Consider the following 53,546-nt stretch of genomic DNA (forward strand, 5'->3'; position numbering starts at 1 on the left):
GGCCTGTTTCTGCAAGGGGCCGGCCACCACGTATCCGGCTGGCGTCATCCTCACGCCGAGGCGGGAAGCGAGAATTTCGACTTGCTGAGACGCGTGTCCCAGATCGCCGAAGCAGCGAAATTCGACATGGTCTTTCTGGCCGACGGATTGACCAGCGGCATCGATGCTCATCCCTCGACGATCGCGCGTTTCGAGCCTTTGACGCTGCTTTCGGCGCTCGCCGTGGTGACAGACAAGATCGGCCTCGCGGCAACCGCATCCACGACCTATGGGGAGCCCTATCACACTGCCCGCGCCTTCGCCTCGATTGACCACTTGAGCCACGGCCGGGCCGCCTGGAACGTGGTCACGACATCCTATGCCCGCACGGCGAACAATTTCTCCAAGGCGCACCCGGAGCACGATGAGCGTTACGCCGTGGCCGAGGAATTCGTCGACGTCGTGCGCGGACTGTGGGACAGCTGGGATGACGACGCCTTCGTCAAGGACAAGCAGAGCGGCGTCTATGCCGACCCTGCCAAGCTCCATGTGCTCGATCACAAGGGCAAGTATTTCTCAGTCAAGGGGCCGCTGAACATTCCGCGCACACCGCAGGGCCATCCGATCCTGATCCAGGCCGGCTCATCCGGCCCCGGCCAGGATCTTGCCGCCCGCACCGCCGACGTGGTGTTCACCGCGCAGCAGAGCCTCGAAGAGGCGCAGGCCTTCTACAAGAGCGTCAAGGAGCGCGTCGCGCGCTTCGGACGTCAGCCGGACGAGGTCGCCATCATGCCGGGCTTCCTGCCGGTGATCGGCCGCACCGCCAGGGAAGCCGCGGACAAGCTTGCAGAACTCGACAAGTGGACTGACATCAAAAGCGCCATGCCGCTTCTGGAAGAACGCATCGGCCACAGCCTTGCCGATTACGATGTCGATGGCCCTCTGCCGGACCTTCCGATCTCCGACCAGTTGCGCAGCCGTGCCGAATTGCTGACCGCGCTTGCAAGGCGCGAGAACCTGACCATCCGTCAGTTGGCGCTGCGCGTTGCCGCCGGCCGCGGCCACCATATCGTGCTTGGCACGCCGGTCGAGATCGCCGACCGGATGCAGCAATGGTTTGAAAGCCGCGCCGCCGACGGCTTCAACGTCATGCCGCCGTTTTTTCCCGAAGGGCTCGAAGACTTCACGCAGATGGTCGTGCCAATCCTGCAGGAACGCGGCCTGTTCCGCACCCAATATGATGGCTCGACACTGCGCGAGCATCTCGGCCTTGCGCGGCCGGCACTATTTTCGCCCTAACTGTGCGAAATATTGGCTAGATACACCACGTCAATGGAATCAGGCAGGCCGAACATGAACCTTCATCTCGAAACGGACGACGATCCGCGTACCCGCCAATTCATCGACGAGCATAACGGGCTTTCCGACAAGGCACTGAGAACACCGGAATTCGCTAGGGATCGCGATGAGATAAAAGCATTGATCGAACGGCAGGACAGGCTGATTGTCCCGATGCGCCGAGGCGGGTGGCTGTTCGATTTCCGGCAGAGCAAGGATAATCCGCTCGGCGTCTGGCTCCGCCTGCCCGCGGATCAGCAGCCCTTGCCCGATGCCGGCTGGGAACCGGTCTTCGATCTCGATGCCTTCTGCGTGCGCGAAGGCAAGCGCTGGAACTGGCGCGGCGCCGTCACCTGCCCATGGGAACCGACACAGGTACTGCTCACACTTTCGGACGGCGGCTCCGACCTTCTCCGCCTGCTCGAATTCGACGCCGGGCGGAAACAGGTTGTCGAGGGCGGCTTCGATACGCCGGCTGCACGATCGCATGCCACTTGGCTGAGCCGCGACGAAATCTGCTATTTCGGTTCCATCGACCGATTTTCGGCGACCCGCTCCGGATGGCCACGGGTCGGGCGGCGATTGAAGCGCGGTCAGCGACCGGAAGAGGCTGCCGTCATGTTCGAAGCAGCAGATGAGGACGTCTACGGCTTCAATCTCATCATCGACCCTGCTCTATCAGGCGCTTCGGCGGATCATGGATTGATCGACATTTTCGTCGCCGCCCACGAGATCGGCGTCGCCAGCGCTTTCCTGATCGCCAACGACGGGACGCAGGGGCGCATCGATCTGCCTAAGGAAGCCGATTTCCAGTTCAATCATGATCATTGCCTTTGGCGGGCAAAGACCGATGAGCGCGTTGCGACCGGCAGCCTCGTGCTGCAGCGCTTCGATCCCCGCTCGGAGACAGCTTTGCTTGGGCCGGAGCGGATCCTGTTTCAGCCTGGCGAGGGCCAGTCGGTCTCGCAGATGATGCTGATGCGCGAGTGGTGCGTCTTCCTCATCTCCGATCGGCTGCGTCCGCGTCTCGTGGTGCTGGACCTGACGAGGCCCGACGCCGAGCAGCGCGAAATCGCACTGCCGGCGGACATGCAGACGGCTCATTTCAGGCCGCTCCATGCGGATCTGCATCTTGGCGACGATACGCTCTACATCGTCGGCCAGGGCTTCCTGCAGCCTCCGGCCTGTTACCGCCTCGAGCTGTCGGATCGCGGCAAGCAGGCCGAACCGATTTTCGTCGCCACAGCGCCGAGCTATTTCGATGCGACCGATATGTCATCCGAACTGCTGGAGGCTGTTTCCGAGGACGGAACGAAGGTTGCCTACCGGCTGGTCCTGCCGAAGCAGTGGACCAAGGGCGCGCTGCCGGTACTGCTTTACGGCTATGGCGGCTTCGATGTTTCGCTATCGCCGAACTATTCCGGGGTAACAGGACGCTGGCTGGAGCAAGGCGGCGCCTATGTGCAGGCCTATATCCGCGGCGGCGGCGAATTCGGGCCCGACTGGTATCGCAGCGCCAAGCGGCAGGGGCGAGACCGGGCGTTTGCCGATTTCGTCGCCATCGCCCGCGATCTCGTCGCCCGCGGCTATACCGTGGCGTCGCGGATCGCCTGCCAGGGCGGCAGCAATGGCGGTCTGCTGACCGGCGTGATGCTGACGCGCTATCCCAATGATTTCGGCGCTGTCTGGTGCCAGGTGCCGGTCCTCGATATGACACGCTTCCACCTGTTCAGCGCAGGGCAAGCCTGGATGGACGAATACGGCGACCCGGAGACGCCGGTGGACCGGGATTTCATGCTCGGCTATTCGCCGCTTCACAATGTCAGGCCGGCGACCGAGGTCACCTATCCGCCGATCTATGTCGAAAGCTCAGCCAATGACGACCGTGTGCATCCCTCGCATGCGCGCCGCTTTGCCGCGCGGCTGGAGGAAGAAGGACACCGGCCGCTCTTCCATGAATTCGGCTCCGGCGGGCATGGCGGCGACGGCAACTCCGAAGAGCGCGCCGCCCGCGCAGCGATGGGTTACAGCTTCCTTCGCCAAACTATCATGCGATAGGATGTCATAGAATGGAGGAGGAGAGCTTGTCGGCACGCCTCTTTCTGATACAAACGCGTCAATAATCATACTTTTCATACAGGCTCGAGCGAAACACCATGTCTCCTATCAATCTCGCCATCGTCGGCGTCGGCAAGATCGTCCGCGACCAGCACCTTCCCTCCATCGCCAAGAACCCGGATTTCGCGCTCGTCGCCACGGCAAGCCGCCACGGCACGGTCGAAGGCGTCAAGAGCTATACGACGATCGAAGCGATGCTCGACGCCGAGCCCTCGATCGATGCCGTTTCGCTCTGCATGCCGCCGCAATACCGCTACGAGGCAGCCTATAAGGCGCTCGTCGCCGGCAAGCACGTCTTCCTGGAAAAGCCGCCCGGCGCCACGCTGAGCGAAGTGGCCGATCTCGAAGCACTGGCGAGCAAGCAGGGGGCGTCGCTCTTTGCCAGCTGGCATTCGCGCTATGCGCCGGGCGTCGAGGCCGCCAAGGCGTTTCTTGCCTCGACAACGATCAAAAGCGTGCATGTGATCTGGAAGGAGGATGTCCGCCACTGGCATCCGAACCAGGAATGGATCTGGCAGGCCGGCGGCCTCGGCGTTTTCGATCCCGGCATCAATGCGCTGTCGATCGTCACCCATATCCTGCCGCGGCCGATCTTCATCACCGAGGCCGTGCTCGAATTTCCCGAGAATCGCGATGCGCCGATCGCGGCCGACATTCACTTCCGAAATGCCGATGGCCTGCCGGTTCACGCCGAATTCGACTGGCTTCAGACCGGCAAGCAAAGCTGGGACATCGTCGCGGAGACGGCAGCCGGCCAGATGGTGCTCGCCGAGGGCGGCGCCAAGCTTTTGATCGACGGCGCGCTGAGATTCGCCGAGCCGGAGCAGGAATATCCCTCGCTCTACCGTCGCTTCGCCGAAATCATCAAGGCCGGCAAATCGGATGTCGACCTCGCGCCGCTACGCCACGTCGCCGACGCCTTCATGCTCGGCAAGCGGAAGTTCGTCGACGCGTTCCACGACTGAGGGTCGCAATAACGTCATAGAAACCGGCAAGATTTGCCGGCCTATGGCAATAATGTTCGGGGGCAGCCGCTCATGAGCAACAAAATCCGCCGCATGGGCCGATTTTTCCGCGTGTTGAAGATTGGCATCCTTGCGGTGCCGCTTCTCGGCCTTGCAGCATGTTCGGGCGAACAGGTCGTCATGCCTCCTGATGCACCGGGCGTTTCCCGATCCGAGGAATATTCCTTCGGATCGGCGACCCAGGCCCAGGATTGGCAGGCCACCAAAAAGGTGCTGGACCAACTGGAAGGGCGGTTCGGAGAGAAATCCGTGCGTATCCTGGCGCGCAATCTCGACAGCACCACCAACCCGCAGAGCATCAAGGCTTATTATGCCGAACGCCTTGTCCATCAAGCCGGCTGGGCGGAAATGCCGGTCAGCCCTTTTGCCGACAGCGCGTGGGCATTCGCTTTCGTCAGTCCGAGCGGAAAGCGGGTTTTGGCAGTGGAGGCGCTCAATCCGTCGGAAGGTGCGGGAGGGATCGTCCCCCTCAACATCCTGACGAACCTCGACGAGGACAAAGGGTCGAACGGGTAACGGCTTCCATCGGCCGGTGAGAGGGAAGTGGACGACTTCATGCAACAATTCAAAGTGTTACAGCGTCGTGTCGCGGTAAACCGCTTAGGCCTTTTTCTCCCACCGCCCCTCTGACGTCTGCTGCCAATAGGTGAGGTTATGCCCCTCGCCCTTCAGTTTCTTCCATTGCGCACGGGCGGCTTCCAGCTGCGCCTGGTCGTGACCGTCGAACATGAAGACGATTCGCTCATAGGCATCGGCCGGCGGCGGCTCGGCGCCGTCGACGATGAAACGCACGGTCGCCGCATTGGCATTGCCTGATGTCACCGTCAAAAGCACCGRCTGGCTTTCGGCAAAATCTGCCTCGTCGGTGCCGTGCGGCAGGAAGCTCTCCTCGCGGAAAGTCCAAAGATGCTGATCGAGAGCGTCACGCCGCGCCGGCTCATGCGTCTGGACGGCAACGCGCCAGCCGCGCTCGACGCATTTGTCGATGAGCGGCGGAAGCGCGTCCTCCAGCCTGGTTTCGGTCAGATGATAGAAGAGAACGTCGGTCATCAGGATTCATAATGGGCGCGAACGAGCTCGTCGAGCAGTCGCACGCCGAAGCCGGAACCCCAGGATTGGTTGATCTCATCCTGCGGCGAGCCCATCGCCGTGCCGGCAATATCAAGATGCGCCCAAGGCGTCTCCTGCACGAAGCGCTTGAGGAAATGCGCGGCGGTGATCGAGCCCGCCTGTCGCCCGCCGGTGTTTTTCATATCGGCGAACTTGCTGTCGATCAGCTTGTCGTAGTCCCTGCCGAGCGGCATGCGCCAAAGCTTCTCATTGCTCGAAAGGCCGGCTGCCGTCAATTGGGCGGAAAGCTGGTCGTCATTGGAGAACAGGCCGGCATGCACATTGCCGAGCGCCACGACGATCGCCCCGGTCAGCGTGGCGAGATTAATCATGAACTGCGGCTTGAAGCGGTCGTTGCAGTACCAGAGCGCATCGCAGAGCACGAGGCGACCMTCGGCATCGGTGTTGATCACCTCGATCGTCTGGCCGGACATCGACGTGACGATGTCGCCTGGACGCTGGGCGTTACCGTCAGGCATGTTCTCGACCAGGCCGATGATGCCGACCGCGTTGACGGCAGCCTTGCGGGAGGCGAGCACATGCATGAGGCCGGTGACGGCTGCCGCACCGCCCATATCGCCCTTCATGTCCTCCATGCCGGCGGCCGGCTTGATCGAAATGCCGCCGGTATCGAAGACGACACCCTTGCCGATGAAAGCGACGGGACGATCCTTGCCCTTGCCGCCCTTCCACTGCATGACCGCCAGGCGCGGCGGGCGCACGGACCCCTGGGCGACGCCGAGAAGAGCGCCCATCCCAAGACGGCGCATCTCCCGCTCCGTCAGGATTTCCACTTCAACGCCGAGCTTTTCCAGCTCCTTCGCCTTGGCGGCGAACTCGACGGGGCCGAGCACGTTCGGTGGTTCGTTGACGAGGTCACGGGCAAGATTGACGCCACCGGCGATCGCTTCGGAATCGGAAAACGTCTTCTTGGCACCACCCGGATCGGCTGTGACAATCGTCACCTTGACGGATTTCGCCGGTTTTTCCTCCTCGTCGCCCTTCTTTGTCTTGTAGGTATCGAAGCTATAGGCGCGCAGCAGCATGCCGAGCGCGAAATCGGCGGCCGCCCGGGCGCTCGTCTCGAGCCCGGGCACGTCGATGAAGACAGCGGCCTTATCGGTATTCTTGATTCTCGATGCTGCGGCACCGCCGGCCTTCAGCCAGTCATGGGCGGTGAGTTCGGCGACCTTGCCAAGCCCGATGACGACGATGCGATCGACGGGCGCGCCTTCGGGGGCGACAATATCGAGCCCGCCCATGGATTTCGCGGAGAATCGGGCGATCCTGGCAGCCTTGGCGATCACGCCTGCCGGGTCGACTGTTTCGGCACCGGCAGCGCTGTCGGCCTCCACAGTCTTCAACAGGATCGCCAGGCCGCCACTGAGCTTTGCCGACTTCGAGAATGAAATTTCCATCTTTACTGACATGTCTTCTCCGCTGGGATTCTTTGAAATCCGTCCCTGGCGGATAATTTCGCGTTTAGCGGGTCTGTCAATGGCTTGCGACAATTGTTATGGTCGCCCGCGGCCATCACGGCCCTCATGTTTTCGTCAGTTTCGTAGATATTCGCGTTGACAGTTTTTTCGAAAAATCGATGGCGGGACCTCGCAATCCACCTGCCGAAAACGACTTTCGGTGCATTCATGCTGCTGTTTTGGACGTGGTGGGCGCTGCTTGCCGTCTTCCGGGCTTTCCCCGAAATAGACATCTATTTTTCCCAGCTTTTTTTCGTAGGCGCAGATTGCGACGCGGCTGCCGCCGCCGGGAGCATCTGCGGCGGCTTTCCCTATCGCGACGTCGCGGCCTTCGACCTGCTGCGCACCCTCTTCTTCCGCTTGCCCTATGTGGTGGCGATCGTGATGCTGTGGAAACTCGTCGAATGCTATCAGCAGCATGGCGCAACCTTTAACGCCGAGCGGGCGCAGAAGCTCAAAGTCGCGCTCGGAACGCTGCTGATCGGGCCGGTGCTGCTCGTCAATGTCATCCTGAAGGAGCATTGGGGCCGGCCGCGGCCGATACAGACGGACATTTTCGGCGGTGCGCTGCATTTCGCCGAGGCAGGTTCGCTTGCCGGAAAATGCGTTTCGAACTGTTCGTTCATATCAGGCGAGGCAGCAAGCGCCGGCTGGCTCTTCTGCCTTCTGCTCTTCGTTCCGAAGCCCCTGCGTTATACGCTGGCGGCGCCTGTGGCGGCGATCTCGATCCTCACCCCGGCGATGCGGCTATCCTTCGGCGCGCACTATCTTTCCGACGTCGTTCTTGGATGGCTTTCATCGCTTGTCGTCTTCGCCGCGTTGCTGGCGTTAACTGAGTCGCAACAGCATCAAAAAAATTCTGAAATTTGAATGAATTTTTGACACCAGCTTGTCGCAAAAGCGCGACAAAGAGCGTAGAGGGATTCTCCTGCAAAGCCGTTTGGGCGTGCAGGTGCTTTCAAGGGCAGGCATGAAACTACTCGAGACATACATATTGCGGCGCGTCGGCCAGATGTTTCTCGTGGCGCTCCTGCCCGTTCTGGCGATCATTTGGACGACTCAGGTTCTGCAGCGCATCAATCTGGTTACCGACAGCGGCCAGTCGATCGGCTCGTTCGCCAAGCTCGCAACGATGATCCTGCCGTCGATCATTCCCGTCGTGCTGCCCTTCGCCCTCGTTATCGCGATCACCCAGACGCTGACGACGATGAACAACGATTCCGAGCTGACCGTCATCGACGCGGCCGGGGCGCGGCGCAGCGTGTTGATCCGCCCGATCCTGCTGCTTGCCGCCGTCATCAGCGTCTTTTCCTTCTTCGTCGACAACGTTGTCGAGCCGCGCGCAAAAACCGTCGTGCGCCAGATGATCGCCGAGACCTATGCTGATCTCCTCTCTTCGGTGATCGAAGAAAAGACCTTCCGCAAGCTTGATGAAGGCCTCTATGTGCAGATCTCGCAGCGGATGGCCGGCCGCATGCTGAAGGGCCTTTTCGTCGCCGACGAGCGCGATCCGGCCTACGAACTGATCTATTATGCGAAGGAAGGCGCCGTCGACGATACGGGCACGACCCTGATCATGCATGAAGGCGAAGTGCACCGCAAAACACCCGATGGCAACGTCTCGGTCATCAATTTCGATTCCTATTCCTTCGACCTCTCGGACATGACGGAGAGTCGCGGTCAGGCGACGTTGCGCGCCAGCGACCGTGACCTGTGGTTCCTGTTCAATCCAGATCCGGCCGACAAGGACTATACGATCCGGCCGCAAAGCTACCGCGCCGAACTGCACCGCCGGCTGACGGACTGGATCCTGCCCGTCGTCTTTGCCCTGTTTTCACTGGCGATCGCCGGCGATGCGCGCTCGCACCGCGAAGCGCGGCTTCATCCGATGGTGAGCGCTCTCGCCTATGCCTTCGCGATGCGATGGGCGGCCTTCTACGCGGCCAATCAGATCGACACCGACCCTGAATATATCGCCGTCCTCTATGCCATACCGATCGTCAGCAGCATCGTCTCGATCGTCTTCCTCGGCCTGCACAAACGACTGGTCATGCCTTCGTTCATTCGGGACCGGATTTCGTCTTTCTGGAGACAGATGCAGGAAAGGCTGCTTGCCGCGACCGGCAGGACCGGCGGGGGCACTGCCCAATGATGTTCGGGACATTGTCGCGTTATTTCTTTCGCCGCTACCTAGTAACGACGGGCTGGTTCCTGATCGGCGTCTCGGCGATTTCTTTCCTCCTCGATTTCAGCGAGACGGCAGGCCGCATGTCCGGTCTGCCCGGCTACACGATCAGCGGCGGCGTGCTGATGACCGCCGTGCGCCTGCCGCTCATCCTGCAGCAGACGGTGCCGTTCATCGCGCTGTTCGTCGGCATGACGGTGCTGATCGGCCTCAACCGCAAATATGAGCTCGTCGTGACGCGCGCAGCCGGGATTTCGGTCTGGCAGTTCATGTTCCCCTTCATCGCCGGCTCGCTGGCGCTCGGCCTGTTGACGATGGCGGCGCTCAACCCGCTTGCGGCCTGGGGACAGCGCCAGGCACTGCTGGTCGAATCCGACTGGCGCGGCGAGAACGCAGTTCTGCGCAAAGCCCCGCAGATTCCGTGGCTGCGCCAGATCAGTGGCCGGGACGATGTCATCATCGGCGCCCAGACGGTCCAGGATAACGGAACCAAGCTGATCGACGCCGTGCTGATCCATTTCGATTCAAGGGGTCAGGTCATTCTGAGACAGGACGCGGCCACGGCAAAATTGGAAGATGGTTACTGGCAACTTAACAATGTTGTCGAGCGCCAGCCTGGCGAAATCCCGGTGCGTAAAGCTTCGGTTCAACTTCGCACCAATCTGAAACAGGATTTCGTCCAGGAGCGGCTGACAGCGCCGGAAACAATTGGTTTCTTTGACCTTTCCAACCGGATTGCGGCGGCCAAATCCTTCGGCATCTCAACCAAGGCGTTGGAGACGCAATTCAACTCCCTGTTGTCCCAGCCATTGCTGCTGGTGGCCATGACTCTCATTGCTGCAACAGTGTCCCTAAAATTTAGCCGGTTCAACCAATCCCGCTCCGTGATTCTGGGTGGCATCCTTTCGGGCTTCATGCTTTATGTCATCACCGTGCTTGTAAAGGCATTCGGAAGCAGTGGAGTCGTGCCTCCCTTCGTGGCGACGTGGATACCGGTGGTCGTCGCGCTGGCCTTGGGTGCGACTATTCTGCTTCATCAGGAGGACGGCTAGTGGCGGTAGGCGACCGCAAGTATTTTAGTAAACAGCTGGTTGCCCTGCTCGTCGGCGCGACTCTATGTTCCTATTTCGGCAGTGTCCCGGTCTCATACGGCCAGGTCAGCGCGCCCGAACAAACGATCGAGAAGAAGATTCCTGCAGAGGCCAAGCTTCTGCTTTCGGCCAATGAACTCGTCTATAACCGTGACGCCGATCTGGTGTCGGCGGTCGGCGGCGTGCAGATCAATTATGCCGGCTACAAGATGGTCGCGCAGAAGGTCGAGTACAATCAGAAGACCGGCCGGATGACGGCGATCGGCAATATCGAGCTGGTCAGCCCCGACGGCAACCGCATCTATGCCGACAACCTTGACGTGACCGACAATTTCGCTGACGGGTTCATGAACTCGCTGCGCATCGAAACTGCCGACAATACCCGTATCGTCGCCGAAACCGGCGAGCGCGTCGGCGGCACGCAGATGATTCTCAACAAGGGCGTCTACACGGCCTGCCTTCCTTGCGCCGAAGATCCGAAGCGCGCACCCTTCTGGCAGGTCAAGGCCAAGCGTGTGATCCAGAACGGCGTGACCCACACGATCCGCCTGGAGAGAGCGCGCTTCGAGCTGCTCGGCTATCCGATCGCCTTCGTGCCGGTCATGGAAGTTCCCGACAATACGGTGAAGCGCAAGTCGGGCTTTCTCTTCCCGACGATGAGCCTGTCGCAGAATCTTGGCTTCGGACTTTCCGTTCCTTATTATTATGTGATCTCGCCGAGCATGGACGCGACGGTCACCGCCACCGGCTACACCGCCCAAGGCTTCCTCGTCGAAGGCGAATTCCGCCAGCGCTTCGAAAATGGCACGCATATCCTGCGCGTCGCCGGTATAGACCAGGCAAAGCCGGACAATTTCAGCTCCGGCACCAGCGATGCCGAAGCCGGCCAGCGTGGCATGGTGGCATCGAAGGCCGAATTCCGCATCAATCCGCGCTGGACGTTCGGCTGGGACGTCATGATGCAGAGCGACAACAACTTCTCTCGCACCTACAAGCTGCGCGGCCTGACCAGCACCGATCGTACCAACCAGATCTACCTGACGGGACTTGGGAAACGCAATTATTTCGACATGCGTGCGTTCTATTTCGACGTCCAGGATGCCGACCGGAAGAACACTGCGGAAAAACAGCAGGCGATCGTCTATCCGTCGCTCGACTATCACTATGTGGCGCCGCAGCCGCTGGCAGGCGGCGAGCTTTCGGCTGATGTCAACCTGACGAATATTTCGCGCACCCATGACGACTTCTATACCGTCGACGGCTTCGACCGCTTCCGCGGCCTGAAGGGTCAGACCTCGCGGCTGACTGCCGAGCTGCAGTGGAAGCGCACCTACGTCACGCCGACCGGCCTGGTGATCACGCCGCTGCTGGCCGCGCGCGGCGACGCCTTCGCGCTGAACATGGACGATCCCACAGGTTACGCCGGCAACTACGACGACGGCAATGCCGCCACCCGCTCGATGGTCACGGCCGGGCTGGAGATGCGTTATCCGATCCTGATGACGACTGACAATAGCACTCATGTCCTCGAGCCGATCGCACAGATCTATGCCCGGCCCGACGAGCAACTCGCAGGCCGCCTGCCGAACGAGGATGCGCAGAGCTTCGTCTTCGACGCTACCTCACTGTTCGACCGCGACAAATTCTCGGGCTACGACCGCGTCGAAGGCGGTACACGCGCCAATGTCGGCATCCAGTACACCGGTAGCTTCGACAGCGGCTACAAGCTGCACGGCATTTTCGGCCAATCGTACCAGATCGCCGGTCAGAACTCGTTTGCGACCGATGACCTCGTCAATGTCGGCGCCGATTCCGGCCTTGAAACCACTCGCTCCGACTATGTCGGCCTCGGTGGCATCGAGACACCGTACGGCGTTTCCGTGACCGCCTCCTACCGCCTCGACGAGAAGGATTTCGATTTCCGCCGCGGCGACCTGACGACGGCCTACCAGAACGACACCTTCTCTTCGCAGGTGACCTTCACCCATCTCAGCGCCCAGCCGGCATATGGCTTCGACGAGGACAATGACGAGATCCAGACCAGCAGCAAAATCAAGTTCAAGGATTACTGGTCGATTTTCGGCGGCATCGCCTGGGATCTGAACAATGATGTGATTAGCCGCCGGACGCTTGGCCTGTCCTATGAGGACGAATGCACGATCTTCACGATCGCCTATACCGACAGCAGGGATTCCGACGACGAGTCGGCAAGCGACTGGACGATCGGCGCGCGGCTGACCTTCCGCACGCTCGGCGACATCAAGGTCGGCTATTCTGGAGACAGCTCGGATGGCCTCAACTGACGGACGGCCGGCGGAAACATGGCCTGAAGCCATTCTTTCGCCGTAAGCCTGTGCAGGACATTGCCGCCAGTCGGTATCTGAGGCATAGGGGTTTCGCGCCGTGATGGAAGCGATTTCCGCGTGTCTCGCACTGTGGTAAGAACGCCGCGAACAACGTCTCGCGGCGCTATCGGGAGGTCATCAGATGATTGACGCGAAAAAGGCCATAACCAAGTTCCTCGCCGGGGCAGCGCTTGCATTGCTGACAGGCCTTGCCGGTCCAGCGCTTGCGGGAAGTGAAGTCAAGGCCGTGGTGAACGGCACCGCCATCACCAGCGGCGATGTCGCCAAGCGCCAGGCCTTCCTGCGCCTGCAGCATACGAAGGCCGATGCCAAGGCTGCTGAGGAGCAATTGATCGACGAGGCGCTCAAGCGGCAGGAGGTCGCCCGCGTTCATATGTCGGTTTCGCAGCAGGACGTCGATGCGTCTTTCGCGCGCTTTTCGAGCGGCAACAAGCTTTCCCCCGAGCAGATGTCGCAGATCCTCGATCGCGCCGGTGTCGGCGTCGACCATTTCAAGGGTTTCATCGCCGTGCAGATGAGCTGGCCGCGTGTGGTCAACGCCCGCTACGGCTCGACGTCGCGGCTGTCGAACTATGATCTCGTCTCGCGCATGATGCAGAACAACAAGCAGAAGCCGGTGACGACGGAATATATGCTGCAGCAGATCATCTTCGTCATTCCGCAAGCCAAGCGCGGGGCCATCACCGGCAAGCGCAAGGGCGAGGCCGAGGCGTCGCGCTCGAAATTTCCGGGTTGCGACCAGGCAAAGGTGTTTGCCGCGACGATGCGTGACGTTTCCGTGCGCGATCTCGGCCGCATGCTCGCCCCCGAGATCCCGCCGGATTGGAAGCCGTTGGTGGAGCAGGCCAAGGGCAACACAACAGGGACCCGCGTCACCGACAAGGGCGTCGAATACCTGGCAATCTGCAGCCAGCGGCAGGTCTCCGACGACCAGGCCGCCGAAATGGTCTTCCGCCAGGAAGATCTCGACAAGTCCAAGGGCGGCAAGGACGCCGGCCCGGAAAACGAAAACAGCAAGAAATACCTGGATGAACTGCGCAAAAAGGCGCAGATCGCCTATCGCTGACCGACAATGGTGATACCGTTTTCGCGACCGCTTGCGCTGACCCAGGGCGATCCCGCCGGCATCGGGCCGGACATTACTCTGATGGCCTGGCTCCGGCGGCGTGAACTCGGGCTGCCGCCTTTCTTCCTGATCGGCGATCCTGATGTCTTGGCGCTGAGAGCCCGCCAGCTCAATCTGGCGGTTTCGATCCGCGAGACCGATAAAGCCAGCGAGGCCGCCGGCATGTTTGCCGACGCGCTGCCCGTCATGACCATACCGGCCGGTATCGAGGTGGTGGCCGGCGAGCCGCATGCGGCAACGGCGAAAGGCACGATCGCGGCGATCGAGAAAGCCGTGTCGCTTGTCATCACCGGCGAGGCGCTCGCGGTCGTCACCAATCCCATCGCTAAAGCCGTGCTCTACGAGGCGGGTTTCCGATTTCCCGGCCATACCGAATTTCTCGCCGATCTCGCCGCCCGGGCGACCGGCCGGCCGGTGACACCGGTGATGATGTTATCAGGACCGAAGCTCCGGGCGATTCCCGTCACCATCCACATTCCAGTCCGGGACGTGCCGCAGGCGCTGACAGGCGAACTGATCGTGGAGACCTGCCGGATCGCCCATGAAGACCTGAGGCAGCGTTTCGGCATCGAGACGCCGCGGCTCGCCGTTGCCGGCCTCAACCCGCATGCGGGCGAAGGTGGGGCGATCGGCAAGGAGGACGAGGATATCATCCGACCGGCGATCGAGCGCCTGCGCGGCGAGGGCATCGATGCGATCGGCCCCCTGCCCGCCGATACGATGTTCCATGACGAGGCGCGGGCGCGATACGACGTCGCCGTCTGCATGTATCACGACCAGGCACTGATCCCAGCCAAGGCACTTGGTTTCGACGACAGCATCAACGTGACGCTCGGGCTTCCCTTCGTGCGCACCTCGCCGGATCACGGCACCGCTTTCGGCATCGCCGGCAAGGGACTGGCGCGCGAGCAGAGCCTTGTTGCGGCGCTGAAGCTCGCCGCCCAACTCGGCCGCAGTGCGGAAAGCCGCCGCTGATGGCAGCACTCGATGGCCTGCCGCCGCTTCGCGACGTGATCCAGCGTCACGGCCTCGACGCGCGCAAGGCGCTCGGGCAGAATTTCCTGCTCGATCTCAACCTCACCCAGAAGATCGCCCGCACGGCGGGGGCGCTCGACGATGCGACCGTTTTCGAAGTCGGCCCCGGCCCCGGCGGGCTGACGCGCGCGATCCTGGCGCTCGGCGCCAGGAAGGTTATCGCCATCGAGCGGGATACACGCTGCCTGCCGGCGCTCGCCGAGATCGCTGATCATTATCCCGGCCGGCTGGAGGTGATCGAAGGCGATGCGCTGAAGACGGATTTCGAGACATTGGCGCCGGAAGGCCCGATCAAGATCATTGCCAACCTCCCCTACAACGTCGGCACGCAGTTGCTGGTCAACTGGCTGCTGCCGAAAGCCTGGCCACCGTTCTGGCAGTCGCTGACGCTGATGTTTCAGAAAGAAGTCGGCGAGCGCATCGTCGCCAACGAAGACGACGACCATTACGGCCGTCTCGGCGTGCTCTGCGGCTGGCGAACAGAGGCACGCATGGCCTTCGACGTGCCGCCGCAAGCCTTCACGCCGCCGCCGAAGGTGACTTCGACGGTCGTGCAGCTGACCCCTCGCGAAAACCCGATCCCCTGCGTTGTCGCCAATCTGGAAAAAGTGACGCAGGCCGCTTTCGGCCAACGTCGCAAGATGCTGCGCCAAAGCCTGAAATCGCTCGGCGGCGAGAGCCTGCTTGTCAAGGCCGGGATCGATCCGGCGCGGCGGGCGGAAACCCTATCTGTCGCGGAATTCTGCCTTCTGGCAAACAGCCTGTAGGGCAATTCCAGGAACGTGCGAAGCGGTTTTCCCAGGAGCTGCTCTAAAGCGACGGCGTCTCTTCCAGCAATGCACGGACGAAGTCGAACATGCCATGGCGGCGGTCGCGGCGCAGGCGTTCGGCCTTGACGATCGACTGGACGGCGTCGAGGGCGGCGTTGAGATCGTCGTTTATGATGACGTAGTCGTATTCGCGCCAGTGGGCGATCTCGGCGCGGCTATTGGCGAGGCGCGTCTGGATGACCTCCTCGGAATCCTCGGCACGGCGATGCAGCCGCGACTGGAGTTCCGTCATGGTCGGAGGCAGCACGAAGATCGAGACCACGTCGGCCGACATCTTCTCCTGCAATTGCTGGGCGCCCTGCCAATCGATGTCAAAGAGCATGTCGCGGCCTTCGGCCATGGCCTGCTCGACCGGCTCGCGCGGTGTGCCGTAGAAATTGCCATGCACCTCGGCCCATTCGAGCAGCGCGTCGCTATCGCGCAGCCGCTCGAACTCGCGCACACTCTTGAAGTGGTAATGCACATCCTCGACTTCGCTCGGGCGGCGATGACGTGTGGTGACGCTGACGGAAAGACCGATTTGCCTGTCGGTCTCCAGAAGCGTGCGCGCGATGGTGGACTTGCCGGCGCCCGACGGCGACGAGATGACAAGCATCAGACCGCGGCGGGCGATCTGCACGGGCGAGGATTTCGCCGGGTTCATGTCTTACTCCAAATTCTGGACCTGCTCGCGGAACTGGTCGATCACGACTTTCAACTCGATGCCGGCAGCGGTGACCGCCGAGGCGTTCGACTTCGAGCAGATGGTATTCGATTCGCGGTTAAATTCCTGTGCAAGGAAGTCCAGCCGGCGCCCGGCAGGCCCACCTTTCACCAGGAGATCGCGCGCTGCGGCGACATGAGCCTTGAGACGATCGATTTCCTCGCGCAGATCCGCTTTGGTCGCCAGCAGTGCGGCTTCGGCATGCAGCCTGTCGCGGTCGAGTGCGGCCATGCCATCCATCAACAAGGCGACCTGCGCGACCAGCCGCGCGGCGATCTCCTGCGGCGAGCGAGACGGATCGAGCTCGATCGTTCGTGTCAGGCCTTCGATCGTCGTGACATGGTCGAGGAGGATACGCGTCAGCGCCGAACCTTCCTGTTCGCGCATTGCTCTCAGATCGGAAAGCGCGGCCAGCAAGCCGGCAGCGATCTCGGCGTCACGGGCGGCAAGCGCCTCCTCGCCATCCTCGCTTTCGCGGAATTCCACGATGCCGCGCACCAGGAGCAGCGTATCGAGCTTCAGCGGCGCCGGGTCGATGACACCGTCCAATTGCTCGCGCATAGCCAGCACCGCAGCGAGCGCCTCCCTGTTCAGCACCGCCTCGAAACGGTTCTCGTCGGCGGTGACGGATAGCGATGCCTGCAGGTTGCCGCGGCTGAAGCTTTCGCCGGCGAGACGGCGGACGTCTGCCTCCATGCGCTCGAGGCCAGGCGGCAGGCGCAGGCGCAGGTCGAAGCCCTTGCCGTTGACCGAGCGCAATTCCCATGCCCAGCGCCAGCGGCCGCTCGTTCCCTCGCGCCGTGCAAAACCGGTCATGGACTGCAAAGCCATGCGTGCCTCCCGAAAGTATCAGTTGATCTTCTTTTTCTTCGGCGGCACGACGGTGGCGCCATTATCCGCCGGCTGCTCTTCCGGCTGGCCGTCGACTGCGATGTTCGGGTCCGAGCCCTTGTCGGCTTCGAGCTTGCGCCAGCGCTTGACGTTGGCATTGTGCTCCTCGAGCGTCGCAGCGAAAACGTGGCCACCAGTGCCGTCGGCGACGAAATAAAGGTCCTGTGTCTTCCAGGGATTGGCGACGGCTTCCAGCGCATCCTTGCCGGGATTGGCGATCGGCGTCGGCGGCAGACCCTTGATGACATAGGTGTTGTAAGGTGTGTCCCGCTTGAGGTCCGACTGGTAGATGGGCCGGTCGGCGGGTTTGCCCTCGCCGCCGAAGAGACCGTAGATGATCGTCGGATCGGACTGCAGGCGCATGCCCTTGCCGAGCCTGTTCAGGAAAACGGAGGCGACATGGGCACGCTCGTCGGGAACGCCGGTTTCCTTTTCGACGATCGAGGCGAGTGTCACGAATTCCACTTTGGATCGCAGCGGCAGCGAGGAGTCGCGCTTGTCCCAGATCTGATCGACGAGCTTCTGCTGCGCAGCCGCCATCTGGTCGATGATCTCCGCGCGCTTGGTGCCGCGCGAGAATTTGTAGGTATCCGGACGCAGGCTGCCCTCGGTCGGCAGTGCGGCCGGCAAGTCACCTTCGAGCACGGTATCCTGCAGCATGCGGTCGAACATCTGGCGGACCGTCAAGCCCTCAGGGAAGGAAACGGAATAGAGAATGGACTTGCCCGATTTCAGAAGCTCCATGATATCGCTCATGGAGGCCTTCGCCTTGATCTCGTACTCACCCGCCTTCAGGCTCTCACCGGCAGAAAGATGCGTTGCCGTGAGATAGCGGAAAATGCGGGCATCGCTGATGATTGCGTTGCGCTCGAGGTTCGAGGCGATTTCGGCCAGACCAGCGCCGTTGCGGACGATGAAATTGGTGTTGGTCTGCAGCGGACCCGGGTTCCGATAGGTCGATGTGGCATAGTAGAAGCCGATGACGGCGACGACGCAGACCAGAACCGCCAGCGTCATGATGAAGTTCAGGAAAAGAACGACCTGGCCGCGGGCTTTCCTGGACCGCCGCGGCGGCTCCGGGACACGCTCAGGACGCAGGGCTTCGTTCGGCGACTTCGGGATGATCGGTCCCTTCTGCGCCTGGCTATCGTTGCTCTGGTTCGTCGTATCGCTCACCGGCAATCCTCTAAAACTTGACCCTCACTTCGCTATTTCGCGAAGCAATGCGGCAAAAGCAGGTTCTGCCGCCGTTCAAAGACGCCGTTGCCGGTCGTTATGCTTTCGCACGCCCTCCTACGCAACGTAGAGGACGGCCGGTTGCGGTGTAAGGGAGACCCGCCACCGCACAGGACTTTTATTGCGCGTAACGGCGCAGCACGAGCGACGCGTTCGTGCCGCCGAATCCGAACGAGTTGGACAGCGCCACATTGATTTCCCGCTCACGAGCCTTATGCGGAACAAGATCGATCGCCGTCTCACGTTCGGGATTGTCGAGATTGAGCGTCGGCGGAGCGATATTGTCGCGGATGGCGAGCGTGGTGAAGATCGCCTCGATGGCGCCGGCTGCACCGAGAAGGTGTCCAGTCGCCGACTTGGTCGRAGACATGGAGATCTTCGACGCCGCGTTGCCGACCAACCGCTCGACGGCGCCGAGTTCGATCGTATCGGCCATGGTCGAGGTACCGTGGGCGTTGATGTAATCGATATCGGCCGGCGTCAGCCCGGCGCGCTTCAGCGCCATCGCCATGCAGCGGCCGGCACCATCGCCGTCTTCGGACGGCGCAGTGATGTGATAGGCATCGCCTGACAGGCCGTAGCCGACGATTTCGGCGTAGATCCTGGCGCCGCGCGCCTTGGCGTGTTCCAGTTCCTCGAGCACGACGATGCCGGCGCCTTCGCCCATGACGAAGCCATCGCGGTCGCGATCATAGGGGCGCGAAGCCTTCTGCGGGTCGTCGTTGTGCTGGGTCGACAGCGCCTTGCAAGCGGCAAAGCCTGCAAGCGAAATGCGGCTGACGGGGGATTCCGTGCCGCCGGCGACCATGACGTCGGCGTCACCCAGCGCGATCAGCCGCGCGGCATCGCCGATCGCATGCGCACCCGTCGAGCAGGCGGTGACGACCGAATGATTGGGTCCGCGCAGCTTGTGGCGGATCGAGACCTGGCCGGAGACGAGGTTGATCAGGCGGCCGGGAATGAAGAAGGGCGAGATACGGCGCGGGCCCTTGTCGCGCAGGGTGTAACCCGCCTCGACGATGCCTTCGATACCACCAATGCCAGAGCCGATCAGCACGCCGGTGGCGATCTGGTCCTCATCGGTTTCAGGATGCCAGCCGGCATCGGCAAGCGCCATGTCGGCGGCGGCCATGCCGTAGATGATGAAGGGATCGACCTTGCGCTGCTCCTTCGGCTCCATCCACTGATCGACATTGAAGGTGCCGTCGGTGCCGTCACCGATAGGAATACGGCAGGCGATCTTGGCGGGAAGGTCATCGACCTCGAATTCGGTGACGAGGCGGGCGCCGTTCTGACCGGCAAGCAGCCGCGACCACGTCACCTCGGTTCCGCATCCCAAGGGTGATACCATGCCGGTACCGGTGATGACGACACGTCTCATCGCGTGCTTTCCCCCGCCTCTTATGTTCTATGGAGAAGTATGCCGAAAAGAAAAGGGCGGACTCCAGGCCCGCCCTTTCTCAAATTCACAGGATCAGGCCTGGGCCTTCTCAATAAACTTCACTGCATCGCCGACCGTCAGGATCGAGTCGGCAGCGTCGTCAGGAATTTCAACGCCGAATTCTTCTTCGAAAGCCATGACAAGTTCGACCGTGTCGAGCGAGTCAGCGCCCAGATCGTCGATAAAGCTGGCGCTCTCGACGACCTTGTCGGCATCAACGCCAAGATGATCAATAACAATTTTCTTTACGCGTTCTGCGATATCGCTCATGTCGGTTTCCTCGACCTTATGTCCTGATCGGAATGCCATCGCGGCACCCCTACCCTGTTTCAGCCTGCGATGTTTTCAGACATCCTCGGCAAACTCGTTTACCCGGCTTCAGAGATGTCCCAGGCTTGCAAAATAGCCCGCCGGTCCGTCTGCTTTCTCGGGACGACTGTTGACAGTCATGGCCCGCTTAACATGCTTTATGTCTGCCGCAAAGCCAGAAAATCAACGGTTCGTGATTGCTCAACATGCTATTGGCGGAAATATTCCCATGCCAACAGTTTGTCGTTTCAGATCATCGCCATGCCGCCGTTTACGTGCAGCGTCTGACCCGTCATGTAAGCAGCCTCGGAGGACGCAAGGTAAGCCACCGCCGAAGCGACCTCGCCGCCCGTGCCCATGCGCTTCATCGGGATCGCCCCCATGATCGCTTCMTTCTGCTTGTCGTTCAGCTTGCCGGTCATGGCGCTCTCGATGAAGCCCGGTGCCACGCAATTGACCGTCACGTTGCGGGTGGCAATTTCCTGCGCCAAGGACTTGGTGAAGCCGATCATGCCGGCCTTGGAGGCGCAGTAATTGGCCTGCCCTGGATTGCCGGTGACGCCGACGACGGAGGTGATGTTGATGATGCGGCCATAGCGGCGACGCATCATCGGATGCGTCAATTCGCGCGTCAGGCGGAACGTCGATGTCAGGTTCACTTCGAGGACGGCGTCCCAATCCTCGTCGCTCATGCGTACAAAGAGCCCGTCGCGGGTGATGCCGGCATTGTTGACGAGAATATCGACGCCTTCGAGGTCGGCTTCGGCCTTCTGGCCGAGCGCCTTGACCTCATCGCGGTCGGACAGATTGGCCGGGAAGATCTTGACGCGCTCGCCGAGATCGGCGGCCAGCGCTTCCAGTTTCTCGACGCGGGTGCCGTGCAGGCCGACGATAGCGCCCTGCTTATGAAGAAGGCGGGCGATTTCCTCGCCGATACCGCCGGATGCGCCGGTGACGAGAGCCTTGCGGCCGGAAAGATCGAACATGGAAACGTTCCTTATATCTGGAGATACCAATCAGGCCATGAGGGCGGCGACGGCCGCGTCGATATCCGCCGGACCGTTGACGGAGATGCCGTTGATCGTCTTGTCGATGCGGCGGGCAAGGCCGGTCAGCACCTTGCCGGAACCGAGTTCATAAAGCGTCGTGACGCCATTTCCGGCGAACCATTCCACCGTCTCGCGCCAGCGGACCTGGCCGGTCACCTGCTCGACCAGGAGGCTGGCGATCTCGTCGGCGCCTGTCACGGGCGCAGCACGGACATTGGCGATGACAGGCACGACCGGATCGGATTTGGCGACAGTTGCCAGCGCTTCGCGCATGGCGTTGGCGGCCGGCGCCATCAGTGTCGAATGGAACGGAGCGGAGACCGGCAGCAGGATGGCGCGCTTGGCGCCCTTGTCGGTCGCAAGGCCGGCCGCCTTTTCGACGGCTGCCTTCTCGCCCGAGATGACGATCTGGCCGCCGCCATTGTCGTTGGCGATCTGGCAGGCGCCGGCAGCGGCCGCTGCCTCGCAAACGGCAACGACGTCGGCATGTTCGAGGCCGATGATCGCGGCCATAGCGCCGACGCCGACTGGGACGGCCGCCTGCATGGCATTGCCGCGGATGCGCAACAGCCGCGCGGTGTCGGCGAGCGAAAAGGTGCCGGCGGCGCAAAGTGCCGAATATTCGCCGAGCGAATGACCGGCGACGTAGGCGATCTTCGACTTCAGATCCAGCCCTTTGGCTTCGAGAACGCGGACGACGGCGATCGAGACGGCCATCAGCGCCGGCTGGGCATTCGCCGTCAACGTCAACGTATCCTCGGGACCGTTGAACATGACGTCCGAAAGCTTTTCACCGAGCGCCTGATCGACCTCTTCGAAAACGGCGCGAGCTTCCGCGAAATTCTCGGCGAGATCCTTGCCCATGCCGACGGCCTGACTGCCCTGACCGGGAAAAGTGAAAGCGATGGTCATTTTCATGTCCCTGATTACGCCCCTTAAGGCTGTTTTGCCTCCAATTGACATTCTTTCCGGCAGAGTCAAGTGGCGCCTCATTCTCCGCAAAGCCTTTCGCACCGGCGCAAAAGCCCGGTTTTTGCTCTTGCGCTCCGCCAAATCCAGCCTAGATTTGCGCGGACCTCCCCAAGGCTTTCACCTCTCTCCCAAGGTTTTTTTCATGAAGTACAATTCACTAGGCCGCACTGAGATTTCCGTTTCAGAGATTTGCCTTGRCACCATGACCTGGGGTTCGCAGAACAGCGAAGCCGATGCTCATGCGCAGATGGACTACGCCGTCGAAAAGGGCGTCAATTTCTTCGACACGGCCGAGCTTTATCCGACCACCCCGGTTTCGGCGGCGACACAGGGCTGGACCGAAGACTATATCGGCAGTTGGCTCAAGAAGACCGGCAAGCGCGGCGATATCGTGCTCGCCACCAAGGTCGCAGGCCGCGGCCGCGACTATATACGCGGCGGCGAAGGTGCCGATGCAAAGAATATCCGCCTGGCGCTCGAGGCCAGTCTGGCGCGGCTGAAGACCGATTATATCGACCTCTACCAGATCCACTGGCCGAACCGCGGCCATTTCCATTTCCGCCAGAACTGGAGCTACAATCCCTTCAACCAGGATCGCGACGAGGCCGTCGCCAATATGCTCGACATCCTGGAAACGCTCGGTGCGCTGGTGAAGGAAGGCAAGATCCGCGCGATCGGTCTTTCCAACGAGACCACCTGGGGCATACAGAAATATCTGACGCTCTCCGAACAGAAGAACCTGCCGCGCGTTGCGAGCGTCCAGAACGAATATAATCTGCTCTACCGCCATTTCGATCTCGATCTCGCCGAGCTCTCGCATCACGAGGATGTAGGGCTGCTCGCTTATTCGCCGCTCGCCGGCGGCATCCTCTCCGGAAAATATGTCGATGGTGTCAGGCCGAAGGGTTCGCGCGGTTCGATCAACCCCGATATCGGAGGCCGCCTGCAGCCCCTGCAAGAGCCGGCGACCAAAGCCTATCTGCAGATCGCGGCCAGATATGGTCTCGATCCGGCAGCGATGGCGCTTGCCTTCTGCCGATCAAGGCCGTTCATGGCGTCGGTCATCATCGGCGCAACCTCGATGGAGCAGTTGAAAGTCGATATCAGTGCGGCCGACCTAACGCTTTCGGACGAGGTGCTCACGGAGATCGCCAAGGTGCACCGGCAGTATCCGCTGACGCTTTGATCATCTTCCTTTAACGCCTGCCCGACGCCGAACAGGATGGGGAGCATGATGTCGCCCGAAAACCGCTCACAGTTTTCGGCATCACGCTCTACTCACCGGTCTGCGTCGGGTTCGATTGTCCGATTGCGCTTGCCTTTCCGCGAAAAATCCGTATAAGCCGCCCTGTTCGTTAACCCGGTCTTCTGGCTGGTGGCTGAACGGAGGGCCGGTTTCCTCTCGGAAATCGTTCGGAACGGAAGCGTTCCAGCCTCCCGTGTCTCCGCTCTCGACCGTCTCGGAAACGCTTTCTTGCCTGGGTCCGCCCAATCAGGAGCAGTCGTTGAGGCTTAGCCGCCGAATATCGGGTTGAACCAAACGCAAGAAAGGCAAAGCTGTCATGGCTCTTTATGAACATGTATTCCTTGCCCGGCAGGATATTTCCGCTCAGCAGGTCGATGCCCTCGTAGAACAGTACAAGGGTGTGATCGAAGCGAATGGCGGTAAGGTCGGGCGTATCGAGAACTGGGGCCTCAAGTCCCTCACCTACCGCATCAAGAAGAACCGCAAGGCGCACTACGCCCTGATGGACATTGATGCCCCGGCTGCTGCCGTCCAGGAAATGGAACGTCAGATGCGCATCAGCGAAGACGTTCTTCGCTACATGACGATCGCCGTCGAGAAGCATGAAGAAGGTCCGTCTGCAATGATGCAGAAGCGCGACCGTGATGACCGTCCGCGTGAAGGCGGCCGTGGCCCGCGTGAAGGCGGCTTCGGTGATCGCGATCGCGGCCCGCGCCCGCCGCGTGAAGGTGGCTTCGGCGACCGTGACGACCGTCCGCGCCGTCCGCGCGAAGACCGTGTATAAGGGAGATCTGAGATATGTCTGAAACTTCCTCCGCTCCGGTCCGCCGCCCGTTCCATCGCCGCCGCAAGACCTGCCCGTTCTCCGGCGCCAATGCGCCGCGGATCGACTACAAGGACGTACGCCTGCTGCAGCGCTACATTTCCGAGCGCGGCAAGATCGTTCCGTCCCGCATCACGGCCGTTTCCCAGAAGAAGCAGCGCGAACTCGCCCAGGCGATCAAGCGCGCCCGTTTCCTCGGCCTGCTGCCCTACGTCGTCGCCTGATCGGTCGACGCCAATACTTTTGAGGGAAGGCATTCGTGCCTTCCCTTCTCCCTTCCGCGATGGGCGCGGATCGGAACTCTTAAAACCCATGTTGAGACGTTTCTGAATTTGATTCAGCAACATCCTCTAACTGCTTGATGAAGCAGGACAGCGACCTTGAAACGACCGAACATTAGAACGCTGCTGATCGGCGCACTCGCCGGATTGACCGCCGCCCTGCTGGTGCTGGGCGCGAGCATGCAGCCGTCGTTTTTCAGCGCGCTTCTCTACACGGCCTCGGCGCTGCCGATCCTGATCGTCGGGCTCGGATGGGGCAATGCCGCCGCGGTCTCGGCCGTCGTCACCGCTGCGGCCCTCGGGGCGATCTTGATTTCGCCCTCCTTCGCGCTGATCATGACGCTGGTGACGCTTCTGCCGGCCGGTTGGCTCAGCCATCTCGCCAATCTGGCGCGTCCGGCCGCCGAACTCGGCGGCCCCGACCATCTGCTTGCCTGGTATCCGCTCTCCGATATCCTGCTGCATCTCTGCGGTCTGGTGACGCTCGCCGTCATCGTCATCGGTGTGATCATCGGCTACGGGCCTGAGATTACCGATCCGATCGTCGATCTGCTGATCACCTCGCTCAAGCAGCAGCAGCCGGAATTCATGCCCGATCCGGCGGCGACTGCGCAGACCAAGTCGCTGATCCTGCTGATGCTGCCGGCTTTGCAGGGCGGCATGTGGGTCAGCATGCTGTTTGCCGCCTATTACTTCGCCGTGCGCATCGTCTCAGCGTCCGGCCGCGGCCTTCGCCCGCGCGAGGATATTCCCTCGTCGCTGCGCATGAACCGCAACTCGATCTTCATCTTCCTGGCCGGGCTTGCCGCCTGCTTTTTCGGCGGCATTCCGGCGCTGGTCGGTGCGACCGTGATCGGCACCTTCGGCGCCGGCTTCATGCTTTCCGGTTTCGCCTCGCTGCATTTCCGCACGCGCGGCAAGGACTGGCGCATACCGGCTCTCATCCTCTGCTATCTGGCCTCGATGCTCATGCTGCTGCCAGCTCTCCTCATCCTCGTTCTCGGTCTCAGCGATACGCGCAAGGCGATCGCGCTGACCCCGACGAAAGATGCTGATGCCCCCAAACAATCCGATACGAAAATCTGAGACACAAGAAAGGAAAAAGAAAATGGAAGTCATCCTTCTCGAACGCATCTCCAAGCTCGGCCAGATGGGCGAAACCGTAAAGGTTCGCGACGGCTTTGCCCGTAACTACCTGCTGCCGCTCGGCAAGGCGCTGCGCGCCAACGCCGCCAACAAGACCCGCTTCGAAGCCGAGCGTGCGACGCTCGAAGCCCGCAACCTCGAGCGCAAGTCGGAAGCCCAGAAGGTCGCCGACGTTCTCGACGGCAAGTCCTTCATCGTCGTGCGTTCCGCCGGCGAAACCGGCCAGCTCTACGGTTCGGTTGCTGCCCGTGACGTAGTCGAGATTCTCGCCGCCGAAGGCTTCAACATCGGCCGCAACCAGGTCCACCTCAACACGCCGATCAAGTCGATCGGCCTGCACAAGGTCGAACTGCAGCTGCATGCCGAAGTCGAAATCCACGTCGAGCTGAACGTTGCCCGTTCGGCCGAAGAGGCAGAGCGCCAGTCCAAGGGCGAAGAACTCACCTCGGTCGACGCGATCTACGGCGTCGACGAAGACGCGCTGCGTCCGGAAGACTTCTTCGATCCGGAAGCCGACGGCGTCGACGAAAACGAAGCATAATTTCGTCGGAGCGATCCGCGACAGGGAAGCCCGGCCACCGCGCCGGGCTTTTTCGTTTCCATCCCTTCCATAGGCGTAGTGGACTGGGTCGCTTTTTAAGGGGATTGTCCGGATGTTTTTGCTGCGTGCCTTATGGCATCGCGCTAAAGTAGCGTTCTCCGAAACGGATGGKCTGAGTCGGCGCCATACCGTGTCGTGCGGGTGACACTGCCAGTATTTCTCCTTTGTGTCGCCCAAGACTGTGGAGAAGTCGAACAACGTGCACAGCGTTCAGGATTTAGGCGAAGCGAGCCCCCGCTCCTTTCGTAGCCTCTTGATTTTCGCGTCCGGAATTGCAAATCCGGAGCTGGAAAAAGACAGAACGGATGATGATGAACGACGCCGCTCGAAAGATTACAGCTGTTGCCCCGTCGGAGCAGCATTATCGCGAAGCACCCAACAATATCGAAGCCGAGCAGGCGCTTCTGGGTGCGATCCTGATGAACAACGACGCCTATTACCGGGTGTCGGACTTCCTGAAGCCGATCCATCTCTATGAACCGCTGCACCGGAAGATCTTCGAGGTTGCCGGCGATATCATCCGCATGGGCAAGATCGCCAACCCGGTGACGATCAAGACCTTCCTGAAAGCCGACGAGAAGGTCGGCGACATGACGGTTTCGCAATATCTGGCGAGTCTCGTCAGCAATGCCGTCACCGTCATCAATGCCGAGGATTACGGCCGGGCGATCTACGACCTGGCGCTGCGCCGGGCGCTGATCACCATCGGCGAAGATGTCGTCAATATCGCCTATGACGCGCCGCTCGACATGCCGCCGCAGTCGCAGATCGAGGATACGGAACGCCGCCTCTTCGAATTGGCGGAAAACGGCCGCTACGACGGCGGCTTCCAGGCCTTCAACGATGCCGTTGCGCTAGCCATCGACATGGCGGCCGTCGCCAAGGAACGTGACGGCGGGCTTTCCGGCATTTCCACCGGCATCCATTCGCTGGATTCCAAGATGGGCGGCCTGCAGCGTTCGGACTTGATCGTGCTGGCCGGACGCCCCGGCATGGGCAAGACCTCGCTTGCCACCAACATTGCCTATAATATTGCCGCCGCCTACGAAGGCGAAGTCCAGTCGGACGGCAGCATGAAGGCGAAGAACGGCGGCGTCGTCGGCTTCTATTCGCTCGAAATGTCGTCGGAACAGCTCGCCACCCGTATCATCTCCGAGCAGACGGAAGTCTCCTCCTCGAAGATCCGCCGCGGCGACATCAACGATGCCGATTTCGAAAAGCTCGTCGCCTGCTCGATGATGATGCAGAAGGTGCCGCTCTATATCGACCAGACCGGCGGTATCTCGATCGCCCAGCTTTCGGCGCGCGCCCGCCGCCTCAAGCGCCAGCGCGGCCTCGACGTGCTTGTGGTCGACTACATTCAGCTGATGACCGGTTCGGGCAAATCCAGCGACAACCGCGTGCAGGAAATCACCCAGATCACCACCGGCCTCAAGGCGCTCGGCAAGGAGCTCAACGTTCCGATCATCGCGCTGTCGCAGCTCTCGCGTCAGGTCGAAAGCCGCGACGACAAGCGGCCGCAGCTGTCCGACCTTCGCGAATCCGGCTCGATCGAGCAGGATGCCGACGTTGTGCTCTTCGTGTTCCGCGAGGAATATTACGTCAAGAATTCGGAGCCGCGCGACATCCACGATCCGAAATATCCGGAATGGGAAGCGCTGTTCGACAAGGTGAAGGGCACGGCCGACGTCATCATCGCCAAGCAGCGCCACGGGCCGACGGGCACGGTGAAACTCGCCTTCCAGTCAGAATTCACGCGCTTTGCCGATCTCGCCGATCCTTCCTTCACACAGTACGAGGAACATTGACGCGGTTTTCCGGGTCAATTTCCCTTAGAAAACTGCGGCCCGCAACAAGGCCACCGCCACAACGCCGACGACGACGCTGGCRAGCATCGGCAGGCGGCGGGCGGCCAGCGCCGTTGCGGCACATGCCAGTGTCTCCGCCCAGCCGGTCGCAAAGGCGGTCGGAGCTATCACCGCCATCAGGACCGCCGGCGGGATCGCCTCAATCGCCGTTTTCCAGCGTTCGTCCAGCTGCACATGACGGATGAGGACGAGACCACTGATGCGCGTGAAAATCGTCGCGAATGCCATAGCGAGGATGGCAAGCAGGGTATTGATATCAAGCGTCATGCGGCCTGCTCCTGTACCCGACCCTTCCAGAAAGCCATCACCAGTCCGGCCAAAGCACCGGCTGCGATATACCAGACGCCCGGCACGAAATGATGGACGACAACGGCTGCAATTCCGCTCGCGGCCAGAATTGCGCCCGTTTCCGGTCCCTTCCAGAAGCCCATGACCAGCACGACAAACACGGCCGGAAAGGCGAAATCGAGACCGATGACCGCGGGATCGCCCAGAAAGGCGCCGAGCAACGCGCCTGCCAGCGAAGAGCCGACCCAGGCGGCATAGAAGGGCATGACGATACCGGCATACCATACGGGCGTCAGCCGTGTGCTGCCGGCGCGGAACTCCGCCATGGCCCAGAGTTCGTCGGCAAGGAACAACATGGCGGCATAGCGCCTGATGGTGGAGAAGGACTGCATCTTCATGCCGATGGAAGCGCTCATCAGCACATGGCGGATGTTGACCAGCAGGGTGGCAAAGCCGACGCCGACCCAGCTTGCCGGATGCGCCCATATATCCATTGCCACGAACTGCGAGCCACCGGCAAAGACCAGCGCGCTCATCAGCGCTGTTTCCAAGACCGAAAGCCCCTTGGTGGCCGAAATCGCGCCGAAAACCAGGCCGATCGGAGCAACGGCGACGACAAGTGGAAAGATGGCGCGCATTCCGGCAAGAAATTCGCCGGTCGGCCGGCTCTGCTGCAACATGGCAACCTCCCGATTAAGATCGCGGAGCAGTAGCCCAGCCCGACCCAGCCGTATTGAACGTAAGTGATCAGCCCGTTCGGAATTGACCGGGTGTTACGCCTGTGCGCGCCTTGAAGTGCCGGGTGAAATGCGCCTGATCGGCAAAACCGCATTCGAACGCAATATCGGCCGGCATGCGCCCCTGCCGCAGCAACCTGCGGGCCACCTGCACGCGCCGGTCCGTCAGGAAGGCATGCGGCGTAATGTGGTATTCCTTGCGGAAGGCGCGGATGAGATGCGCGCGGCTCAACCTCGCCACCCCGGCCAGTTCCTCAAGGCCGACGTCGCTGTCGAAATTCTCGATGAGGTATTCGCGGGCGCGGGCGACGGCGCTTCGCTCCTGTGTATCGACAGGCACGACCATAGTGCTGCCGTGGCGCGCAAAGATCGCCGCCAGCACCGAGAACATGCTTTCATCGGACTCCAATGCACCTGCACCCCTTTCGAGCGTGCGATGGGCGGAGTGAAAAGCATTGGCGAGCTGCGGATCGTGTGGAAGCCCGCCGGAAAAAGACGGCGTCGCGTGAAAGGCCTTGCCGGTCACATCCTCCAGAATATCGATGAATAATTTCATGTCCGGATAGATCATGCGGTAACGGTAGCCCTCGCCGCCGGGAGCACCGTCATGAATGACGCCGGGATCGATAAGATAAAGGTCGCCCGGGCCGGTTTCCTCCCGCCTGCCGCTCAGCGTGGCGATCTGGCTGCCGCTTTCAATCGCGCCGATGCTGAATGTATCGTGCGCATGCGGCGCATATTCATGAGTGAGGAAGGTAGCGCTCAGACACTCCATGTCGCGGAAGCGGCTGTCCCGCCAAAAGCGGGCCGATTCCACGTTGGCGAGCGGCATAGCCTCCGCCGCCTCTTTCTGAGATACGTTCTGCATGCGGGTAGATTAGCGCCGAAGCCGCCATGCGTCTTGAACAAAAGTGATCGTACAGGCGGCAAAGGATGGTATGTGACCGCCCGCGCTTTCCCTTGGTCGCAATGCTCACTAGACTGGGTGAGGTGATTTTCCCTTCATTTCTTCACGGCGATTCATGACAGATTTTCCCATTCCCTTCGACGACGACGATCTTTTCGCTTCCGCAGGCCTGCGGCTGACCGTCGACTTGACCGCGCTGACGGAGAACTGGCGCGATATGGCGCGCCGCTCCGGTGCAGCGCGCGCCTCGGCCGTCGTCAAGGCGGATGCCTATGGCATGGGCATCGAGGATGCCGGCGAAGCGCTCTATATGGCGGGCGCCCGCGACTTCTTCGTCGCGACCGTCGACGAGGGCGTCACCCTTCGCCTCTATGCGCCGGAGGCGCGCATCTTCGTGCTCTCCGGCATCTGGCCGGGCACCGAGCGGCGCTTCTTCGACAATGATCTGGTGCCGGTGATTTCCTCCGACGAGCAACTCGCCTTCTGGATGGCGGTGCTGGCCGATTACGGCGACTATCCCTGCGCGCTGCATGTCGATACTGGTTTCAATCGGCTCGGACTGCATATCGACGATGCGATCGCGCTCGTCGACGACGTTTCGCGGCCGGCGAGTTTCGCGCCGGTGCTTGTCATGAGCCATCTCGCCTGCGCCGACGATCCCAGCCATGCGATGAACCGGCGGCAGCTCGAATCATTCCACAGGGTTAGCGCCGCCTATGAAGGCATCGATTCAAGTCTTGCCGCCTCGGCCGGCATCTTTCTCGGCGACGATTATCACTTCGACCTGACCCGCCCCGGCATTGCGCTTTATGGCGGCGAAGCGGTCTGCGGCATGACGAACCCGATGCGGCCGGTGGCAACAGCGGAAGCGCGCATCATCCAGGTGCGAAATGTCGAGGCCGGCGAGACCGTCAGCTACGGGCGGGCGCTGCAGCTCAACCGCAAAAGCCGGCTGGCGATCGCCTCGGCCGGTTATGCCGACGGCTATATGCGCAGCCAGTCGAGCGGTGGCGTGCCGCTGCGCCAAGCGGTGCCGCAAGGCGGGCAAGGTTTCATCGCCGGACACAAGGTGCCGGTTGCCGGCCGCATCACCATGGACCTGACGATCTTCGATATCACCGACCTGCCTGACAATGCCGTGCGTGCCGGGGATTATGTCGAGCTGTTCGGCAAGAATATGCCAGTCGACGACGTGGCGCGGGCAGCAGGCACGATCGGATACGAGATCCTGACCAGCATGGGGCTCCGCCACGAGCGGCGCTATGTCGCCGAGGAGTAGAGTTCGCCCGTCAACGGCTGCTGAGCGCAAGCCGGACCCCGAGCGCCACGAAGAGCGCGCCGAGGCTGCGATCGAGCCATAGCCCGACTTTCTGATTATGCCTGAGCGCATCGGCAAGGCGCCCTCCGAGAAGGACGAGCGGCGGCTCGATGAAGGCAGCGACGACAATGATGAGCCCGCCATGCAGCAGGAGTTGGGCCCATGCCGGTCCTGCCCCTTCGACGACGAATTGCGGCAGGAAGGCCAGGAAGAAGATCGCCACCTTCGGATTGAGCAGCGACACAAGGATTCCTTGCCGGTAGATCCTTGCGACCGGCATTTCTTCACCGGCAGCCTTTATCAGTCCATTGCCGCCGCCGGCGCGCAAAGCCTGAATGCCGAGCCAGACGAGATAAGCGGCACCGATCCATTTGACTGTCGAGAAGGCGACGGCGGAAGCGGCAAGTATGGCCGAAAGGCCGAGTGCCGCCATCAGGACATGCAGACAGGCGCCGGACCAGACGCCGAACAGCGCGGAAAAACCGGCACGTTTTCCGCTTCTCATCGTGTGACCGAGGATGAAGGCGATATCGGGGCCAGGCGAGAGGTTGAGCAAAACCGCCGCCGACAGAAATGCAAGCCAGTGTGCGAGCGAATAATCGAACATCTTCCACCGTTCCGGATGACTAGGAGCAAAGGATAGGCACGGGTGCGCTGATGGGGAAATCATTAGTTTTGATCCGTCACGACAGCCATTATCTCAAGCACGATATTGATTCGATGAGGCGGCGCGTCTGCTTCACTTGGAAACCCGGACTGAAAGAGTAATTGATGGCGAAGGCCAGGACACAATTCATCTGCCAGAGTTGCGGCACGGTTCATAACCGCTGGGCCGGCAAATGCGAGAACTGCGGCGAGTGGAACACCATCGTCGAGGAAGACCCGATGGGCGGGATCGGCTCCGGTCCCGGCAAGACACCAAAGAAGGGCCGACCGGTGGCGCTGACGGCGCTGTCGGGCGAGATCGAGGAGGCGCCGCGCATCCATACCGCAATGTCGGAGCTCGATCGGGCGCTTGGCGGCGGCTTCGTGCGCGGCTCGGCGGTACTGATTGGCGGCGATCCCGGCATCGGCAAATCGACGCTGCTCATGCAGGCGGCCGCCGCCCTTGCGCGGCGCGGCCATAAGATCATCTACGTCTCCGGCGAAGAAGCCGTGGCGCAGGTGCGGCTGCGGGCGCAACGCCTTGCGGCGGCCGATACCGACGTGATGCTGGCGGCCGAAACCAATGTCGAGGATATTCTGGCGACGCTCGCCGAGGGCAAGCGGCCGGACCTCGTCATCATCGATTCCATCCAGACGCTGTGGAGCGAACTTGCCGAATCCGCGCCGGGAACGGTGACGCAGGTGCGCACCGGCGTCCAGGCAATGATCCGTTTCGCCAAGCAGACGGGCGCCGCCATGGTGCTCGTCGGCCACGTGACCAAGGACGGGCAGATCGCCGGGCCGCGCGTCGTCGAGCACATGGTCGATGCCGTGCTTTATTTCGAAGGCGATCGCGGCCATCACTACCGCATCCTGCGCACGGTCAAGAACCGGTTCGGCCCGACCGACGAGATCGGCGTCTTCGAAATGTCAGACAAAGGCTTACGCGAAGTCGCCAATCCCTCGGAACTCTTCCTCGGCGAGCGCAACGAAAAATCGCCGGGCGCTGCCGTCTTCGCCGGCATGGAGGGCACGCGTCCCATTCTCGTCGAAGTGCAGGCGCTGGTGGCGCCGACCTCGCTCGGCACGCCGCGGCGCGCCGTCGTCGGCTGGGATTCGGCCAGGCTGTCGATGATCCTGGCGGTGCTTGAGGCTCATTGCGGCGTCCGGCTCGGCCAGCACGACGTCTACCTCAACGTCGCCGGCGGTTACCGTATCTCCGAACCGGCGGCCGATCTGGCCRTTGCCTCGGCACTCGTTTCCTCACTTGCCGGTATTGCCCTTCCTGCCGATTGCGTCTATTTCGGCGAAGTCAGCCTGTCGGGCGCCATCCGACCGGTTGCACACACCGCCCAGCGTCTCAAGGAAGCCGAGAAGCTGGGTTTTTCCGCTGCACTGCTTCCATCCGCCTCCGCCGAACTGCCGAAGGGCTCCGGCGGGCGCTGGAGCGAAGTCGGAAGCCTGCCGGATCTGGTCGCGCGCATCGCCGGATCGAAGGGAGCGCTGCGTGTGGAAGACGATGTTTGATCCTTTCATTGCCAGGAATGGTGATGATATAGGAGGCACACGATAAGGCACGACACGGCCGCCAAGCGGCAGTCCTGGAGTTGAATTTACATGCCCATTACGATTTTCGACGGTATTGTCATCGGCGTCGTGCTCTTCTCCGCCGTGCTGGCGATGGTCCGCGGCTTTTCGCGCGAGATCCTCTCGATCGCGAGCTGGGGCGGTTCGGCCGCCGCTGCCTATTACCTCTATCCCTACCTGCTGCCCTACGCGAAAAAATATACCGATGACGACCGCATCGCGATCGTCGGTTCGGCAGCGGTCGTCTTCCTGATCGCGCTCATCGTCATCTCCTTCATTACGATGAAGATCGCCGATTTCATCATCGACAGCCGCGTCGGCGCGCTCGACCGCACGCTCGGCTTCCTGTTCGGGGCGGCGCGCGGCGTGCTGCTCCTGGTCGTCGCCGTCGCCTTCTGGAACTGGCTGGTCGATGTCGACCACCGTCCGGCCTGGGTCAACGAAGCGAAGTCGAAACCTTTCCTGGATTCGATGGTCGTGAAGCTGAAATCGGTTCTGCCGGAGCAATTTGCCCAGATGATACCGGAAAGCATCCGTGATAAGCTGCAGCCGCCGGCACAGGGCGCCGAAGGTACCACTCCGCCGGCGGGCGACCAGGCTCCGGCGGAAGACGCACCGACCGCGCCTGCAGACGGCGCACAGCAGCCGGCGAATTGACACAGTGTTCAAGAGCTTGACCCGCCTTCCGGCAATTGCCATTTGAGCGGAACATGAAATGAGGGTCCGGCCGGGCATCCCAGCTCCGCCGGGCTCAGCTGTTTCTGGAAATGCCGATCCATTCTTGTGAGAGCAGAGGCCCGCAGAAATGAACCAGTCCCATTCCTTCCCGACCGACGATCCGCTCGACGGAGATACGCTGCATGAAGAATGCGGGGTTTTCGGAATTTTGGGACATTCCGATGCCGCCGCGCTCACGGCGCTTGGCCTGCATGCGCTTCAACATCGCGGACAGGAAGCGGCCGGCATCGTCTCCTTCGACGGCAAGCGCTTTTATCAAGAGCGCCATATGGGCCTCGTCGGTGACCACTATACCAATCCGATGACGCTCGCCCGCCTGCCCGGCAGCATTACGATCGGTCATACCCGCTACTCGACAACCGGCGAAGTGGCCATGCGCAACGTGCAGCCGCTCTTTGCCGAACTGGAAGAAGGCGGCATCGCCATTGCCCATAACGGCAATTTCACCAACGGCCTGACGCTGCGCCGCCAGATCATCGCGACCGGCGCCATCTGTCAGTCGACGTCCGATACTGAAGTCGTCCTCCACCTCATCGCCCGTTCCCGCCACGCTTCCACATCCGACCGCTTCATCGATGCCATTCGCCAGATGGAAGGCGGCTATTCGATGCTCGCCATGACGCGCACGAAGCTGATTGCCGCGCGCGACCCGACCGGCATCCGTCCGCTGGTGATGGGCGAACTCGACGGCAAGCCGATCTTCTGTTCGGAAACCTGCGCGCTCGACATCATCGGCGCCAAGTTCATCCGCGACGTTGAGAACGGCGAGGTCGTCATATGCGAAATCCAGCCTGACGGCTCGATCAGCATCGATGCGCGCAAGCCGAGCAAGCCGCAGCCGGAGCGCCTCTGCCTGTTCGAATATGTCTATTTCGCCCGCCCGGACTCGGTCGTCGGCGGCCGCAACGTCTATACGACGCGCAAGAGCATGGGCATGAACCTTGCCAAGGAATCGCCCGTCGATGCCGACGTGATCGTGCCGGTGCCGGATGGCGGCACGCCTGCGGCGCTCGGCTATGCCCAGCAGAGCGGCATTCCCTTCGAATACGGCATCATCCGCAACCATTATGTCGGGCGCACCTTCATCGAGCCGACGCAGCAGATTCGCGCCTTCGGCGTGAAGCTGAAGCATTCCGCCAACCGGGCGATGATCGAAGGCAAGCGCGTGGTACTGGTTGATGATTCCATCGTGCGTGGGACGACGTCTCTCAAGATCGTCCAGATGATCCGTGAAGCCGGCGCGCGCGAAGTCCATGTCCGCGTCGCAAGCCCGATGATCTTCTTCCCGGATTTCTACGGCATCGACACGCCTGACGCAGACAAGCTGCTGGCAAACCAATATGCCAATGTCGAAGCCATGGCCAAATATATCGGTGCGGATTCGCTCGCCTTCCTGTCGATCGACGGCCTCTATCGCGCCGTTGGCGGCGAGGATCGCAATCCGGCCCGGCCGCAATTCACCGATCACTATTTTACCGGCGACTATCCGACGCGCCTGCTCGACAAGAACGGCGAGTCCATGGGCAACAAGATTTCCATGCTCGCCAGCAACGGCTGACACGGCTCGGCTTTCCCATTATCCATCCCGAGGGGTTCACCGCGCCCCTCTCCCCTCGTGAGGGAACACGACATCATGAATATCAATCTTGAGGGCAAGATCGCACTCGTCACCGGTGCGTCGCGCGGCATCGGATATTTCACGGCGCTGGAGCTTGCGAAAGCCGGCGCACATGTGATTGCCTGCGCACGCACGGTCGGCGGGCTCGAGGACCTCGACGATGCGATCAAGGCCATTGGTGGCGCGGCGACGCTCGTGCCCTTCGACCTTGCCGACATGAACGCGATCGACGCGCTCGGCGGCTCGATCTTCGAGCGCTGGGGCAAGCTCGACATCCTCGTCGCCAATGCGGGCGTGCTCGGCGTCATTTCGCCGATCGGCCATATCGAAGCAAAGGTGTTCGAGAAGGTGATGACCATCAACGTCGCCGCGACATGGCGGTTGATCCGCTCAGTCGACCCACTGCTTGCCCGCTCGGATGCCGGTCGTGCGGTGATCATCTCTTCGGGTGCTGCCCACAAGTGCCGCCCCTTCTGGGGCGCCTATTCCGCTTCCAAGGCTGCGGTCGAAGCGCTGGCACGCACATGGGCCGGCGAAAGTCAAAGCACACCGCTGCGGGTCACCAGCGTCGATCCGGGAGCGACACGCACGGCGATGCGAGCGCAGGCGGTGCCGGGCGAAGATCCGCAGACGCTGCCGCATCCCTCCGAGGTCGCAAAGGCGATCCTGCCGTTGCTGGGGCCTGGTGTGACCGAGACGGGTAAGCTGTTCATTGTGCGGGAGAACAAGCTCGTCGATTACCGCCTGCCGGAATAAGCACCTGCATAATTCCTTAAATCGGAATCGATTCAAGGACAAAATTATGCAGCAATTCAAGGTGCTACAGCGTCCTTTGCGCGTCCGAAAAGACGCGCGGCGCTGTCGACGTCTCAGTTCGCTGCAACGGCTGGGAAGAGATGCGTCAGGCCCGCTTCCGAAGGGCATAGCGCATTGAGGTCAACCGGTCCCTGGATGCCGTCCAAGGTGCCGTTGTCGGCAAATTGCCAGATTGACCAACGATTGCACTCTTCCTGCCTCGGTTCCCTGAACACACTGCGCAGCCACAGATAGTGGTCAGGAAAGCGCGATTCATTGCCTTTCAGAAATTTATCGGAGAACTCCTGAGTAACGTAGAAAATAGGCTTCTCCGGAAAAGTGCCCTTCAGCTCGGTGAAGAAGGCGTTCACCTCGGCAGCCATTTCCTCGAGCGTCGGGATTTTGTTGCAATTGCCGACAAACTCCAGATCGATGGCGATGGGCAGAGTTCCCTGCTCCTTCGGCACGGTCGCCAGGACATTCTGCGCCTGATCCTTGCCCGGTCGGCAGAAGGTGAAGAAATGATAAGCGCCCCTGACCAATCCAGCATCTCCGGCGCGCTGCCAGTTGTCGGCGAATTTGGAATCCCGATGATCTCCACCTTCGGTCGCCTTCATGAAGGCGAAGCGGACATTCGCCTGCGAGGCAACCACCTCCCAATCGATATCACCTTGGTGATGGCTGACATCGATGCCTTGGATCGGATAGCTGCTTAAGGAGGGATTGTTGAAGCGAAGCATTCCGAAATCGTATGCGAAATATGCCGCGAATGCGACAACCAGAATTGCAGTCGCTCCGATCGTCGATCGAGCCAGTTTCCGCATCCTTCCTCCCTATTAACAACAGTTTCTCAACCGGCCATGCGAATTTTGCGCCGCGAAAATGGCGAGGGAATTTCAAGGGCGCGCGAACGAGTTTCATCATCGGATGGATGGATCCTGTTGCCGCTGGATCGCTCTTCGCCCCCCTTGACCGGAAGCGCGAACCGGGCCATAAAACCCGCCATGAAAACGGTTATCTGCATTATCTGCCGGAAGATTATTCGCTAGCGCGAGCGCTGGCCCGGCCGTTTTCGTCTCCCAAATAGTCAAGATGCGAAACGCCCCGGTCCGCCGGTCGCGATATTTTTCTGATCGTGCATTTGGGAGAGTGAAATGGACGCGACGCCGGAACTGAAGCTGTACAACACGCTGACACGGGAAAAATCGGTGTTTTCGCCGATCGATCCCAACAATGTCCGCATGTATGTCTGCGGCCCGACCGTCTATGACTTCGCTCATATCGGCAATGCCCGGCCGGTCATCGTCTTCGACGTGCTGTTCCGGCTGCTGCGCCATGCCTATGGCAAAGACCACGTCACTTATGCCCGCAACATCACCGACGTCGACGACAAGATCAATGCGCGGGCGCTTCGGGACCATCCGGGCCTGCCGCTCAATGACGCGATCCGCGCGGTCACCGAAAAGACCGAGACGCAATTTCACGCCGATGTCGCCGAACTCGGCTGCCTGGAGCCGAGCTTCGAGCCGCGCGCCACCGACAATATCGTTGAGATGACCGAGATCATCGAGAAGCTGATCGGCAACGGCCATGCCTATGTCGCATCGGGCGAAGTGCTGTTCGACACCAAATCCATGGCGGATTATGGCCAGCTTTCGAAGCGCCCGCTCGACGAGCAGCAGGCCGGCGCGCGCATCGCCGTCGACGCACACAAGAAGAATCCTGGCGATTTCGTGCTCTGGAAACTGTCGAGCCACAACGAGCCCGGCTGGGAGAGCCCCTGGGGCCGTGGCCGGCCCGGATGGCACATCGAATGCTCCGCGATGAGCAAGCGTTATCTCGGTGATGTCTTCGACATTCACGGCGGCGGGCTGGACCTGATCTTCCCGCATCATGAAAACGAAATCGCCCAGTCGCGCTGCGCCCACGGTACCGAGGTGATGGCAAATGTCTGGATGCATAACGGCTTCCTGCAGGTCGAAGGCCGCAAGATGTCGAAATCCGAAGGCAATTTCGTCACCATCCACGAGTTGCTGCACACGGAAACCTTCGGCGGCCGCAAATGGCCGGGCGAGGTGCTGCGCCTTGCCATGCTGATGACGCATTACCGCGAGCCGATCGATTTCTCGATCAAGCGACTGGAAGAGGCCGAACGCCTGCTCGCCAAATGGCCGGCAGCAGATGCCGGCGATGCGGCGCCTGATGAAAGCGTGCTGAACGCGCTTTCGGACGACCTCAATACGGTGGCGGCGGTGCAGGCATTGCATGCGTTGGCGCAAGCTGCCCACACGGATCCTGCCTTGGGCGCCACTTTTGCGGCAACGGCCGACCTTCTGGGCCTGCTGCCGAAAAAGATGGAGATCGACGAAGCCGTCGCATCGGCAATCGATGCGCTGATCGCAATGCGTCTCGAAATGCTGAAGGCGAAGAACTTCACTGAGGCCGACAAGATCCGCGACGAGCTGACGGCGAAGGGCATCCAGCTGAAKGACGGCAAGGACCCGGTGACGGGCGAGCGCGTGACGACGTGGGAGGTCAAGAGATGACGACCTTTAGCGGCGGCTGCCAATGCGGAGCGATCCGTTTCCGCGTCAGCGGCGACATCAAGGATTCGTCGATCTGTCATTGCCGCATGTGCCAGAAGGCGTTCGGTGCCTATTATGCACCGCTGGTCTCAGTACGCGGCGCCGATTTCGAATGGACACGCGGAGAGCGGAAAAGATTCCGCTCTTCCAATTTCGTCGAGCGTGGCTTCTGCGGCGATTGCGGCACGCCGCTGACCTACGAGGCGCCGGATGGTATGGCGATTGCCGCTGGCGCCTTTGACGACCCTTCGGCGTTTCCGCCGGTGATCCAATTCGGCATCGAGGGCAAGATCGGTTTCGTCGATCATCTGCATGAATTGCCGGGGCACCGGACGGAGGAGGATGCGCAGGCCGCCCCCTTCCTGCTCGAACTCGTCTCCTACCAGCATCCCGATCATGAGACGCAGGCATGGCCACCGAAGGAGCTCAGATGACGGCGGAATCAGACAGAAGCGGCGGGTGTCAGTGCGGGGCGGTGCGCTACCGCGCCAAAGGCGAACTCGGCTATCCCCATCTTTGCCATTGCCGCATGTGCCAGAAGGCGGCCGGCAACTATTTCATGCCGCTGGCCGCCGCGATGCGCCGCGATTTCACCCTGACGCGCGGCGAACCGAAATGGTTTCAGTCCTCGGATCTGGTACGGCGCGGCTTCTGCGGCGATTGCGGCACGCCGCTGTTCTACGACATTCCGGATACAGATTTCATCAATCTCACGCTCGGATCGCTGGATAATCCCGATACGGTCAAGCCGGTGATGCAATCGAACACCGGCCGCAAGATGTCCTGGTTTCACGCGCTCGACGGCCTGCCGCTTGAACCACAGCCTGAAACACCCGACCGCGAGAATGCGATTGCGGCAAGCAACCATCAGCACCCCGACCACGACACGAAAAGCTGGCCCCTCGGAGAAAGCTCATGACGGACACGATAAAGACAGGCGGATGCCAGTGCGGCGCCGTGCGCTTCCGCATCTCGGGCAAACTAGGACGCCCCTCGATCTGCCATTGCCGCATGTGCCAGAAGCAGTTCGGCGGTTTTTTCTCGGCGCTCGTCACCGCGCCTGAGGAAGGGATGGAATGGACGCGCGGCGAGCCGAGCTACTTCCAGTCCTCGGTCAATATCGACCGCGGCTTCTGCAGCAATTGCGGCACGCCGATGACCTATCGTCATCCGGGCGGGCTGGAGCTTGCGATCGGCACCTTCGACGACCGCAGCGACCTCGCACCGCTGATCCAGGTCAACTACGAGGCCCGCCTGCCCTGGGTCGAGGAAATCTTCGAGGCGCCGGTGCTGAAGGATCAGGATTTCTACGCACGGCAGGAGGCGATCATCTCCTTCCAGCATCCCGATCACGACACAGAAGTCTGGCCCGCGAAAGGCGTGAAGATATGACCGAGATACTGCGCACGCTCTATCCCGAAATCGAACCCTACGCTTCCGGCCATCTCGATGTCGGCGACGGCCATGTGATCTATTGGGAGCGCTCGGGAACGCCTGGCGCCAAGCCCGCCGTCTTCCTGCATGGCGGCCCGGGCGGCGGCATCTCGCCCGCCCATCGCCGGCTTTTCGATCCCGCTCGCTACGACGTCATGCTGTTTGACCAGCGCGGTTGCGGCAGGTCGACACCGCATGCGGAACTCCATGCCAACACGACCTGGCACCTCGTTGCCGATATCGAGCGGCTGCGCGAGATGGCCGGCGTCGACAGCTGGCAGGTGTTCGGCGGCTCCTGGGGCTCGACGCTGGCGCTCGCCTATGCCGAGACGCATCCAGAGCATGTCTCCGAGCTCATCCTGCGCGGCATCTATACGCTGACCAAGGCCGAACTCGACTGGTATTATCAATTCGGCGTCTCGGAGATGTTCCCTGACAAGTGGGAGCGCTTCGTCGCCCCCATTCCGCCGGAAGAGCGGCATGAAATGATGCATGCCTATCATCGGCGTCTGACGCATGAGGACAGGAACGTCCGCCTCGCGGCCGCGCAGGCCTGGAGCATCTGGGAAGGCGAAACGATCACGCTGTTGCCGGAACCTTCGACGAGCTTCAAGTTCGAAGAGCCGGAATTCGCCTATGCATTTGCGCGCATCGAGAACCATTTCTTCGTCCATGCCGGCTGGATGGATGAGGGACAGCTGATCCGCGATTCCGGCAGGCTCGAGGATATTCCCGGCGTCATCGTGCATGGCCGCTACGACATGCCCTGCCCGGCCAAATATGCCTGGCTGCTGCACAAGGCCTGGCCGAAGGCGGAATTCCACCTGATCGAGGGCGCGGGCCATGCTTATTCGGAACCGGGGATTCTCGATCGACTGATCCGGGCAACGGATAAGTTTGCCGGGAAGCAAGGCTGATCGCTGGAATTGGGGCAGCCCTCACCCCAGCCTCTTTCCGTGAGAAAACCGGGAGAGGTGGCGGCAGCCGGATGAGGGGCAGCATCCGCACTTCATAACAACCCGCTTGGCGGGAGGAAACGACATGAAAGAACGCATCTACCTCTTCGACACGACGCTCCGGGACGGGCAACAAACGCCCGGCATCGATTTCTCCGTCGAGGACAAGATTGCGATCGCCGCCATGCTGGACGAGTTCGGCCTCGACTACGTCGAGGGCGGATATCCCGGCGCCAATCCGACGGATACGGCCTTCTTCAGTGAGAAGCGCACCAGCCAGGCCAGCTTCGTCGCCTTTGGCATGACGAAGCGGGCGGGCGTTTCGGTCTCCAACGATCCCGGCATTGCCGGGCTGCTTCAGGCCAAAAGCGATGCCATCTGTTTCGTCGCCAAGAGCTGGGATTATCACGTCGCGGTGGCGCTTGGCTGCACCAACGAGGAAAACCTCGAATGTATCGCCGAAAGCGTCAAGGCGGCGGTTGGCGCGGGCAAGGAGGCGATCGTCGATTGCGAGCATTTCTTCGATGGCTTCAAGGCCAATCCGGCCTATGCGCTCGCCTGCGCCAAGACGGCCTATGAGAGCGGCGCCCGCTGGGTGGTGCTCTGCGACACCAATGGCGGTACGCAGCCGCCGGAGGTGCGGGCGATCGTCGAGGCGGTGATCGCCTCGGGCGTTCCCGGGCACTGTCTTGGCATCCATGCGCATAACGACACCGGCCAGGCGGTCGCCAATTCGCTTGCCGCCGTCGAAGCCGGTGTCAGGCAGATCCAGGGCACGCTGAACGGCATCGGCGAGCGCTGCGGCAATGCCAATCTGGTGACGCTGATCCCGACGCTGGCGCTGAAGAGCGCCTACAACACACGTTTCGAAACGGCGATCGACGAGGAGCGGCTGCTTAACCTCACCCGGCTCTCGCATGCCTTCGACGAGCTGCTCAACCGCTCGCCCGACCACCAGATGCCCTATGTCGGCGCTTCCGCCTTCGCCACCAAGGCCGGCATCCATGCATCGGCGCTGATCAAGGACCCGCGGACCTATGAACACGTGCCGCCGGAAACCGTCGGCAACTTCCGCAAGGTCATGGTCTCCGACCAGGGCGGCAAGGCGAACTTCATCAATGCGCTGAAACGGCGCGGCATCGCGGTCGCCAAGGACGATCCGAAGCTCGACCTGCTGATCTCCATCGTCAAGGAACGCGAATCCATCGGCTATGCCTATGAGGGCGCGGATGCGAGCTTCGAGCTGCTGGCGCGCCGCACGCTCGGCACGATCCCGGAATTCTTCACCATCGAAGGCTTCCGCGTGATGATCGAGCGCCGCTTTGACAGTCTCGGCCGCGTGAAGATCGTCTCGGAGGCGGTGGTCAAGATCACCATCGACGGCCAGACGCTGATGTCGGTTGCCGATGCCGAAGGCCCGGTCAACGCGCTCGACCTCGCGCTACGGAAGGATTTCGGCAAGTACCAGCACGAGATCGACGATCTGGTGCTCGCCGATTTCAAGGTGCGTATCCTCAACGGCGRCACGGAGGCGATCACCCGCGTGCTCATCGAATCCACCGACAGCGACGGTGTGCGCTGGTGGACGGTCGGCGTCTCGGAGAACATCATCGACGCCTCCTTCCAGGCGTTGATGGATTCCGTCATCTACAAGCTGATGAAGAACCGGCAGCTGGCGGGCAAGATCGCGGCGGAATAAACCTATTCCGCCGGCTCGGCGACGAGACCCCAGCCCTCGCCCGAATACCATTCGCTTCCTTCGGCCTCCGCTCTCCACCACAGGGCGTCGGATATCTTCTCGTCCATCGCTTCGTCTCCCGCTTCAAATCCTCTCACCCTTCATTCAACGAAATGAATTGGCCTATTCACGGCGCTTAAGCTAGGCCGGATCAGAAGAAGAACAAAGATGGAAACACCGATGTCGACCGATGCATCCGTTCCCTTGGCCAAGAACGAAGACAGTCCGCGCGGTTTCGCCTTCGCGCTGACGGCCTATCTGCTCTGGGGCTTCCTGCCGATCTACATGAAGGCGGTGGCGCATATCTCGCCGGCCGAGGTGATCGCGCATCGGATCGTCTGGTCGCTACCGCTGGCGGGCATCGTGCTGATCGTGCTCGGGCGCACTGGGGATATCCGCGCAGCACTCAGCTCGCCGCGCATGCTGGCGATGGCGGCGCTGACGGCGTCGCTGATTACCGTCAACTGGGGTACCTATGTCTGGGCGATCGGCGCCGGCCATTCGCTCGATGCAGCACTCGGCTATTTCATCAATCCGCTGTTCAGCATCTTCCTCGGCGCGGTATTGCTCAAGGAAAGGCTGCAGCCGCTGCAGATCGCGGCGATCGCGCTTGCGGCGCTTGCCGTCGGCATTCTCGCGCTGGACAGCGGCGGCATCCCGTGGGTGGCGCTGACGCTGGCGATCAGCTGGGGTTTCTACGCCCTGTTGCGCAAGACGCTGCCACTCGGGCCGAACCAGGGCTTCTTCCTCGAAGTGCTGATCCTCAGCGGGCCGGCCCTCATCTATATCCTCTATCTGGAATTCGGCAGCGGCCAGGGCCACCTCTATCGCACCGGTCTTGCCGACACGACCCTGCTGCTCGGCTGCGGCGTCATCACCGCCGTGCCGCTGATGATTTATGCGAACGGCGCCAAGCTGTTGAAACTCTCGACGATCGGTATCATGCAGTATATCGCGCCGACGATGATCTTCCTGATCGCCGTCTTCGTCTTCCACGAGCCGCTCGGTACGGCACGCATGATCGCCTTCCCGCTGATCTGGGCGGGGCTGTTCCTCTATAGCTGGTCGATGCTGAAGGGAAGTCGCGGGCGGTAGAGCAATTCCAGCAAAAGCTTGGAGCGGTTCTGCGCTTGCGCGACAGCCGAACCGCTCCAAAGGCGCGCGCGCCTACATCTTCGAAATCACCTCGTCCTCGCCGTTACGATCGGCAGCGAGTTGGGCTGCCTGGGCCATGATCGCCGGAATGATGCCGGAGATCTCGTCGACGACGAGCGGCTGCACCCGATGGGCGGTGTGCAGGAAGCCTTCTTCGGTCATATGGCGCATCAGCTCCATCATCGGATCCCAGAAACCGTTGACGTTGGCAAAGACCATCGGCTTCTCGTGGCGGCCGAGCTGCGCCCAGGTCATGATCTCGACGATCTCCTCCAGCGTACCGATGCCGCCGGGCAGCGCGACGAAGGCATCGGAGCGCTCGAACATGGTGTGTTTGCGCGCATGCATGTCAGGGGTTACAATGAGTTCGTTGAGTTGACCAAGCGAATGGCGAGTCGCTTCCATATCGATCAGGAATTCGGGAATGATGCCCGTGACCTGACCGCCGCCTGAAAGCACGCCGCTTGCAACCGCGCCCATGATGCCTTTGGTACCCCCGCCATAGACGAGGCGCAGGCCGTATTCGGCGATCTCTCTTCCGAGAGCACGCCCGGCCGCCATGTGGGAAGGATCGCGTCCCGGCCTTGAGCCGCAGTAAACGCAGATGGATCGAATCGATACAGATTGTTCGGTCATAGAGGCAAACAACTATTCCATTTCAATGCAGTCAAGAAAATTGACTGAAAAGCAGCGTGCCTAGCTTGCCTAATTGCTTTGAATGCTTGTGAAAAGCAACGGGAATCGCTAGCAATTTCGGTTACTACGGCAAATTGCCGCTCTGGGAGACATAATGATGAAGAACCGTGCCGGCTTGCTGGCCCTTGCAGTGCTCGTAATCGCAATCCTACTGATGGTATTTTTCGTCATGCCGCGCATCGGCGGCGATGCAACCAAGGTCGGCGACGCCATCAACCAGGCGAGCACGGAGCTCAAGAACACGGTTAACGAGGCCGCAAAGACATCGCGCTCCGCCGTTGCCGACTCGGCTGCGGTCGCCGACCAGGTGGGTCGCCTTTCGGCCGATGCAGGCGTGTCGCTCAGCGAGCTCAAGGCGCTGTTTGCCGACGGCAAGGGCCCCGCCATCGATGTCTTCACCGCCGCCAAGACCAAGGCCGTCAGCGCGCTGACCGCACTTGCCGATTTCACAATTCCCGAGGGCCTAGATCCCGCGACCCAGACCCTTGCCGCCAAAGCCAAGGACGGCGGCGCGAAAGCGCTCGCCATCGTCCAGTCGCTGCCCGAGAATATCGCCGATGCGCTTGCCGCGATCGCCAAGGCCGAAACTGCGCTGACCCGTGCGCCGGAGCCTGCCCCTGCGGCGAACACGGCAGCGGAGAATACCGGCCCGAAGCTTCCGGCCTTCGACGTATTGCGCGTTGAGCCCGACGGCTCGACGGTGATTGCCGGCTCCGCCGAACCGAACGGCAAGCTCGAGGTGCTCGATGGCGAAAAGGTGGTGACGACGGCCAATGTCGATGCGAGCGGTGATTTCGCCGCCGTCCTCGACGATCCGCTTCCGGCGGGCGACCACCAGCTCGTGCTCAAGTTCACGGGCAAGGACGGCAAGAGCATGCTCTCCGAAGAAGTCGCGACCATTTCCGTGCCGAAGGACGGCAATGGCGCCAACCTGCTCGCCATGGTCTCCAAACCCGGTGCGGCGAGCCGCATCATTACCGCGCCAAAGGCCGGAACCGAAGTTGCCGATGCCTCCAATCCGATGGCGCCGCCTGCGGACAAGCCGGCAACGGGCGAAAGCTCGGCTGCGCCTGCTGCAACACCTGCACCAACCGGCGAGCTGGCGTTGCAGACGCCGAACCTCACCGACACCTCCTCCAATGGCGCAGCTACGGCACCGGATAAGACCAATGTGCCCGATGTGATGGTCAATGCCGTCGAAATCGAGGGCAACAAGATCTTCATCGCCGGCACGACTCGTTCCAATGCCAAGGTCATCGGTTATGCCGACGACAGCCTCGTCGGCCAGGATACCGCCGGCTCCGACGGGCATTTCGTCATCGACGGTGTGGTGTCGCTCTCGGTCGGCGACCACAAGATCCGCGTCGATGTCGTCGATCCCACAGGCAAGGTGATCGTGCGTGCGGCGGTGAACTTCAATCGCCCGGCCGGCGATCAGGTAAGGGTCGCCGCGCAATCGGTCCCCGCCGACGCGAACGGCGCTTCCTCGATGGTGCCGCTCGACGAAGGCGAGCTTGGCAAACTCAAAGCGGAGGCCGGCAAGGCCTACGGCCTGCTGAAGGGACTGTTTGCCGAGGGCAAGTTGCCGGGGGCCGAACAGCTTGCGGCGGCGCGCTCGGCAACGGAATTCGCGCTGCGCTCCGTCGCCGACTTCCGCCCGGCCGCCGATGCGTCGGACAGCTTCAAGCAAGCGTCCGGCTCGTCCTCGCAGATCGCCGGCAAGGCGCTGAAGCTGCTGCAGGGCCTGCCTAAGGATGCAAAGTCCGTCGGCGCCGCGCTCGAAAGACTGGGCGGGATGATCGCCGAACTCACCGCTGCACCCGCGCCGGCAGCGCCATCTGCAAACGATGTCGGAAGCAGCCAGCCGAAGACGATCGAACAGGCGCCGCTGACGGCGAACAACGCGGCGGTCATCATTCGCCGCGGCGACACTCTGTGGCAGATCTCGCGCCGCACCTATGGCCTCGGTGTTCGTTACACGACGATCTACATCGCCAACGAGGACAAGATCATCAATCCCGATCGCATTCGCCCCGGTCAGATCTTCGGCCTGCCGAAGGATGTGTTGCCGAATGCCGAAGAGCTGCACCGCAAGCGCCTTTCCGGCCAGCACCTCTAAGCAGCAGACATCATGACGAGGCCGGGCAACATACTGCAGTTCAAAGTGCTACAGCGTCCTTTGCGCGTCTGAAAAGATGCGCGGCGCTGTCGTCGCCCGGCCTGTCTTTTCCTCAGCCCTGCAATTGTTGTATTCGTCCGCCTGGCACCCTATCTGGCGGTGGCGGCTGCGGGCTATGGGAAGCGCTTTCAGGCACATCCCGGTTCCGTGCTTTTGCCGGCATCGAAGCGCCGTAGTCGCGGCAAGCCCATCCGGGCTGGAGACAAGCATGGCAAACGGCAAGACAGTCTCGGAATCCAACCTGCTGCAGACGCTTCTCAACCTCTGGCCCTATATGTGGCCGGCCGGCCGGCCCGACCTCAGGATGCGCGTCGTCTGGGCCTCGGTCTTTCTGCTGATCTCCAAATTCGTCCTGCTGCTCGTCCCCTATTTCTTCAAGTGGTCGACCGATGCGCTGAACGGCAGGATGGATCTTGCCGGCTCTGTGCCGCCGCTGCTGGCCGGCGCCATCGCGCTGGTGATCGCCTATAACATCACCCGGCTGATCCAGCTTGGCCTCAACCAGCTGCGCGACGCACTCTTTGCCAGCGTCGGACAACATGCCGTGCGCCAGCTCGCCTACAGGACCTTCGTGCATATGCACGAGCTGTCGCTGCGCTTCCATCTGGAGCGCAAGACTGGCGGGCTTTCGCGCATCATCGAGCGCGGCACCAAGGGCATCGAGACGATCGTGCGCTTCACGATCCTCAATTCGGTCCCGACCGTCATCGAATTCCTGCTGACGGCAGTGATCTTCTGGTGGGGCTACGGCTTCTCCTATCTCGCCGTTACCGCCTTTACCGTCTGGGCCTATATCTGGTTCACGATCCGCGCATCCGACTGGCGCATCGCCATCCGCCGGTCGATGAACGACAGCGATACCGACGCCAATACCAAGGCGATCGACTCCCTCCTCAATTTCGAGACCGTCAAATATTTCGGCAATGAGGAGATGGAGGCCAAGCGCTTCGACAAATCGATGGAACGCTACGAGAAGGCCGCGACCGATGTCTGGACCTCGCTCGGCTGGCTGAACTTCGGCCAGGGCGTCATCTTCGGCATCGGCACGACCATCATGCTGGTTCTGTCGGCGCTGGCCGTGCAGCGCGGCGAGCAGACGGTCGGGGATTTCGTCTTCGTCAATTCGATGCTGCTGCAGCTTTCCGTGCCGCTCAACTTCATCGGCTTCGTCTATCGCGAAATCCGCCAGGGGCTGACCGATATCGAGCAGATGTTCGACCTGCTTGAGGTGAAGGCCGAGGTCCATGACGCGCCCGATGCGACGGAGCTTCGGATCGGCCAGGGCGCGATCTCTTTCAAGGACGTGCACTTCTCCTACGATCCGGCCCGCCCAATCCTGAAGGGCATTTCCTTCGAGGTGCCGGCCGGCAAGACGGTCGCCGTCGTCGGCCCGTCGGGTGCCGGCAAATCGACGCTGTCGCGCCTGCTCTATCGTTTTTACGATATCCAGAGCGGCGCGATCACCGTCGACGGCCAGGATATCCGCACGGTGACGCAGAAGAGCCTGCGTACGGCGATCGGCATGGTGCCGCAGGATACGGTGCTCTTCAACGACACGGTCGCCTACAACATTCGCTACGGCCGCACATCGGCCAGCGACGGCGAGGTCTTTGCAGCCGCCGAGGTGGCGCAGATTGCGCATTTCATCGAAATGCTGCCCGAGGGGTTCGAAACCAAGGTCGGCGAGCGCGGGTTGAAGCTTTCGGGCGGAGAGAAGCAGCGGGTGGCGATCGCCCGCACCATCCTCAAGGCACCGCCGATCCTGATCCTCGACGAGGCGACGTCAGCGCTCGACACGACGACGGAACGGGACATCCAGGAAGCACTCGACCTGGTTTCGAAGAACCGCACGACGCTTGTTATCGCCCACCGGCTTTCGACGGTGATCGGCGCCGATGAAATCATTGTGCTCAAAAGCGGCGAGATCGCCGAGCGCGGAACACATGCCGCCCTCCTCGAAAGAAACGGCCTTTATGCCTCGATGTGGAACCGCCAGCGCGAAGCGACACAGGCGGAGGAACATCTGAAGCAGGTGCGCGAAAGCGACGACCTCGGCGTGATAACGCGGCTTGCTCCGGCAAGCTGAGCCGGGAGACCGACGCCGGCCGGCTTTTGTTGTTCAGAACCCCGGCATGGGAACCAGGGCCGAGGCCGCAGCATTGCCCCGGAGACGGTTTTTCGCTAACCAGCAAAAATGAAAACGCAAGGAGACCGGCAGCCATGAGCCTGTTCAACACGGTTCGCAACACGATCGTTCCCGTGCACAAGGAGGGTTATCCCTTCGTTGCCGCCTTCTTCGTCGCGTCGCTGGTCTTGGGCTGGATCTTCAAGCCGCTCTTCTGGATCGGCATGATCTTCACGCTCTGGTGTGCCTATTTCTTCCGTGATCCCGAGCGCGTGACTCCGCAGGACGACGACCTGGTGATCTCTCCCGCCGACGGCAAGGTCTCGGCGATCCAGATGGTGACCCCTCCGGCAGAGCTCAACCTCGGCTCGGAGCCGATGCTGCGCATCTCGGTCTTCATGAACGTCTTCAATTGCCATGTGAACCGGGCGCCGATGCGCGGGCGCATCGTCAGCATCAACTACCGCTCCGGCAGCTTCGTCAACGCCGAGCTCGACAAGGCGAGCGAGGACAATGAGCGCAACGGGCTGGTGATCGAAACCCGGCACGGCCAGATCGGCGTCGTGCAGATCGCCGGCCTCGTGGCGCGGCGCATCCTCTGCTGGGCGAACCCCAACGAGCCGGTGGATGCCGGCGAGCGCTTCGGGCTGATCCGTTTCGGCTCGCGGCTCGATGTGTTCCTGCCCGCCGGTGCCGCGCCACGCGTCTCGCTCGGCCAGACGGCGGTTGCGGGAGAAACCGTCATCGCCGAATTCGCCTCCGCCAAGGGTCCCGTCATCAGCCGCCGCAGCTAGGAACGATTGGAACGCGATATGGAAACGCCTTTTCCGCCTTTCGAGCCCAACGGGCCGGATGATTCCGCCCGCGGCCCGCGTCTGCGCGAAATCCCGCTCCGGCTCGTCTTTCCGAACCTCATTACCATTCTGGCGATCTGCGCCGGACTGACCGGCATCCGGCTGGCTTTCGAGAATCGTTACGAGCTCGCCGTCTCCATGGTGCTGCTCGCGGCCTTCCTCGATGGCATCGACGGACGCGTAGCGCGGCTGATGAAGGCGACTTCGAAGTTCGGGGCGCAGATGGATTCGCTTGCCGACATCGTCAATTTCGGCGTCGCGCCCGCCCTCGTCGTCTATGTCTTCGCGCTCGACCAGGCACGCTCGCTCGGCTGGATTGCCGCCCTGATCTATGCGATCGCCGCCGGGCTTCGCCTTGCTCGCTTCAATGTCATGGCCGAACGCGAAAACAAGGCGAGCTGGCAATCGGAATATTTCGTCGGCGTGCCGGCGCCGGCCGGCGCCATGCTGGTGCTGCTGCCGGTCTATCTCGGCTTCCTCGGGCTGGCGACGGACCGCACCTTCGCCTATCTCTCGTCGATCTACACCGTGCTCATCGCCTTCCTGCTTATCAGCCGGCTGCCGGTCTGGTCGGGCAAATCGGAAGGCAACCGCCTGCGGCGCGATCTCGTGCTGCCGATGATGCTCGGCGTCGTGCTCTATGTGGCTCTGCTGATGAGCTACACCTGGGAAGTGATGGTCTTCACCGTTGCCGCCTACCTCGTATCGCTTCCCTTCGGCGCCCGGAAATGGCGGCGGAAATACGGGACGCTGACGATCGAGGAGCCGGGCATCGGCGACGACGATATCGGCCGGCACATCTGACCTCCGAGCATTTCCGGATTTCTTCGAATGACGGAAATGCTTCTCTCCCTTCGTTCTGACGGATCCCCGGGAAAAGCATGCGCTTTATCCGGGTGAAAACCGTTCCGCGCTTTTCCCCGAAAACCGCTTTCGGACTTTTATTGGAACTGCTCTCTTCAGTAAGTATTAACCAACGTAGGCTTCAGTTAAGCCTCGCGAATTATGGTGGGCGTTTACAAATCCTGATAAGCGACGCCCCCGTTTTGTCGCTATTCGTGACGAAACATCAAACTATAAAATACCCAGGGAAGAACCACGCAAGGAGAGTATCGTGACTTCGAAGAAGAGCAGTACCGGCGAACAGCAGGTGGCCAAGCCAGACCTCGCCGCCAACTATCGCCCCGTCGGCCTGAAGGCTGTTGCCGCAGCATCGCTGATGGCCAAGCATAAGCCGACCGGCGTCAAAAAATCCGCTTGAGGCGGAAAGCTTCAAATCGGAATCATGCGTGCTTTCGGGTTACATGCGTTAGGCACCGCTGACGAAGTGAGTGACGAGGCGATCGCCGGAAATCTCCCGACAACGCTCTGGCGACATAAGCACAACCCGAAAAACCTGATGGACGGAGCGACGCATCGCCGCCGCCTATCTGAGACGTCGACGCCGATCGGTCACCGACGGGCCTGCAGGTGCGGCGGATAGTGTTCAGAAGAAGCTGAGCTGGCCGTCGTCAGGCCTTTGCTTCTCGGGCGCCCTCAGCGGCTTTTCGATGACGACCGGCTCCTGCAGGTCGGGACCCATATTGGCGACCTTGTTGACCTTGTCGGAGACCGGGACGGCCTCGAAGAAATCATCCTGAACGGGCTGCAGCAGGTCGGCCACCTCGCGCGGTTCCTGGGTCTTGCAATCGAGCCAGCGGGAGAAATCCTCAGGTCTGATGACGACAGGCATGCGATCGTGGACCGCTGATATGGCTGAATTGGCTGCTGTCGTCAGGATCGCGCCGGTATCGACCTCGGAGCCGTCGGCCGACGACCATGTCTCCATCAACCCGGCAAAGGCGATGACCCCACCCTGGCGCGGCCTGATCCAATAGGGCTGCGGCCGCTCGCCGCTTTCCTTGGACGGGCGATGCCATTCATAAAAACCGGAGGCCGGAATGAGCACGCGACGATGACGCATGGCTGCGCGGAAAGAGGCTTTGCCGATCGCGGTTTCGGAGCGCGCGTTGATTAGCAGCGGGAAATCCTTCGGGTCCTTGACCCAACCCGGCGTGAGGCCCCAGCGCACGAGCACGGCGCGCCGGTCGGCCAAGTTGCTGCCCTGCTCCCTGCCCTCGCCTGATATGACGACGAGGATCGGTTGCGTCGGCGCGATGTTGTAACGCGCCGGAAAGTCGTCGAGATCGAGACCGGAGAAGACGTCGCGCAGGTCGGCGCTGGAGATTGTCAGGGCGAAACGTCCACACATCGGCTTGTCTTTGCACCCGGCTGGTGTTCGGTCAAGACACCTCAGCCTCTCGGCGCGAAGAGGATGAGGCTGGCGCCGGCAAGGCAGATCAGCGCACCGCCGATATCGTAACGATCAGGCACGCGGGCTTCGACCAGCCACAGCCAAAGCAGCGAGGCGAGGATATAAATGCCGCCATAGGCCGCGAAGGTACGGCCGGCGACCTCGCTCGGCACCAGCGTCAGAAGCCAGGCGAAAAGCACCAGAGAGACCATGCCCGGCGCCAGCCACCAGATGGACTTTTCGAGCTTCAGCCATGCCCAGAAAGCAAAGCAGCCGGCGATCTCGAAGACCGCGGCAAACGCATAGATGATGTAGGTCACGGAAGCCCTTTCGAATCCTTCGGCTTTTTGCTTCATGCATGTCGCTATCTCAAAACCGCTGCACACTTTTGAGCGACATGCATTGGCAACTATCCCTGCGAAAAGTGTGGAAGCCAAGCAGCGCCGGCATGCAAATGTCGGTTCATCGGATAGGATAGGCGATCACAGCAAGAGCAGTCCCGATGACCTCCACCGCCAAACCCGGCTCCGCCGCCATCCTCGAACGCGACGGACGATTCCTTCTGGTGTTGCGCCGCAACCCGCCTTCCGCCGACATGTACGCCTTTCCCGGCGGGCGCGCCGAGCCCGGCGAAACGCCGGAGCAAACGGC

General features: G+C 61.6%; 53 protein-coding genes. 36 read left to right on the forward strand and 17 right to left on the reverse strand.

Features of this window, described 5'->3' with window-relative positions:
• The 4 genes from AC1D1Z_RS13095 to AC1D1Z_RS13110 form a co-directional block, all read left to right on the forward strand.
• Positions 1 to 1,278 (forward strand): LLM class flavin-dependent oxidoreductase (locus AC1D1Z_RS13095; RefSeq protein ID WP_477850764.1); only part of this gene is annotated, 1,278 nt, incomplete at its 5' end.
• Positions 1,279 to 1,332: 54 nt separating this feature from the next.
• Positions 1,333 to 3,375, forward strand: a complete 2,043-nt coding sequence (locus AC1D1Z_RS13100) for a prolyl oligopeptidase family serine peptidase (protein ID WP_168298067.1) — start codon at positions 1,333 to 1,335, stop codon at positions 3,373 to 3,375.
• Positions 3,376 to 3,473: 98 nt separating this feature from the next.
• On the forward strand, positions 3,474 to 4,400 hold the full coding sequence (locus tag AC1D1Z_RS13105) for a Gfo/Idh/MocA family protein (RefSeq protein ID WP_018241461.1): 927 nt from the start codon (positions 3,474 to 3,476) through the stop codon (positions 4,398 to 4,400).
• Between the two features lie 72 nt (positions 4,401 to 4,472).
• On the forward strand, positions 4,473 to 4,976 hold the full coding sequence (locus AC1D1Z_RS13110; protein ID WP_018241460.1) for a hypothetical protein: 504 nt from the start codon (positions 4,473 to 4,475) through the stop codon (positions 4,974 to 4,976).
• A gap of 84 nt (positions 4,977 to 5,060) precedes the next feature.
• On the opposite strand, the gene AC1D1Z_RS13115 is transcribed toward AC1D1Z_RS13110, so the two are convergent.
• Together AC1D1Z_RS13115 and AC1D1Z_RS13120 are read right to left on the reverse strand one after the other, a co-directional pair.
• Positions 5,061 to 5,510 carry a DNA polymerase III subunit chi gene (locus tag AC1D1Z_RS13115; RefSeq protein ID WP_477850767.1) on the reverse strand — a complete coding sequence of 150 codons (450 nt, stop codon included), beginning with the start codon at positions 5,508 to 5,510 and terminating at the stop codon, positions 5,061 to 5,063.
• Positions 5,510 to 7,000, reverse strand: coding sequence for a leucyl aminopeptidase (locus AC1D1Z_RS13120; RefSeq protein ID WP_477850769.1), 1,491 nt, complete (start codon positions 6,998 to 7,000; stop codon positions 5,510 to 5,512). The genes AC1D1Z_RS13115 and AC1D1Z_RS13120 overlap by 1 nt, the downstream gene beginning before the upstream one ends.
• A gap of 144 nt (positions 7,001 to 7,144) precedes the next feature.
• Between AC1D1Z_RS13120 and AC1D1Z_RS13125 the strand changes: the two genes are divergently transcribed.
• The 7 genes from AC1D1Z_RS13125 (at position 7,145) to rsmA (ending at position 15,618) form a co-directional block, all read left to right on the forward strand.
• On the forward strand, positions 7,145 to 7,918 hold the full coding sequence (locus tag AC1D1Z_RS13125) for a phosphatase PAP2 family protein (protein ID WP_168298061.1): 774 nt from the start codon (positions 7,145 to 7,147) through the stop codon (positions 7,916 to 7,918).
• A 100-nt stretch (positions 7,919 to 8,018) separates the two neighbouring features.
• Positions 8,019 to 9,200, forward strand: coding sequence for an LPS export ABC transporter permease LptF (gene lptF / locus AC1D1Z_RS13130; protein ID WP_026188342.1), 1,182 nt, complete (start codon positions 8,019 to 8,021; stop codon positions 9,198 to 9,200).
• A complete protein-coding gene (gene lptG, locus AC1D1Z_RS13135; RefSeq protein WP_018241455.1) occupies positions 9,197 to 10,285 on the forward strand; it encodes an LPS export ABC transporter permease LptG in 1,089 nt (362 codons plus the stop codon). Before lptF ends, lptG begins: the two co-directional genes overlap by 4 nt.
• A complete protein-coding gene (locus AC1D1Z_RS13140) occupies positions 10,285 to 12,627 on the forward strand; it encodes an LPS-assembly protein LptD (protein ID WP_168298059.1) in 2,343 nt (780 codons plus the stop codon). The genes lptG and AC1D1Z_RS13140 overlap by 1 nt, the downstream gene beginning before the upstream one ends.
• A gap of 184 nt (positions 12,628 to 12,811) precedes the next feature.
• Positions 12,812 to 13,756, forward strand: a complete 945-nt coding sequence (locus AC1D1Z_RS13145; RefSeq protein ID WP_047621535.1) for a SurA N-terminal domain-containing protein — start codon at positions 12,812 to 12,814, stop codon at positions 13,754 to 13,756.
• Positions 13,757 to 13,762: 6 nt separating this feature from the next.
• Complete coding sequence (gene pdxA, locus AC1D1Z_RS13150; protein ID WP_477850772.1) at positions 13,763 to 14,791, forward strand: 4-hydroxythreonine-4-phosphate dehydrogenase PdxA; 1,029 nt, start codon at positions 13,763 to 13,765, stop codon at positions 14,789 to 14,791.
• Positions 14,791 to 15,618: a 16S rRNA (adenine(1518)-N(6)/adenine(1519)-N(6))-dimethyltransferase RsmA gene (rsmA, locus tag AC1D1Z_RS13155; RefSeq protein ID WP_047621531.1), complete on the forward strand. Its 828-nt coding sequence runs from the start codon at positions 14,791 to 14,793 to the stop codon at positions 15,616 to 15,618. Before pdxA ends, rsmA begins: the two co-directional genes overlap by 1 nt.
• 43 nt (positions 15,619 to 15,661) lie before the next feature.
• On the opposite strand, the gene gmk is transcribed toward rsmA, so the two are convergent.
• The 7 genes from gmk to fabD all read right to left on the reverse strand — a co-directional run bounded on the left by gmk (position 15,662) and on the right by fabD (position 22,222).
• On the reverse strand, positions 15,662 to 16,324 hold the full coding sequence (gene gmk, locus AC1D1Z_RS13160) for a guanylate kinase (protein WP_065277875.1): 663 nt from the start codon (positions 16,322 to 16,324) through the stop codon (positions 15,662 to 15,664).
• Between the two features lie 3 nt (positions 16,325 to 16,327).
• The gene (locus tag AC1D1Z_RS13165) at positions 16,328 to 17,215 is read right to left on the reverse strand and encodes a YicC/YloC family endoribonuclease (protein ID WP_018447417.1); all 888 of its coding nucleotides are present in this window, start codon (positions 17,213 to 17,215) and stop codon (positions 16,328 to 16,330) included.
• Positions 17,216 to 17,233: 18 nt separating this feature from the next.
• Entirely contained in the window at positions 17,234 to 18,451 is a 1,218-nt protein-coding gene (gene mltG, locus AC1D1Z_RS13170) for an endolytic transglycosylase MltG (RefSeq protein WP_026230833.1), read from the reverse strand.
• A gap of 178 nt (positions 18,452 to 18,629) precedes the next feature.
• Entirely contained in the window at positions 18,630 to 19,892 is a 1,263-nt protein-coding gene (gene fabF, locus AC1D1Z_RS13175) for a beta-ketoacyl-ACP synthase II (protein ID WP_477850776.1), read from the reverse strand.
• 93 nt (positions 19,893 to 19,985) lie between these two features.
• The gene (locus tag AC1D1Z_RS13180; protein WP_003547058.1) at positions 19,986 to 20,222 is read right to left on the reverse strand and encodes an acyl carrier protein; all 237 of its coding nucleotides are present in this window, start codon (positions 20,220 to 20,222) and stop codon (positions 19,986 to 19,988) included.
• Positions 20,223 to 20,509: 287 nt separating this feature from the next.
• Entirely contained in the window at positions 20,510 to 21,247 is a 738-nt protein-coding gene (gene fabG / locus AC1D1Z_RS13185; RefSeq protein WP_477850781.1) for a 3-oxoacyl-[acyl-carrier-protein] reductase, read from the reverse strand.
• A gap of 30 nt (positions 21,248 to 21,277) precedes the next feature.
• The gene (fabD, locus tag AC1D1Z_RS13190) at positions 21,278 to 22,222 is read right to left on the reverse strand and encodes an ACP S-malonyltransferase (protein ID WP_018241445.1); all 945 of its coding nucleotides are present in this window, start codon (positions 22,220 to 22,222) and stop codon (positions 21,278 to 21,280) included.
• 202 nt (positions 22,223 to 22,424) lie between these two features.
• Between fabD and AC1D1Z_RS13195 the strand changes: the two genes are divergently transcribed.
• From AC1D1Z_RS13195 to AC1D1Z_RS13220, 6 genes are all read left to right on the forward strand, one after another.
• Positions 22,425 to 23,468 carry an aldo/keto reductase gene (locus tag AC1D1Z_RS13195; RefSeq protein WP_477850784.1) on the forward strand — a complete coding sequence of 348 codons (1,044 nt, stop codon included), beginning with the start codon at positions 22,425 to 22,427 and terminating at the stop codon, positions 23,466 to 23,468.
• A 376-nt stretch (positions 23,469 to 23,844) separates the two neighbouring features.
• Positions 23,845 to 24,312: a 30S ribosomal protein S6 gene (gene rpsF / locus AC1D1Z_RS13200; protein ID WP_003547040.1), complete on the forward strand. Its 468-nt coding sequence runs from the start codon at positions 23,845 to 23,847 to the stop codon at positions 24,310 to 24,312.
• 14 nt (positions 24,313 to 24,326) lie between these two features.
• Positions 24,327 to 24,575: a 30S ribosomal protein S18 gene (gene rpsR, locus AC1D1Z_RS13205; protein WP_003547038.1), complete on the forward strand. Its 249-nt coding sequence runs from the start codon at positions 24,327 to 24,329 to the stop codon at positions 24,573 to 24,575.
• Between the two features lie 156 nt (positions 24,576 to 24,731).
• Positions 24,732 to 25,718 (forward strand): DUF2232 domain-containing protein, encoded by a 987-nt coding sequence (locus AC1D1Z_RS13210; protein WP_018241442.1) that lies wholly within the window; start codon positions 24,732 to 24,734, stop codon positions 25,716 to 25,718.
• Positions 25,719 to 25,740: 22 nt separating this feature from the next.
• Entirely contained in the window at positions 25,741 to 26,319 is a 579-nt protein-coding gene (rplI, locus tag AC1D1Z_RS13215; RefSeq protein WP_446983306.1) for a 50S ribosomal protein L9, read from the forward strand.
• 371 nt (positions 26,320 to 26,690) lie between these two features.
• The gene (locus AC1D1Z_RS13220) at positions 26,691 to 28,187 is read left to right on the forward strand and encodes a replicative DNA helicase (RefSeq protein ID WP_026188341.1); all 1,497 of its coding nucleotides are present in this window, start codon (positions 26,691 to 26,693) and stop codon (positions 28,185 to 28,187) included.
• Positions 28,188 to 28,211: 24 nt separating this feature from the next.
• On the opposite strand, the gene AC1D1Z_RS13225 is transcribed toward AC1D1Z_RS13220, so the two are convergent.
• The 3 genes from AC1D1Z_RS13225 to AC1D1Z_RS13235 all read right to left on the reverse strand — a co-directional run bounded on the left by AC1D1Z_RS13225 (position 28,212) and on the right by AC1D1Z_RS13235 (position 30,104).
• Positions 28,212 to 28,514 (reverse strand): AzlD family protein, encoded by a 303-nt coding sequence (locus AC1D1Z_RS13225; protein WP_018241439.1) that lies wholly within the window; start codon positions 28,512 to 28,514, stop codon positions 28,212 to 28,214.
• Positions 28,511 to 29,215 carry an AzlC family ABC transporter permease gene (locus AC1D1Z_RS13230; protein WP_446983305.1) on the reverse strand — a complete coding sequence of 235 codons (705 nt, stop codon included), beginning with the start codon at positions 29,213 to 29,215 and terminating at the stop codon, positions 28,511 to 28,513. Before AC1D1Z_RS13230 ends, AC1D1Z_RS13225 begins: the two co-directional genes overlap by 4 nt.
• 67 nt (positions 29,216 to 29,282) lie before the next feature.
• Positions 29,283 to 30,104: an AraC family ligand binding domain-containing protein gene (locus AC1D1Z_RS13235; RefSeq protein ID WP_446983483.1), complete on the reverse strand. Its 822-nt coding sequence runs from the start codon at positions 30,102 to 30,104 to the stop codon at positions 29,283 to 29,285.
• A gap of 190 nt (positions 30,105 to 30,294) precedes the next feature.
• Here AC1D1Z_RS13235 and alr point away from each other — a divergent pair, with 190 nt between their 5' ends.
• On the forward strand, positions 30,295 to 31,458 hold the full coding sequence (gene alr, locus AC1D1Z_RS13240; protein ID WP_446983304.1) for an alanine racemase: 1,164 nt from the start codon (positions 30,295 to 30,297) through the stop codon (positions 31,456 to 31,458).
• A gap of 10 nt (positions 31,459 to 31,468) precedes the next feature.
• Here the strand turns inward: alr and AC1D1Z_RS13245 are convergent, their stop codons facing one another.
• Positions 31,469 to 32,104 (reverse strand): LysE family translocator, encoded by a 636-nt coding sequence (locus tag AC1D1Z_RS13245; protein ID WP_446983303.1) that lies wholly within the window; start codon positions 32,102 to 32,104, stop codon positions 31,469 to 31,471.
• A 164-nt stretch (positions 32,105 to 32,268) separates the two neighbouring features.
• Between AC1D1Z_RS13245 and radA the strand changes: the two genes are divergently transcribed.
• From radA to AC1D1Z_RS13265, 4 genes are all read left to right on the forward strand, one after another.
• Positions 32,269 to 33,669: a DNA repair protein RadA gene (gene radA / locus AC1D1Z_RS13250; protein ID WP_477850790.1), complete on the forward strand. Its 1,401-nt coding sequence runs from the start codon at positions 32,269 to 32,271 to the stop codon at positions 33,667 to 33,669.
• Positions 33,670 to 33,759: 90 nt separating this feature from the next.
• Positions 33,760 to 34,386, forward strand: a complete 627-nt coding sequence (locus tag AC1D1Z_RS13255) for a CvpA family protein (protein WP_168267891.1) — start codon at positions 33,760 to 33,762, stop codon at positions 34,384 to 34,386.
• 148 nt (positions 34,387 to 34,534) lie between these two features.
• Positions 34,535 to 36,025 carry an amidophosphoribosyltransferase gene (gene purF, locus AC1D1Z_RS13260; RefSeq protein WP_446949991.1) on the forward strand — a complete coding sequence of 497 codons (1,491 nt, stop codon included), beginning with the start codon at positions 34,535 to 34,537 and terminating at the stop codon, positions 36,023 to 36,025.
• Between the two features lie 75 nt (positions 36,026 to 36,100).
• Positions 36,101 to 36,841, forward strand: a complete 741-nt coding sequence (locus tag AC1D1Z_RS13265) for an SDR family NAD(P)-dependent oxidoreductase (RefSeq protein ID WP_446983301.1) — start codon at positions 36,101 to 36,103, stop codon at positions 36,839 to 36,841.
• Positions 36,842 to 36,954: 113 nt separating this feature from the next.
• On the opposite strand, the gene AC1D1Z_RS13270 is transcribed toward AC1D1Z_RS13265, so the two are convergent.
• Entirely contained in the window at positions 36,955 to 37,704 is a 750-nt protein-coding gene (locus AC1D1Z_RS13270; protein ID WP_446983300.1) for a glycoside hydrolase family 25 protein, read from the reverse strand.
• Here AC1D1Z_RS13270 and AC1D1Z_RS13275 point away from each other — a divergent pair.
• The 8 genes from AC1D1Z_RS13275 to rarD all read left to right on the forward strand — a co-directional run bounded on the left by AC1D1Z_RS13275 (position 37,650) and on the right by rarD (position 44,688).
• Entirely contained in the window at positions 37,650 to 37,967 is a 318-nt protein-coding gene (locus tag AC1D1Z_RS13275) for a hypothetical protein (protein ID WP_446983484.1), read from the forward strand. The genes AC1D1Z_RS13270 and AC1D1Z_RS13275 overlap by 55 nt on opposite strands.
• A gap of 67 nt (positions 37,968 to 38,034) precedes the next feature.
• Positions 38,035 to 39,426 carry a cysteine--tRNA ligase gene (cysS, locus tag AC1D1Z_RS13280; protein ID WP_477850794.1) on the forward strand — a complete coding sequence of 464 codons (1,392 nt, stop codon included), beginning with the start codon at positions 38,035 to 38,037 and terminating at the stop codon, positions 39,424 to 39,426.
• Positions 39,423 to 39,899: a GFA family protein gene (locus tag AC1D1Z_RS13285; RefSeq protein ID WP_018241429.1), complete on the forward strand. Its 477-nt coding sequence runs from the start codon at positions 39,423 to 39,425 to the stop codon at positions 39,897 to 39,899. Before cysS ends, AC1D1Z_RS13285 begins: the two co-directional genes overlap by 4 nt.
• Complete coding sequence (locus AC1D1Z_RS13290) at positions 39,896 to 40,384, forward strand: GFA family protein (RefSeq protein ID WP_026230831.1); 489 nt, start codon at positions 39,896 to 39,898, stop codon at positions 40,382 to 40,384. Before AC1D1Z_RS13285 ends, AC1D1Z_RS13290 begins: the two co-directional genes overlap by 4 nt.
• The gene (locus AC1D1Z_RS13295) at positions 40,381 to 40,857 is read left to right on the forward strand and encodes a GFA family protein (protein WP_018241427.1); all 477 of its coding nucleotides are present in this window, start codon (positions 40,381 to 40,383) and stop codon (positions 40,855 to 40,857) included. Before AC1D1Z_RS13290 ends, AC1D1Z_RS13295 begins: the two co-directional genes overlap by 4 nt.
• Positions 40,854 to 41,816, forward strand: a complete 963-nt coding sequence (gene pip, locus AC1D1Z_RS13300; protein ID WP_446983299.1) for a prolyl aminopeptidase — start codon at positions 40,854 to 40,856, stop codon at positions 41,814 to 41,816. The genes AC1D1Z_RS13295 and pip overlap by 4 nt, the downstream gene beginning before the upstream one ends.
• A gap of 124 nt (positions 41,817 to 41,940) precedes the next feature.
• Positions 41,941 to 43,554: a citramalate synthase gene (cimA, locus tag AC1D1Z_RS13305; RefSeq protein ID WP_477850798.1), complete on the forward strand. Its 1,614-nt coding sequence runs from the start codon at positions 41,941 to 41,943 to the stop codon at positions 43,552 to 43,554.
• 219 nt (positions 43,555 to 43,773) lie between these two features.
• On the forward strand, positions 43,774 to 44,688 hold the full coding sequence (rarD, locus tag AC1D1Z_RS13310; protein ID WP_446983482.1) for an EamA family transporter RarD: 915 nt from the start codon (positions 43,774 to 43,776) through the stop codon (positions 44,686 to 44,688).
• A gap of 72 nt (positions 44,689 to 44,760) precedes the next feature.
• Here the strand turns inward: rarD and AC1D1Z_RS13315 are convergent, their stop codons facing one another.
• Positions 44,761 to 45,384: an LOG family protein gene (locus tag AC1D1Z_RS13315; protein WP_018241422.1), complete on the reverse strand. Its 624-nt coding sequence runs from the start codon at positions 45,382 to 45,384 to the stop codon at positions 44,761 to 44,763.
• Between the two features lie 154 nt (positions 45,385 to 45,538).
• On the opposite strand from AC1D1Z_RS13315, the gene AC1D1Z_RS13320 reads away from it, so the two are divergent.
• The 5 genes from AC1D1Z_RS13320 (at position 45,539) to AC1D1Z_RS13340 (ending at position 51,863) form a co-directional block, all read left to right on the forward strand.
• Entirely contained in the window at positions 45,539 to 47,563 is a 2,025-nt protein-coding gene (locus AC1D1Z_RS13320) for a LysM peptidoglycan-binding domain-containing protein (RefSeq protein ID WP_446983298.1), read from the forward strand.
• A gap of 268 nt (positions 47,564 to 47,831) precedes the next feature.
• Complete coding sequence (locus AC1D1Z_RS13325; RefSeq protein WP_446983297.1) at positions 47,832 to 49,709, forward strand: ABCB family ABC transporter ATP-binding protein/permease; 1,878 nt, start codon at positions 47,832 to 47,834, stop codon at positions 49,707 to 49,709.
• Positions 49,607 to 50,542 (forward strand): phosphatidylserine decarboxylase, encoded by a 936-nt coding sequence (locus tag AC1D1Z_RS13330; protein WP_280758191.1) that lies wholly within the window; start codon positions 49,607 to 49,609, stop codon positions 50,540 to 50,542. The genes AC1D1Z_RS13325 and AC1D1Z_RS13330 overlap by 103 nt, the downstream gene beginning before the upstream one ends.
• Positions 50,543 to 50,560: 18 nt before the next feature.
• Positions 50,561 to 51,406, forward strand: coding sequence for a CDP-diacylglycerol--serine O-phosphatidyltransferase (pssA, locus tag AC1D1Z_RS13335; protein ID WP_018447395.1), 846 nt, complete (start codon positions 50,561 to 50,563; stop codon positions 51,404 to 51,406).
• A gap of 310 nt (positions 51,407 to 51,716) precedes the next feature.
• Positions 51,717 to 51,863: a hypothetical protein gene (locus tag AC1D1Z_RS13340; RefSeq protein WP_018447394.1), complete on the forward strand. Its 147-nt coding sequence runs from the start codon at positions 51,717 to 51,719 to the stop codon at positions 51,861 to 51,863.
• Positions 51,864 to 52,088: 225 nt separating this feature from the next.
• Here AC1D1Z_RS13340 and AC1D1Z_RS13345 read toward each other — a convergent pair whose 3' ends face one another.
• Positions 52,089 to 52,853: an SOS response-associated peptidase gene (locus tag AC1D1Z_RS13345; protein WP_018447393.1), complete on the reverse strand. Its 765-nt coding sequence runs from the start codon at positions 52,851 to 52,853 to the stop codon at positions 52,089 to 52,091.
• 41 nt (positions 52,854 to 52,894) lie between these two features.
• Positions 52,895 to 53,215 (reverse strand): YnfA family protein, encoded by a 321-nt coding sequence (locus tag AC1D1Z_RS13350; protein WP_026188339.1) that lies wholly within the window; start codon positions 53,213 to 53,215, stop codon positions 52,895 to 52,897.
• A 182-nt stretch (positions 53,216 to 53,397) separates the two neighbouring features.
• Between AC1D1Z_RS13350 and AC1D1Z_RS13355 the strand changes: the two genes are divergently transcribed.
• Positions 53,398 to 53,546 (forward strand): NUDIX domain-containing protein (locus AC1D1Z_RS13355; RefSeq protein WP_477850804.1); only part of this gene is annotated, 149 nt, incomplete at its 3' end.

This window comes from Rhizobium sp. P1_E1 (assembly GCF_056406015.1).

Excerpts from the sequence above, each read along its gene's own strand:
- AC1D1Z_RS13100 (WP_168298067.1), top strand. The coding sequence starts at position 1,333 with ATGAACCTTCATCTCGAAACGGACGACGATCCGCGTACCCGCCAATTC.
- AC1D1Z_RS13105 (WP_018241461.1), top strand. The coding sequence starts at position 3,474 with ATGTCTCCTATCAATCTCGCCATCGTCGGCGTCGGCAAGATCGTCCGC.
- AC1D1Z_RS13110 (WP_018241460.1), top strand. The coding sequence starts at position 4,473 with ATGAGCAACAAAATCCGCCGCATGGGCCGATTTTTCCGCGTGTTGAAG.
- lptF (WP_026188342.1), top strand. The coding sequence starts at position 8,019 with ATGAAACTACTCGAGACATACATATTGCGGCGCGTCGGCCAGATGTTT.
- lptG (WP_018241455.1), top strand. The coding sequence starts at position 9,197 with ATGATGTTCGGGACATTGTCGCGTTATTTCTTTCGCCGCTACCTAGTA.
- AC1D1Z_RS13145 (WP_047621535.1), top strand. The coding sequence starts at position 12,812 with ATGATTGACGCGAAAAAGGCCATAACCAAGTTCCTCGCCGGGGCAGCG.
- pdxA (WP_477850772.1), top strand. The coding sequence starts at position 13,763 with ATGGTGATACCGTTTTCGCGACCGCTTGCGCTGACCCAGGGCGATCCC.
- rsmA (WP_047621531.1), top strand. The coding sequence starts at position 14,791 with ATGGCAGCACTCGATGGCCTGCCGCCGCTTCGCGACGTGATCCAGCGT.
- gmk (WP_065277875.1), bottom strand. The coding sequence starts at position 16,324 with ATGAACCCGGCGAAATCCTCGCCCGTGCAGATCGCCCGCCGCGGTCTG.
- AC1D1Z_RS13165 (WP_018447417.1), bottom strand. The coding sequence starts at position 17,215 with ATGGCTTTGCAGTCCATGACCGGTTTTGCACGGCGCGAGGGAACGAGC.
- AC1D1Z_RS13180 (WP_003547058.1), bottom strand. The coding sequence starts at position 20,222 with ATGAGCGATATCGCAGAACGCGTAAAGAAAATTGTTATTGATCATCTT.
- fabD (WP_018241445.1), bottom strand. The coding sequence starts at position 22,222 with ATGACCATCGCTTTCACTTTTCCCGGTCAGGGCAGTCAGGCCGTCGGC.
- rpsF (WP_003547040.1), top strand. The coding sequence starts at position 23,845 with ATGGCTCTTTATGAACATGTATTCCTTGCCCGGCAGGATATTTCCGCT.
- rpsR (WP_003547038.1), top strand. The coding sequence starts at position 24,327 with ATGTCTGAAACTTCCTCCGCTCCGGTCCGCCGCCCGTTCCATCGCCGC.
- rplI (WP_446983306.1), top strand. The coding sequence starts at position 25,741 with ATGGAAGTCATCCTTCTCGAACGCATCTCCAAGCTCGGCCAGATGGGC.
- AC1D1Z_RS13220 (WP_026188341.1), top strand. The coding sequence starts at position 26,691 with ATGAACGACGCCGCTCGAAAGATTACAGCTGTTGCCCCGTCGGAGCAG.
- AC1D1Z_RS13230 (WP_446983305.1), bottom strand. The coding sequence starts at position 29,215 with ATGTTGCAGCAGAGCCGGCCGACCGGCGAATTTCTTGCCGGAATGCGC.
- AC1D1Z_RS13235 (WP_446983483.1), bottom strand. The coding sequence starts at position 30,104 with ATGCCGCTCGCCAACGTGGAATCGGCCCGCTTTTGGCGGGACAGCCGC.
- alr (WP_446983304.1), top strand. The coding sequence starts at position 30,295 with ATGACAGATTTTCCCATTCCCTTCGACGACGACGATCTTTTCGCTTCC.
- AC1D1Z_RS13245 (WP_446983303.1), bottom strand. The coding sequence starts at position 32,104 with ATGTTCGATTATTCGCTCGCACACTGGCTTGCATTTCTGTCGGCGGCG.
- AC1D1Z_RS13255 (WP_168267891.1), top strand. The coding sequence starts at position 33,760 with ATGCCCATTACGATTTTCGACGGTATTGTCATCGGCGTCGTGCTCTTC.
- purF (WP_446949991.1), top strand. The coding sequence starts at position 34,535 with ATGAACCAGTCCCATTCCTTCCCGACCGACGATCCGCTCGACGGAGAT.
- AC1D1Z_RS13265 (WP_446983301.1), top strand. The coding sequence starts at position 36,101 with ATGAATATCAATCTTGAGGGCAAGATCGCACTCGTCACCGGTGCGTCG.
- AC1D1Z_RS13275 (WP_446983484.1), top strand. The coding sequence starts at position 37,650 with ATGCGACAACCAGAATTGCAGTCGCTCCGATCGTCGATCGAGCCAGTT.
- AC1D1Z_RS13270 (WP_446983300.1), bottom strand. The coding sequence starts at position 37,704 with ATGCGGAAACTGGCTCGATCGACGATCGGAGCGACTGCAATTCTGGTT.
- AC1D1Z_RS13285 (WP_018241429.1), top strand. The coding sequence starts at position 39,423 with ATGACGACCTTTAGCGGCGGCTGCCAATGCGGAGCGATCCGTTTCCGC.
- AC1D1Z_RS13290 (WP_026230831.1), top strand. The coding sequence starts at position 39,896 with ATGACGGCGGAATCAGACAGAAGCGGCGGGTGTCAGTGCGGGGCGGTG.
- AC1D1Z_RS13295 (WP_018241427.1), top strand. The coding sequence starts at position 40,381 with ATGACGGACACGATAAAGACAGGCGGATGCCAGTGCGGCGCCGTGCGC.
- pip (WP_446983299.1), top strand. The coding sequence starts at position 40,854 with ATGACCGAGATACTGCGCACGCTCTATCCCGAAATCGAACCCTACGCT.
- rarD (WP_446983482.1), top strand. The coding sequence starts at position 43,774 with ATGTCGACCGATGCATCCGTTCCCTTGGCCAAGAACGAAGACAGTCCG.
- AC1D1Z_RS13315 (WP_018241422.1), bottom strand. The coding sequence starts at position 45,384 with ATGACCGAACAATCTGTATCGATTCGATCCATCTGCGTTTACTGCGGC.
- AC1D1Z_RS13320 (WP_446983298.1), top strand. The coding sequence starts at position 45,539 with ATGATGAAGAACCGTGCCGGCTTGCTGGCCCTTGCAGTGCTCGTAATC.
- AC1D1Z_RS13325 (WP_446983297.1), top strand. The coding sequence starts at position 47,832 with ATGGCAAACGGCAAGACAGTCTCGGAATCCAACCTGCTGCAGACGCTT.
- pssA (WP_018447395.1), top strand. The coding sequence starts at position 50,561 with ATGGAAACGCCTTTTCCGCCTTTCGAGCCCAACGGGCCGGATGATTCC.
- AC1D1Z_RS13345 (WP_018447393.1), bottom strand. The coding sequence starts at position 52,853 with ATGTGTGGACGTTTCGCCCTGACAATCTCCAGCGCCGACCTGCGCGAC.